The following is a 57671-nucleotide window of genomic DNA, read 5'->3' on the forward strand; positions in this document are numbered from 1 at the left end:
ATAATCTTGCCAATACCGTAATCGGACATGACTGCCAGTTTTTTATCAATTTGCCAGTTGCCAAATTCAGCATTCTCGTTGAATAGATTCTGGGCATCGTGGAGATATAGGACAGGATAATGTTCGGTACTGGTTTGGTAATCGTGGGGGAGTAGAGCCCAGATTTTTCGGGTTTTGTTTAGTTGGGGAATTTGAAATTCCTCCGAAATCAAATGGATCTGTGGAAGTTGTGAGGGGCGATAAGGAAGCCAGTTTTTTCTCCATTTGGCAACTCTTTCAATCTTTACCGTCTTATCATCGTTCCAATGTCGATTGGGAGTCCGGTTACCATAGCGGTCAATTTCTACCTCAGACCAATCACCCTTTGTGAATTTATAAATCAATTCTCCATCGAATTCAGGTCCTTCTGGAAAGTTGAACTCATACTTGCCGGGTTCGATTTTCTTCATCTTGAACCGATAGTCCTGCGTCGCCCAGTTATTGAAATTACCGGATAAGTAAACAGGTCTTTCATCGTCTTCAGGAGATTGAAGGACAATCTTTTTGGTTCGGGTTGGTATATGTATCGAGGAAGAAACTTCTGAAATCATGGGTCGGAGGTGATGAAAAGGTGAACCCGTATTTCCAAAAATAAGTTTTGTCCCGCTAAGAATGAAATCTTGTTTTTCTTTAGGCAAGTTCAGTGGGTCGGAATCTGATTTCCTCGGGGTAGGGGAAGGCATGGATTAATTCACCGTTTCGGATCCTTTCCTGTAAAGAGCGCCAATATTCCGGTTCAAACAATTCCTTGTGATACTCCAAAAAATGTGGCTTAAGATCTGCCCTACCAATCATCCAACGTCGAAAATCCTCAGGAAAAACATCATTTTTAGCAATATCATACCAAGGCTCTGAGGCATAGATTTGTTCATAAGTTTCCGGTTTGGGCTTGGTTCTGAAATTCACGTCTCCGAGAAATTCGATTTCATCATAGTCGTAAAAAATCACCCTTTTCTGGCGGGTTAGCCCAAAATTTTTGGTCATCATATCACCCGGGAAAATATTTGCCTGAGCCAATTGGAGAATGGCCCGACCATAATCTTCCACCGCACGTTTGCCTTCCTCCAGGGAGCACGATTCCAGGAAAATATTGAGGGGAATCATTTTTCGTTCGGTGTATAGGTGTTTGATGACCAATTGATTGTCCTTAATCTGCAGAAGTGAATTGGTTGTGTTTCTCAGTTCTTTCATCAATTCAGGACTGATGCGATCAAGTGGTATTTTGAAAAACTCAAACTCATGTGTATCGGCCATCCTTCCGACTCGATCATGAAGTGAAACCAGTTTGTATTTTTCACGAACCTCTTGACGGGTCATGTTTTTTGGGGGCTCAAAGTGGTCCTTGATTAGCTTAAAGACGATGTTGAGGGAGGGAAGTGTGAAAACCGTCATGACCATTCCCTTGATTCCAGGTGCGATTACAAACTGGTCTTTGCTTGCTTCCAAATGGTATAGAAAATCCCTGTAAAACAGCGTTTTGCCATGTTTATTGAATCCAATGGCGTTATAAAGTTCGTGGATTTTTTTGTGTGGGATAACTGAACTTAGAAACCCCACAATTTGGGATGGCACCTCGGCCTCTACCATGAAATAGGATCGAGTAAAGCTGAACAAGTGACTCATCAGGTTGGGATCAAAGATGAGTGTATCCACAAAAACTCCCCTAGGTCCATTCAGAACGGGTATGATAAAGGGCATCCACTTTTTCCCTACATAGGTTCGTCCGATCAAGTAGGCTGCCTTGTTTCTGTAAAATACTGACCTCAACAGTTGAGTTTTCGCTCCAGCTTCTACTTGGTAGCGGGTCAGAATTACTTTTTTCACTCCTTCGATCAAGAACTGAACGTCCTGTTCTTTGTCCATAAAAGGAGCACCAAAATCGAAATCTTCAAGAATTTGCCTTATGATTTTTTCCAGGCCCATGGAAGCCGGGTAGGTTCTGAGCAATTCAGAGTTTTCGAGTATTTCACAGGAGTTGTACCCTTCCATGACATACATCAATTCCTCATCCAGAGGATTATTAGGAAAGGTTTTTCGAAAGACGGAATTAAAAAACGTCTCCGCCAATTCCACGTCAGGACGATTTGCAATCATTTCCTGATAGTCTTTTCGGATCAATGACCAGATTTGACGGTTATCGGAATCCGAACCTAGCATTTCCTGAAACACCTTGGTCAATTGAAAAAGAAGGTCTTTGTAAAGCCTAAGTCTTTGCCTATGATTGAGTTGAGTAGCCTGCCAGTTGCGCTGAGCAAAGTACAAAGGCGCCAATCGGGTATAGGCTTTGAAAGATTCCGTGTAGGTTAAGTAGCCTTCAAAAATTTTCTTGGCTAGAGGTAGGGCTCGCTGTGGCATAGGAAATTTGGTAGTAAAGATGAAAAATTAATTTTTTCCAAGATTGTAGTGCCGTATTTCCTTTTAAAATGTCTTGATTTTCTGAGGTTTATAGGGAGAAACAAACCGCCGAATAAAATTTTGAAAATTTTTCGCAATCGATTGTTTGGAGGGAATAAAAACATTTTCTACTTTTCGACTGTATTCATGAATTGAATATCTACAATAGGTTTAATAGGTTTGAGAGCAGGAAAAGGCCAGGATGATATCCAGGCCTTTTTTGTTTTTTGATCAATTACTTTTTCGAATAATCATTTGGAGATTTTCTCTTTATGCCAATTCTGATTTTTTTGGGTTAATCACCCGGTTTGATTTTTCAATCCCAAACAGTAGCTTCAATCTTTCATCATTTCCCTATGAGACAATTTCGGCCTTTTTTTCCATTAATAGGACTGCTTTTATCGGTTTTGATAATTGGCTGTGAATCATCTGACTCAACCAAAAGCGAAACCCAGGTAGTCCTTGATGTGGATGCCGAAAAACTTGTGTTGATGAGAAATCAAATCAACATTGGTCTGGACCAACGGTCAGCCTGGCAAGGTCATTGGGCCAAATCCATCGGGAACTTTGATGCCATGGCTTTTGAAGTTGCATTGACCGATTCCATTGACCCGATGGAAATGCCGGAAAAAAACCCCATTCTCTCTGGAGATCCACTTTTTCCCTATCAGCTCCCACATCCTGAGGGGAATGGTACGATAGATATTTATTCCTACAAAGTGGAAGCTCAGGAGGGACTCGATCGGCCATTTTTGAATCCTGATTCTGAGGTGATTTGGTATCGGGAGGACGGAATGAAAGAGCGATTGCTGTTTATGGGGCCTTCGGGTATGTTTGAGGATGGGCTATGGCTGAATGCTTCTGAGTTTATGGTCATGGGGTATTTTCAGGAGGAGGAAGGATTCAGGCCAATGATTTGGATTATTGATGTAGTAAATCATCGCTTCACTCAATTCCGAATGAATCAGGTAGCTAAAGACTATGTGCCTGAGTCTTATTTGGATAATAAATTGGTGTTTGTGGATTTGTCATAAAATGGATTTCGATCGACTGATCCAACTATTGGAAACCAAGCTGAAGGAACCGCTCCCAGGAAAAGAAGCCCATCTTAAGATGTCACCCCAACCTGTGGATTTGAGGAGGTTTGAACCCAAACTACCCGAAAACCATCGGAAAAGCGGTGTATTATTATTGTTTTATCCCACTTCCGAAGGTTCTTTTTTTCCGTTAATTAAACGTCCAATATATCCGGGTGTTCATAGTGGTCAGGTGGCATTTCCAGGCGGAAAAATGGAGCCGGAAGATGAAAATATTGTTCAAACGGCCTTGAGAGAAGCTGAGGAAGAAATTGGAATAAACAGATCAAAAGTGACTATCCTCGGAAACCTGAGTGATCTGTTTATTCCCACCAGTAATTTTTTGGTCAGCCCTGTTGTCGGATTTACCGAACAGAAGCCGGATCTAATACCAGAGGAAAAAGAGGTCTCCAGAATTATTTCCACCAAATTACTTCAGCTTTTTGATCCGATGGTCAGAAAACAAAAAGTTCTGGAGTTAAGGCCAAACTTACTTCTGAATACTCCCTATTTCGATATCGACGGAGAAATTGTCTGGGGGGCGACTGCTATGATTCTAAGCGAATTGATCCAAATCCTGAATCAGGAAAATCGTTAAGGTTGGTCTTTTTGGCCATTTGTTGGTATTGTTGTACTTCATTCCTTAATCCTTTCCCATGGAAAAAAGCGAACCTTTAATCAGTAATGATGCAGTAGTATTTGGGTTGCTTATGGCAACTTTGGCTTTTGTATTTGCGACCTCTGCCAGCAAGAAGGCTTTTTGGGTAAAGTTTTACACTTATGTCCCTACTGTTTTACTGTGCTATTTTATTCCCGCAGTATTCAATTCGCTGGGACTTATTTCAGGTGAGTCCTCCAACTTGTATAAAGTTGCTTCCAGATATTTATTGCCGGCTTCTTTAGTGTTATTTACGATCAGCATTGATTTAAAGGGAATTCTCAGGCTGGGGCCAAAGGCATTGACTATGTTTCTGGCTGGTTCAGTTGGGATTATGTTAGGAGGTCCGGTTGCTTTGCTGATTGTTGGCTTTTTTTATCCGGAAATCTATTCAGGCACTGGTGCAGACGAAATTTGGAGAGGGCTTGCGACCATTGCCGGCAGTTGGATCGGAGGGGGAGCCAATCAGACAGCGATGCTGGAGGTTTTTGGCGCCAGTCCTACTTTGTTTGGCCAGATGATCGCAGTGGATGTATTGGTAGCCAATTTTTGGATGGCCGTGCTGCTTTATTGGGCAGCAAAGCCTGAAAAACTGGATAAAATTCTAAAGGCTGATACTACAGCCATCTATGAATTGCGGGACCGAATAGCCAAGCACAGGGAGGGAATCATGAAAATTCCAAGTCTTGGCGAGTTGATGTTGATTCTTGGATTTGGTTTTGGGGTCACGGGATTATCCCACCTTTGTGCAGATTTTTTGGCACCATGGTTTGAAACCAATTATCCAGAGCTCAATCAATATTCACTAAATTCCGCCTTCTTCTGGATTGTGGTAATTGCCACTACTGCAGGGCTTTTGCTTTCTTTCACTAAAGCACGAGATCTTGAGGGTGCGGGTGCCTCTCGGATGGGAAGCGTGCTACTTTATGTATTGGTAGCGACTATTGGGATGCAGATGGATTTGGGTGCGGTGCTGGACAATCCGATATTGTTTTTGGTCGGAATTGTCTGGATGTTATTCCATGTTTTGATTATGATTTTGGTAGCATGGTTGATCAAAGCGCCGTTTTTCTATGTGGCAGTGGGATCTCAGGCCAATGTAGGCGGGGCTGCATCGGCTCCGATTGTGGCTTCAGCTTTTGACCCTTCTCTGGCTTCAGTTGGGGTTTTACTTGCGGTATTGGGTTATGCTTTAGGGACTTATGGGGGCTATCTTTCAGGATTGATAATGCAGGCTATTTCAGCAATGTGATGAGAATTAATCGAAAGCTGGTTTTCATCTGTAACGGTTCTGATTGCAAAAAATCAGGTGCTAAAAAAATCCGAAAGGAACTAAAAGATGCTGCTATAAATGGATCGCTCAAGGGACATTGTAAGTTTTTTCAGACCAAGTGCATGGATATGTGCAAATCGGCACCAGTAGTCATTGTCGATGGCCATTTTTGTAAAAAGACTGACGCAAAAAAAGTAATGGACCAAATTAAAAAGGCCTGATTTGATCAGGCCTTCTTAGAGTTAAAGTTTGGTCACTTTGACAGCTGTCCCGCTGACGGTAACCATCAGCATGCCGTCCCGGATGGTTTCATAATCAAGGTCAATTCCAACTACTGCATTTGCTCCGAAAGCTCTTGCCTGCATTTCCATTTCGGACATAGCGGTTGCCTTAGCTTCCCGCAAGACTTGTTCATAAGCAGAAGAACGACCTCCGACGATATCTGTAATGCTTGCAAAGAAATCTTTGAAAACATTCGCTCCGATGATTGTTTCGCCGGAAACTATTCCCAAGTATTGGTCAATTCGGTGGCCTTCCAAAGAGTTGGTTGTGGTAATGATCATGGAAAAGAAGTTTAAGTTACAGTTAGTGTAGATTAAATGCTGAGACGTGATTGATGCCACCAGGGTTAAACTTGAATTGAAAAAACTGGCATTTTTTTCAACATCATATATAATTCCGATAGGTGTTAAACTTTTAAATAAAGGTGTTTTTCGTTTGTGTTTGAAATTTTCTTTTCAAATATTACCTATCATTTTGGTGAATGCGATAAGCGTTCTCCTAGTAGTATCTCTCTAAATTCATGAATCAATTCCAACAGTTTGATATTTCTGATTTTCTAAATGAGATCCAGGAACCACTGTTTTTGATGGATTCGGAGGAGATCATTTTTTTTAATGAATACTTCCGCCAAAACTTCAGGCTGATTAAGGATGCTTGGAATAGTTATTTTGATCAGCCTGATCTAATTAGCGAACTCGAAGGTTTTTTTGTTTCAGGAAAATTGCCCAAAAGTTTATTTATCAATCACCTGATTACACCGGAAGGCAGAAAAGAACGGTTTGAATGGGCATTTATCAATCTTCCTTCCAGTTACAATTCCCGGTTTTTGATAGCAAAAGGAAACCGAATCAAAATGGAAAGTTTGGCTCAGACCGGCCGAATATTATCCCCAGGTGGGACAATCACCGAGGAACTCCATTACATGCAAAGTATTCTCAATAACAGTCATGACCTGATTGCAATTCTGGATCAAAGCGGTACTTATAAATTTATAAGTGATTCTGTGTCGGATAAATTAGGCTTTTCGACCGAAGATATTGTTGGGAAAAATTTCCGTGAATTTGCAGCAGATGGAAAAATTGAACTTGTCAAAGGAGATTTCAAAGAAGTATTAAGTTCCAAAGACGAGGTAGCCATCGATTTTTGGGTGAGACTAAAAGATGGGAGACGAATATATCTCGAGAGTTTTGCCAAAAATCTCCTAGACCATCCTCAAATCCAAGGAATCATTTTCAGTTCAAGGGATATTACTGATTTTATCCTAGCGGAAAGAACACTGCAGCGCAGGTTTGAAATTGAAAACCTGATCAATCAGATTTCATCAAGACTGATCAATGGGAGTTTCCGGGAATTGGAAACCGAGTTCTTTGCAGCCTTATCTCGATTTGGAGAATTTTTGAAGGCTCGAAAAGCAGAAATTCTTGTCTTCAATCAAGAAACCGAAGAACTGGAAGCCTTGAATTCCTGGTCTTCGGAAAAGGAGGGAAATCAACAAAAACTGCCTTCCAAGGAGGAATTGACTTTGATTTTTGAGAATCAACATTTCCTGGACAAGGGAAAAGTCAGGCTCCTGACGGTAGAATCTTCCAGGGACGAAAAGGCATTTAGAGGAGCAGCTCATTCCAGAATTTTGGTTCCGATGATTTCAGGAAACAGACTTCTTGGAATTATCCGTTTTGAGATGGAATCCCTGGACTTTCCATTTGAGGAAAAGGAAATTCAAGTACTCAGACAGTTGGGGGACATTATGGCTGGTGCTTATTTGAGTTGTCAGATGACAAGGAGATTGGAGCGAAATGAAAGCCTTTTAGTCAATACTGAAATTTTATCTCACTCCGGCTCCTGGAGGTACAGTACTTTCAAAAACCGGTTTTACTTTTCCGGAGGACTGGCTAATTTATTTGGGCTGGGAAATCAGCCGAGAACTGAGGAGTTTTCTTCTCTGATTTTCAGGATTGATAAATCCTCAAGATTGGAGTTTATAAAGAACTTGCGAAATGCAGGGAATGAGTTGATTCATACCTCCGGTGAGTTTACCATTACCGACAGACAGGGGAAGGTTAAGTTTATCCGGTATGAAATCGAGGGGAAAAAGGATTTTTTGACCCAAGGACTGGAGGTTTACGGGTTTTGCACAGACATTTCTCATAAAAGAGCCTCAGAAAGTTATCTGAAGCTCCAATCTCAGATTTTGGCTCAGGTTAGTGACCCTATTTTGGTGACCAATCTGGATCTTGAAGTGATTTACCTCAATGAAGCGGCATTTCAACTCTGCTGTCCCGAAACTGCTCGGGATTTTGATGGACATTTCTCCGATTTGGTAACAGTCCATTGGGAAATAGATGATCACCTTGACCAACTTGTCAGCAAGCTCCAACTCGGGGAGGTATGGAAATCCGAGCGTTTTATTCAAACCAAACACACTCATTATTCCCCATTCGAAATTTCGATTCAGGCGATCCATGCCGATGGCAGCGATAAAATTGGCTATTCGATCATTTTGCGTGGATTGGAAGAGAAATACAAATCAGAACAACTAGCAAAGCGGGCCCAGCTTATTGTGGAAAACAGCCCTGCGGTATTGTTCAGAGTAGATCCTAACGAGGGTTACCAGATTCAGTATATCTCTGAAAATATCAGTCGATTTGGATATGATGCTGCGTACCTGATTGGTAATAAAATTTCCTTTTTGGATTTGTTGCATCCGGATGATGCTAATAGAATCCGGGAAAATTCCATCAAACAGGCCACGCCTGATGGTATTCAGGCGTTTTCAGGAGAGTATCGGATCAAAAGTGCTTCGGGAATTTTCGTATGGGTAGAGGACCGCACCCGAGATGTGATTTCGGATTCGGGAAGAATCGTTATCCACGAAGGCTTGTTTCAGGACATTTCTGACCGGAAAAACCTCGAGGCTATCCAGTCACAGCGGGATAAGCGATACAGAGTCTTGGCAGCAAATATTCCTGGTACCAACATCTTTCTGTTGGATTCCCAACGGACCTATATTTTGGCTGAAGGAACCAACTTTGAGAATTGGGGGCTGATGAGGGAAGACTTTGAAGGCAAGAAATTGAGAGATGTTCAACTGACTCCCTACAAAGAAATCAGTGCAATTCTTAATCGGGTATATGATAACCAGGAAATCGTTGAGACAGAGTTTTTCTTCAAAGGAAGGTACTACCACCGGACTATTAGACCGATTGTTGAAAATGGAAAAGTGGAATATGCCTTGAGCATAGTCAGGGATATTCATGACGAGTACCAAGCAAAACTCGACCTTCAGCAATCTGAAGAGAAATACCGCCGCTTGGTGGAAGAGTCAACAGAGATCATTTTCTCACTTACAGAAACATTCCTGTTGCATTACGTTTCTCCCAATGTCAAGCAGTTTTTAGGTTATGAATCACAAGAGGTAATAGGCAGAAGTATTTTTGATTTCCTCAACCCTGATGATTTAGGGGTTTTTCAGGAAATGCTGGATGAAAGCAATGATTTTCTAGCCAAGAATCAATACCTCGAGTTCCGGCTTCGTCATAAAAACGGTGAATATCGGGTATTCAACTCCAATGGTAAACTCATTGAAGACAAAAGCGGAATTCACCGATACTACACTGGTGTGGCGAGGGATATTTCCAAACTCAAAGAAACGCAGCGTGAACTCCTTTTGGCTAAAGAAAAAGCAGAGCAGGCATCTTTGATCAAATCTCAGTTTTTGTCGGTAATGAGTCATGAAATCCGAACTCCAATGAATGCGGTAATCGGATTGGCTCATTTCCTTATGGAGGAAAACCCACGCCCAGATCAATTGGAAAATCTGAAAACCCTTCAATTTTCTGCAGAAAATCTGATGGCTTTGATAAATGACATTTTGGATTACAATAAGATCGATTCCGGAAAGGTTGACTTGGAGCGGATTCCATTTGATCTTAGAAACATTGTACACCGGATTGTTCATTCACATAGTTTCCAAGCCGGAGAAAAGTCCCTGAAAATCAGCTGTGAGATAGATGAAGGCATTCCCCAAACGCTATTCGGGGATTCTTTGAGATTAGGTCAAATCATCAATAATCTCGTTTCAAATGCCATAAAATTTACCGAGAAAGGATTTGTCAGAATTTCGCTTTCCAGAGAATTTACCCAGGGCAATCTTACCGAAATACGATTCGTATTCGAAGATTCCGGAATAGGGATTCCTGAGAATAAAAGAAAATCAATTTTTGAAGCGTTTACTCAAGCTTCTTCATCGACTAGTCGAAAATATGGAGGAACTGGTTTAGGCTTGGCAATTGTTAAGCGCCTTATTGAACTGCACGGTGGTGAAATCGAGGTAAGGGCCAGGAAGGGTGGAGGAAGTGTTTTTGAATTCACCTTGCCGTTCGAATTCATCGATACTAAAACGCTGGAAGCTGAAAAAGCAGGGAGGTTAAATAGCCAGAGGTCACTGGAAAATGCCTCTATTTTGGTAGCAGAAGACAACATAGTAAACCAAATTTTGATCCGGAAATTCCTTACAAAGTGGAATGCAGGAAGGCTGGTGATTGCATCGGATGGACTGGAGGCTTTGGAGAAATTCAATTCAGGGAGGTTTGATTTGGTGCTATTGGACTTACAAATGCCGGAATTGGATGGTTTTGCAGTGGCCAGAGCAATCAGGGCCCAGGCCGATCCCGAAAAAAGGAATGTACCCATTCTGGCCTTGACTGCAGCCTCACTCAATGAAGTAAAGGAGGAGTTGAGAATCAACGAGATTGATGATTTCATTCCAAAGCCTTTTACTCCGGAGACTCTTTTTGAAAAAATTCTCAAACATCTCAATCCAAAAGATCGGCGCTGAATAAGGGTTTAGCATTAATTTTGCCAATAAGGAGGCTGAATAAACCTGCTTCTTATCAAACCTGCTTCCATGACCCTTTTCAGAAGGATTTTATTTTCCTTTTTACTTTTATCGATTCCGATTGTCATTCATGCTCAGGGGCTTATCAATAAGCGTTCTTCATTTTATGGATTTACCGGGGTTTCCGGAGCCAATCTTAGGCAGTTTAACGAAATGCTCCAAGACCGGGGTTTGTCGCCACTCCGAAATAGATATCGGTCTTATGGATTGGGATATCAGGCTAGAATTAATGATTTTATTCTGGGATTTGAACTTTCCCAGCATCAAAGCAAAGCCAGTGAATTGGATGATTTTGAAATCCGGTATCGAACCTCGAGAGCATTGTTTAATGTCGGCTATTCTTTGACAGAAGAAGGAAGATTTCAGTTGATTCACTATATGTCTTTGGGTATGGGGTACCTGAATTTTGAGATGCTACCCGCTGAGACAAATGAAAACTTAAATCTTTTTCTTTTGGATCCGAAAGAGGGTTTTGTCCTTAGGGAAAATGACATTCAAAAAGGAACACAGTATTTCGGTGATTTTTTGACTGAAATCGGGTTTCAGTTGAGCTATGATTTTGATCTTCCAGGAAGAAAAGAGGCAGTGCAGGTATTGGCAAAGGTGGGGTATTCATTTAGCCCATTTGAGGGTAAATGGCAAATGAACGGAATGGCTTTCGACAATACCCAAGCTGGAGCTTTTGTCAGGGTAGGTGCCGGGATTTCACTTCCTGAGCGAAATTTCTTTTATCGGGACGCCACAGTTGGAATTTCTTTGTTCCGGGGAATTCACTTCGATGAACCTGATGCGCTAAACAAGGAACTGGAAAAGAATGGCTATTTGCCATTAACAGGGACTCCATCCAATTGGGGTTTGAGGATTTTGGGTGAAACTGATGGGTGGCTTTATGGTGTGGATGTTTTTAACCTGGCTATGGATGGCCCTGCTTCCAACTTTCAAAACCACACGCTAAACAGCCTTAGAGTCTATGCCAACGGAGGGATGAAGTTCTTTCAGTTTAAGAATTTCGCTATCGGAGCAATGGGAGGACTGGGATATGGGAATGTGCGGTATACCCTGAGTCAAAATGAGAAACCGGACTTTCCAGAGCTATTTGAGCAACGGGAATTTGACGGTTATTTAAAGAATTCAGGAGTAATGGCCAAACCTGAAGTGTTGGTAGAATATGGAATTCCAATGACCAAGCGTAAGTTTTTTGATTTGGTGGTAAGTGCTTCTGCAGGATATGAGTTGGCATTTCCAAACTATAAATTAGGAGAAGTCCCTATGGCAGGATTTCTCTCGGGTCCTATTGTGGGACTGAGCATCGGGATTCGTCCCTGATTAGTGAAAATGAATTGATTCCATAATTAAATCGAAGGAATTGAAACCATTGACCCGCTTTTTTAGCAAAATGCTATTACCTTTGAATTGCTTATCGAGAAAGACCGAGGGAAGGGCCCTGCGACGTCTTAGCAACCTGTAATTAAGGTGCTAACTCCCATTCCGGAAATGCCGGAAACAGATGAGCGGACAAGTACTAGTACTTTTCTCCGTGTTTTGCTCGATTGGCTTTTTGAACTAACTATCTCAAGATGCAAAACAAAACGGAAACCCTACTCCAAGCTATTCAAAACCGGATTTTGATCCTTGATGGAGCAATGGGTACCATGATTCAGCGGTATAAATTATCTGAAGAGGATTTCAGAACAGATGCTCTCAAAGATCATCCTAAGTCGCTAAAAGGAAACAACGATTTGCTTTCGCTTAGTCGGCCTGATATTATCAAAACTATCCATCGTGAATACCTGGAAGCAGGTGCAGATATAATCGAAACTAATACCTTTTCGGCAACAACAATAGCCCAGGCCGATTATGAACTTTCTCATTTGGCTTATCAGATCAATTTCGAATCCGCAAAAATTGCGCACGAGGTAGCAGATGAGTTTACTGCAAAGGAACCCTCCAAACCCAGATTCGTGGCAGGGGCAATGGGTCCGACTAACCGAACGGCTTCTATTTCTCCTGATGTGAATGATCCCGGTTACCGAGCGATCACTTTCGATCAGTTGGCAGAGGCCTATGCCGAGCAGGTGAGGGGATTGCTTGATGGTGGGTCCGACATCATTTTGATCGAGACGATTTTTGACACCCTCAATGCCAAAGCCGCTCTTTATGCCGTACAGGAAGTATATGAGGAGCGAAATATTCCGCTTGATCCCAAAGAAGGCGGAATTCCAATTATGATTTCCGGTACCATCACGGATGCTTCAGGTCGTACCCTTTCAGGGCAAACTACTGAAGCGTTTTTGATCTCCGTTTCTCATGTTCCTTTGCTTTCTGTTGGACTTAACTGTGCTTTGGGAGCCAAAGAGCTTAGACCCTATTTGAAGGTTTTAGCTCAAAATGCTCCTTTTTATGTCTCTGCTTATCCAAATGCGGGGTTGCCGAATGAATTTGGCGCTTACGACCAGGGAGCCAACGAAATGGCAGATCAGGTACGTGATTTTTTAAAAGAAGGCATGTTGAATATTCTTGGTGGCTGCTGTGGAACAACACCGGATCACATTCGTGCCTTGGCCAAGATGGCTGCCGAGTATAGCCCCAGAAAAATTGAAGAAGTAACGGAAGAGGAGGAGAGCAATGTCTAAGCAGAATTACATGAAGCTATCAGGGCTGGAGCCTTTGATTTTCACTCCGAACATCAACTTTGTGAATATCGGTGAGCGAACCAATATCACAGGTTCAAAGAAATTTGCCCGATTGATTCTCAACGGACAGTACGATGATGCGCTAGAAATCGCCTTGGATCAAGTGCGAGGCGGAGCTCAAGTGCTCGATGTCTGCATGGACGAAGGCATGCTCGATGGGGAATTTGCTATGGTCAAATTTCTGAATTTGATCGCTTCAGAACCTGAAATCAGCCGTATTCCGATCATGATTGACAGTTCCAAATGGAGCATCATTCTGGCAGGCCTGAAGTGTGTGCAGGGCAAAGGAATTGTCAACTCGATTTCTCTGAAAAACGGAGAAGAAGAATTTATCCACCAAGCCAAGACTGTCAAAAAGTTTGGTGCGGCGGTAGTGGTCATGGCTTTTGATGAAAAAGGTCAGGCAGATACCTATGAACGACGGATAGAAATCTGCGAACGCAGCTATCGGATTCTGGTAGATCGGGTGAAGTTCAATCCTCAAGACATAATTTTTGACCCGAATATTTTCCCCGTCGCAACGGGAATGGAAGAGCACCGAAAAAATGCATTAGATTTTTTCATGGCGACCAAATGGATCAAGTCCAATCTTCCCGGCGCGAAAGTCAGTGGGGGAGTAAGTAACGTATCCTTCTCATTTCGTGGAAACGATCGGGTTAGGGAGGCGATGCATGCTGCTTTTCTCTACCACGCAATTCATCACGGGATGGACATGGGGATTGTGAATCCCACCATGCTGGAAGTGTATGCCGATATACCCAAGGATCTGCTAGAACGGGTAGAGGATGTGCTTTTTGATCGCCGAGAGGACGCAACAGAGCGATTGCTAGACTTCGCAGAAACAGTAAAAGCTGCTGGAAAAAAAGAAGTGATCAATGAGGCTTGGAGATCCGATCCAGTAGCCAAGCGAATCGAACATGCCTTGGTGAAAGGGATTTTGGATTATATCATAGAAGATACCGAAGCAGCCCGATTAGAGCTAGTGAACCCACTGAAGGTGATTGAGGGGCCACTCATGGACGGGATGAATGTGGTAGGCGACCTTTTTGGAGAAGGTAAAATGTTCCTTCCTCAGGTGGTCAAATCCGCTAGGGTAATGAAAAAGGCGGTTGCCTATTTGGAGCCTTTTATGCCGCTACCGGAAGAAGGACAGGAAGCCTCTTCCTTGAAAAAGATTTTATTGGCCACCGTGAAAGGGGACGTTCACGATATTGGGAAAAATATCGTGGGGGTAGTTTTGGCTTGCAACAGCTATCAGATCATCGATTTGGGGGTGATGGTAGATGCCCAGAAAATCATTGATGAAGCCCTTAAAAACAAAGTGGACATCATTGGATTGAGCGGATTGATCACGCCTTCCTTGGACGAGATGGTCAACGTGGCTTCTGAAATGGAGCGTCAGGGGCTGAAAATCCCTTTGCTGATCGGAGGAGCGACTACTTCCCGAATCCACACCGCGGTGAAGATCGATCCAGTCTATTCGGGTACGGTCGTGCATGTGACCGATGCAAGTAAATCCGTGCCAATTGCAGGTGAGGCGATTTCGGAGGAGACCAAAGAAGCTTACCGCCTTCAACTTAAGGAAACGTATCGTCAATTGCGCGAAGAGCATGAAGCCAAACAGTCTCTCAAGCAATTGGTTTCTTATGAAGAAGCCAAAGCAAATCCTGTCGAGATTGACTGGAGTGCTTTTGAACCCGTGAAACCAAAAGTTCTTGGTAGAACGGTCTTGGAGAATTTGGATTTATCAATTTTGAGAAAATACATCGATTGGACGCCGTTTTTTAGTACATGGATGCTGAGTGGGAAATATCCAAAAATCCTGGAAGACCCCATCGTTGGTGAGGAAGCCAAGCGGCTTTTTGCCGACGCCCAGTCCATGTTGGATAGTTTGATTTCTGAAAAATGGCTTTCTGCCAAAGCAGTGTTTTCCCTCTTTCCTATTCAGCGGAAGGAGGATGATGCAATTGTCTTTGGACCAACTGGTGAACGGATTGCCACTTTTCACTTTTTACGCCAGCAGGGGAAAAAAGGAAAAGGAGTCCCCAATCGCTCTTTGGCGGACTACTTGCACCCTGTAAAGACGGATTATTTGGGTTGCTTTGCCGTGACTTCGGGTTTGGGAATGGAAACTAAATTAGCCGAATTCCAAGCTGCTGGGGATGATTACAACGACATCCTGTTCAAAGCTTTAGCAGACCGGCTTGCCGAAGCAGCTGCCGAATATGTTCACGAATTGGTGAGAAAAAATTATTGGGGCTACTCTACTGAAGAAAGTCTGGATAATGACTCCTTGATTCGTGAGGAATATCCGGGGATTCGACCAGCACCGGGTTATCCGGCTTGTCCGGAGCATTCCGAAAAGGAAACCATTGCCAAAATTTTGGATCTTGAAAATACTGTAGGAATCACCTTGACTTCCAGTTTTGCCATGTATCCTACCAGCTCGGTTTCCGGTTTTTACTTTGGAAACCCGGAAAGTAAATACTTCGGTTTGGGAAAAATCGCAGAAGACCAAGTTGGAAGCTACGCGATGAGAAAGGGAATTTCCATTGAACAAGCCGAACGACTGCTTTCTCCTAATTTGGCTTATACGCCTTCATCTACTCTTGCGAATACGACAATATGAAAATAACTGAGCACCTAAAAAACGCGAAATCCACGCTTTTTTCATTTGAAATTCTTCCTCCGTTGAAAGGACAAAGTCTGAAAGAACTTTTGGAGGGAATTTCGCCATTAATGGAATTCAAGCCTCCTTTTGTAGACGTGACTTACCATCGGGAGGAGTATATCTACAAGAAGCACCCAAACGGACTATTGGAAAAAGTGAGTACCAAAAAGCGTCCGGGCACGGTTGGCATTTGTGCAGCGATTATGAATCGATTCCATGTGGATGCAGTGCCTCATTTGCTTTGTGGAGGATTTTCCAAAGAGGAAACCGAAAACGCACTGATTGACCTAAATTTTATCGGAGTGGACAATGTACTTGCATTACGAGGTGATGCTCCAAAGACCGAGGGTCGATTTATTCCTGAGCCGGAAGGACACAGTTATGCCAGCGAACTCGTGGAGCAAATTGTCCGAATGAACAATGGACGGTATCTCCATGAGGAAACCGAAAACAGCTTTCATACCGACTTCTGTGTAGGAGTGGCAGGCTATCCGGAGAAGCACTTCGAAGCTCCAAGTATGAAATTTGACTTGAAATATTTGAAAGAAAAAGTGGATCGAGGCGCTGAATATATCGTGACTCAGATGTTTTTTGACAACCAGAAGTATTTTGATTACGTGGCAAAGGTCAGAGAGGCAGGAATTACAGTTCCGATTATTCCGGGGATTAAGCCCATCACCACGATTGGTCAGATTACGATGTTGCCAAGGACTTTTTTCTTGGACCTTCCGGATGCACTGACCGACGAACTTGAAAAGTGTAAAACCAACGCAGATGTCAAAGAAGTGGGAATTGCCTGGGCTATTCAGCAGTGCAAAGAGTTGATCGATGCCCAAGTGCCTTCTTTGCATTTCTACACGATGAGCAAGGCAGATACTACTTATAAGATTGCGAAAGAGGTATTTTGAAACCCTTTGAGGTATTCAATGCCTAGAAACTTTTAAGGGGTCAAACCTTTGGGGGTTAAAAAGCCTCAAAGGTTTGACCGTTCCTCCTAATCCCAAATCCATTTTTCCCGATTCTCCTTATCTTGGGACATGATTAAACTGATCGAATGTCCTCGGGATGCAATGCAGGGAATTCCCGATTTTATCGATACAGCTATTAAGGCAGCTTACCTCAATCAGTTGTTGGAAGTAGGCTTTGATACGATCGATTTTGGGAGTTTTGTCAGTCCTAAGGCCATTCCCCAAATGCGGGACACTGCAGAAGTTTTAGATTTACTGGATTTGCATCAGGCCAAGTCCAAGCTTTTGGCAATTGTCGCCAATATCCGTGGGGCTGAGGATGCACTGCATTTTGAAGAGATTGATTACTTGGGATTTCCTTTGTCTGTTTCCGAGACTTTTCAGCAAAGAAACACCAACGCCAGCATTGAGGAGGCAATGAAAACTGTGGAGGCGATTCAGAACCGTTGTGAATTAAAGGGCAAAAAGCAGGTGGTGTACCTCAGCATGGGCTTTGGTAATCCCTATGGAGATCCTTACTCTCCGGAATTAGTGGCGGAGTTTGTTGAAAAACTAGCAGAACTTCAAGTTGAGACTATTTCTTTATCCGATACTATCGGCGTGGCCACTCCAGAATTGATCACCACGTTGTTTGAAGTTCAAATTCAGGCCTTTCCTCAAATCGAGTTTGGAGCACATCTTCATAGTAGGCCAGAGTCGATTTCCGAAAAAGTGGTGGCAGGATTGAAAGGAGGGTGCAAGCGATTCGATGGAGCTTTAAAAGGTTTTGGAGGATGCCCAATGGCCAAGGATGAATTGGTTGGAAATATGGCTACTGAAGTAATGATTGAGACATTGGAAAATGAAGGTTATTCATTAGGATTGAAAAAATCAGAACTTGCTGAATCCCTCAAGCTTGCCCGATTTGTATTTAATTCCTAATTAATGGCTGAGCAAAAGATACAGGAGAAAGTCAAGTCCCTTCGCAGACTTAGGGCCCTTCATAAATGGTTCGGAATTCCTTTGATTGTTTTTTTCCTTTTGATTGGGATTACATCGATTCTTTTGGCTTGGAAGAAAAAAGCTGAGTTACTTCCACCCACCTTGGAAACAAAAATCGAACAGGGAGAATGGGTTTCTCCAGCCGAAATGGTGAGAATAGCCGAATCTGAAATGGCTAAAATCGGTGAGTCGACCGAAGTGGACCGAATTGATATTCGACCCGATAAAGGCGTGGCCAAGGTGACTTTTAAAACGCATTTTACCGAAGTTCAATTAGATGGATTATCCGGGGAAGTGTTGTCCATCGAAACCCGTCATTCGGATTGGATCGAAAAAGTCCATGACGGGAGCATTGTTGATTTTTACCTTCAGGGTGATGAGGCTGCCAAGTTGACTTATTCTACTTTGACTTCCTTGGGACTGATTTTGATGTGCGTCAGTGGGTTTTACCTTTGGTATTTTCCGAAGTTGATAAGAAGGCTGAAAGGGAAATAAGAAAGGGCCTAATCTGGTTGAAGGTTATACCATCAACTTAAACTTCTTTCCAGGAAGTGATTTTACAATCCCTTCAAACTCCAGAGACAGGAGCTTGGAAGAAAGCATTCCCAAAGGAATTTCTGTCTGGTAACTTATTTGATCGATTTCTGACTCTCCTTTTTCCAATAAAAGTTTTAGAATCAGGATTTCTTCCTCATCTCGATTGCTTAGATCAAGGGTTGGTTTTTTGGGCTTTTCTTCTCCCGGTTTGGTCCAAAAAAGTGCCTCAGCAATGTCTCCGGGCCCAGTGTAGATGGAAGCTTTCATCTTTTTGATCATCTGATTACAGCCTTCGGAAAAAGGAGATTGAAGATTGCCGGGAACGGCAAATACCTCTTTAATTGTAGCTGAAAGCTATTTCAGCTGTGATTAAAGCTCCGCCTTTTTCTGCCGCTTCCACAACAATCAAAGCGTCCGAAAGCCCGGCAATAATCCGATTTCGAGCAGGGAAATTTCCAGGCACCATCGTACTCCCAGGGGCATATTCGCTCATCAGGATTCCGTTTTCCTGAAGTTGTTCTGCAGTCTTTTTGTGTGCTGCAGGATAGATTTGGGACAAGGGTGATCCCATCACAGCGATAGTCGGCAAACCTACTTGCAAAGCTGCCCGGTGCGCTTCAATATCGATTCCATATGCCAAACCCGATGCGATTACCGGTTGGTAGGGAAGGAGGTCTTCTACAATTTTCCGAGTGATCGATTTGCCATACGGAGTCGCACTTCTGGTTCCCACGATCCCCACACTCCGTTCAAAATTCAAATCGCCTTTTCCCTGAGTGAAAAGGATCACAGGGCCATCCTCCAGGGATTTCAGTCTGGAAGGAAAACCAGGATCGGTTGATGTGAGAATTCGATATCCTTTTTTATCACAAAGTGCGATAAGTTCATCTGCATTTTTCAGATGGGACTCTGCCTGTTTTTGGATTTCGAGAAGCTTTTCTCCTACCCGGGGAATTTTGGATGCTTTGCCTTTGCTGAGATTGAAAAATGCTTTAGCCGAACCGCTATATGCTAGGATGGCTTTGAATACGCTAGGCCCTACTTTGGGCGCCTGAGAAAGGGCTAAATGATACCGGAGATTTTCAAGATCCGTGTCGGGCTTTGAGTTCATTCTTCAGATTGATTAAAAAGTCTTTGATTTCCTGAAGCTTTTGAACTGCTGCGACTTTGTCAAACCCTTGGTTTTTGCCTGAAGCAATGACTTCCTGTGCACCTTGAAGGGTGTATCCTTTTTCTTTCACCAAGTGGTATACGTACCGGATTTTCTGAATATCGTCCTTGGTGTAGCGTCTATTGCCTTTTTTATCTTTTTTAGGGCGGATGATATCAAACTCTCCTTCCCAATAGCGAATGAGTGAAGGTGCTACTTTGAACATCTCTGCTACTTCTCCTATGGAATGGTATTTCTTTTCTATTTCTCGCTCTTTGTACGGCACAGCAGAATTGGCTAAAAGACTAAGTTAAAAATTTGATCGGTGACTTCAAGAGATACTTTAGACTTGAGAGAAAAAAATCCTGATTTCAGCGGTTTAAGAGCTGAAGCATTTGTACTGCTGCAAGTCCGGCAGTTTCGGTCCGGAGGCGGCTTTTTCCCAATGAAACTGGAATAAAGCCTAATTCAAATGCTGATTGGATCTCTTTGGGGTCAAAGTCACCTTCGGGTCCGATGAGGATGAGGTACTTTCCGTTCGGTTTGGCCACATCAAAAAGATGATTTTTGTGTTCTTCGTCGACATAGGCGATGAATTTTTGGTATTGGTCAAAATCCTTGGATTTGAATAACTCGGATAATTTTCTGGACTGATGCAATTCCGGAATTCTGAATTTCAAACTTTGCTTGCAGGCAGAGATCACTTTTTTCTGAAGCCGATCGGTTTTCAAAAAGCTCCGCTCCGAATTCATAGTTTCCAACAAGGTTAGCTCATGAAATCCCAATTCGGTGATTTTCTCTATCAACCATTCCATGCGATCGGGACTCTTGGTGGGTGCGATTGCCAGGTGAATGTGAAACGATTCTTCAGGGATCTCAGCTGATTTCAGGATTTTTAAGCTGGTCTTTTTAGGGTTTGCCTCCAAAATTACGCAATCAAAAACCTGGCCTTTTCCATTCGTCAATCGGATTGGATCTCCCTGTTTTTTACGAAGCACCTTGACTAAGTGCTTTGATTCTTCCTCATCGAGGTAGGTAATTGGAGTATCTATCTTTTCCTGGAAAAAAAGCTGCATAAGTTTATGATGCGGTTAGGGCACAAAAAAAGCACATTTCCTGAAGAAATGTGCCTTAAACCAAATTAACCTATATCAATTAACCTTTGGAGATTTCCATGTTGACAGTCTTTCCTTTGATGGTATTGTTCTTCATCACTCGGATCACATGTTCTGCGTCTTTCTGAGGAACGTCCACGAAGGAGAAGTTGTCAAAAATGTCAATGCCTCCGATGCTTTTACCAGGAACACCTGTTTCGCCGGCAATGGCACCTACGATATCATTTGGACGGATTCTGTCTTTGTTGCCAAGATTCAGGAACAAACGAGTCATATTGGCATCGCGTGTTCTTTCTTCTCTAGGTGCTCTTCTTTCGAAGTCTCTTGGGCCACTTTCACTGCGGGCAGCAAATCTGTCTCCGCCTTCTCTTCTGTCACCGAATCTTTCTCTACGCTCTCCACGGCCTTCGAATCGACCACCGCTTTCTCTTTCGCCTCTTCCGAACCGGTCAGAACCGCTTCTCTCGCCACGTCCAAATCGATCAGAACTTCTCTCGCCTCGGCCGAAATCACGACCTCCGTCTCTTGACCCTTCTCTTCTAGCTCCGTAAACTTCGATACCGAAATCCTGCTCTTTCAATTCTTTCACGGTTTCACCCATGTTCATCTTGATCAAGCCGAGAGCAATTTGCTCCATGGTCAATCCTTCAGCAAGCATCTGTCCGATAGTCGCTTCAAAAAGCTGATTGTCTTCTTCGATAGCCAACACTCTATACACATCCTTCACCAATTGAGCTTTTTTCAGCTCAACCAATTCAGTTACAGAAGGAGGAGTCATTTTATTGATGGTCGCCTTGGTAAAACGCTCCAGATCTCTGAGTTTCATTGTTTCTCTGCGACCTGTGATGAACGTGATTGCAGTTCCAGACTTACCTGCACGACCTGTACGTCCAATTCGGTGTACGTAGTATTCTTCGTCCAATGGTAGGTCGTAGTTGAATACAGCCTCCACATTATCCACGTCAATACCACGGGCAGCCACGTCAGTCGCTACCAATACTGAACAAAGTCCTTTACGGAATTTGCCCATTACTTTATCTCGCTGAGCCTGAGAAAGGTCGCCGTGAAGCGCTTCTGCCAGGACGCCTCTTGCACCCAAAGCCTCAGTCACCTCGTCGGTCATTCTCTTGGTATTACAGAATACCACGCTCAAGGCGTAATTGTTGATGTTCATCAGACGGGTCATCAATTCCATCTTCAAAGAAGGTTTTACTTCGTAGTAAATCTGCTCGATTTTGGAAACAGTCAGCTCATTTTTAGCGACTTTGATGATTTCTGGGTTTTTCTGATACTTTCTGGTCAGATCCAAGATCGGCTTCGCCATGGTTGCGGAAAAGAAGACAGTCTGTCTTTCTTCAGGCATTTCCTGGAGAATCGCCTCGATATCGTCTCTGAAGCCCATGTCTAGCATTTCGTCAGCCTCATCCAAAACGATGATTCCAACATTGTCCAGCTTGAGTGTTCCTCTGCTCATGTGATCCTGCACACGTCCGGGAGTTCCTACCACGATCTGAACGCCTTTTTTCAAGACTCTGATCTGCTTGTCAATGGATTCTCCTCCGTAGATCGCTACAGAATTGATGTTTTTGTGATACTTCGAAAGTTTTTGGATTTCGCCTTCTACTTGTACAGCTAGCTCACGGGTAGGGCAAAGGATAATAGCCTGAGGCTTGTTGAAATCCGCATCGACCAGATCGATGATAGGAATTGCAAAAGCTGCTGTTTTACCGGTTCCGGTTTGAGCCTGACCGATTAGATCGCGACCTTCAAGTACGAAGGGAATGGCTTGTAATTGAATTGGGGAAGGGGTTGTATAACCCATCTCTTCCACTGCCCGCAAGATTTCTTCCGAAATCCCCAGGTCTGAGAATTTTACTGTGTTTTCCATGAATGTTTTCCTTACTTTTTCTTGCCATGTTATCCTAAATCCCAGACAAGCGACAGTAAGGATTCACGGCACGAAAAATAGCTACGTCAAAATTGACGATGCAAAAGTAAGATCAATAATTCGGAAATCCAACTCCAGTACTAAAGTTTTTAGAATAATCATTAAAAATGAGTGGCTTAAAGCAAAATATATTTGGTTTATTTGAGATTCGGGTATCAGAAATTTGATTTCAGAGTTTTAATAACCAACAAAAAGGTCCAAAAACGGAACAAAACAAAAATTGATTTTTTTAATCGTTTTCGTTACTGTTTACAAAAAAGCCCGATCAGAAGTAGCCTCTTTGGCCATCTTTTCAGCGAGATCTTTTCCCAAATATCGGTCGATAAGCCCGTGTCCTAAATAAAGGATCGGGGTCAATAGAATGGCTACAGAAAACTTATACACGTAATTGATCAACCCTACTGCAACTATCTGACTGAGGCTCCAATTGCCAAAAATGTAAAAGGCAATACCCAAAACCACAAAGGAGTCAATAAACTGGGAAACCAAGGTAGACCCTGTGGCACGAAGCCAAATCATTCGAGAACCTGTGACTGCTCTTAGTTTTTGAAACACATACACGTCAATCAATTGTCCTATAAGGAAGGCAGTCAACGAACCTAAAATGATTCCCAAACCTTGGCGGAAAATTGTATTGAACGCATAATTAATGTCAAATCCATCACCGGTTGGAGTCTGGGAATTGACGTCAAGCCAAAAGTCTGCCGGTACCAAAACTGTGACCAAGCTGATGATCAAAAATACATATGTGATTAACCCGGCTGTTATGAAACTAATCTTGCGAACACCTTTTTTCCCAAAATATTCATTGATTATATCCGTGGTAATGAAAACAACCGGCCAAATCACTGCACCTGCTGTCAGATTGAAGTCCAGAACATATTCTCCGAAAAAGGTCCAATTGACCGGTTCGAACCCCAAGGTTTTTTCTCCTGAAAAGATCTTTACGCCTATAATTTCAGCAAGAATTGCATTGGTCAAGAAGATTGATCCTAGTATGATGAACAGGTTCGTTTTGCGGCTATGTTGGATTTCATTCATTGGCTGGCAAAATAGGATAAGTTTTTCCTTCCTCGCTTAACTCTGAATTGGCGAAGACAGTTTTTGCTTCGAGGAGCATTTCTTCCAAGTGGATGTAACGAGAAGAAAAGTGACCTAAAAGTAGGTTTTTGGCCTTGACCAGGTTGGCCATTTCGGCTGCCTGTTTGGCTGTGCTGTGGTATGTGTCTGCAGCCCTGGCAGCATCTGCTTGCATGAAGGTAGATTCGTGATAAAGCAGGGTAGGTTTGCTCAGGTAGTGGACCAGATTTGGCTCAAATCGGGTATCTGAGCAAAAGGCGTAACTTCTTAACGGGGGGAGGGGATGGGTGTATTCCTGCAGCGAATACCGATTACCTTCCGAATCAGAATAATCCTTTCCTTGTCGTAGGCTTTGAATGGCTTCAAGAGGGATTTTTTTAGCCGTTAATTTTTCCTTGATCAGACTTCTCAATCCTTCTTTTTCACTGATCAAAAATCCGGTGGTCGGAAGCCGGTGCGTCAGCGGAAAACTGTGAACCGAAAATCTAGGATGATCCAATAAAAGGTTCAATCCATCCGGCTGGGTTTGGATAAAATTGAGCGGATAGGAAAGTTTCGTGTTACTCCAGCGAAACTGGGTGGTGATGATCTCATCAAGGCCTTTTGGACCGAAAATAGTCAAAGGTAAAGTTCGCTTGGAAAGTTGATAGCTGGACAATACTCCAATCAAACCCAGGTAGTGATCTCCGTGAAGGTGGGAAATGAAAATGTGGGAAATCCGGGATGATTTCACCTTGAATTTACGCATTTGAATCTGCGTGCCTTCGCCACAGTCTATCAATAAACACTCCTGCCCAAATCGAATGACTTGGGCAGTGTGATTTCTTCCATGAACTGGAATGGAAGAGGTATTTCCTAAAACCGTGACTTCGAAATCAGGAATCAAGCTTCCTCCGCGTCTTCGCCTCCGTCGATTTCATGCATGAAAATAGCCTCTCCAGCCTCTTCCAAGGTTTGAACAAGGTTTAGCTTTTTGTCGAGCATGGAGATTTTTAGAAGCTTCATAACGTGCTCCTGCACACCTGAAATGACAAAAATCCCTCCGTTTCGGCCAAATTCTCTGTCACCCACCAAGAGGGCACTCAATCCACTTGAATCCACATACTTCACCAGACTCATATCCAAGACGATGTTGGAATAGCCTTCCGCATGAATGGTCAATAATTCAGACTTTAATTTGGGAGCAAGCAGCGAGTCGATTTTTTCCTCAAGTGGTGCAAATACCACATACTGCTCTTTTTTATCGATTGTGTATTTCATCTGTTTTTAATTTTTTTTTGTGGTCTGTTAGAATCTCACATGGTCGGTTTTCATACCTCTGTTTGAAGTTTTGGCCATGCTGAATCTCATAGTTTTTAATGTTGGCTTTTAAAGACCCAAATGGGTCAAAATGGCTTTTTCAATTCTTGATTCGATGTGGGTTGTTTCGGCTCTCACGAACTTTTCCCCAGTGATGTTTTCAAACAGTTCAATATAGCGATCTGAGATGCTTTCTACAATTTCATCCGTCATTTCAGGTACTGTCTGACCTTCTTTTCCCTGAAATCCATTAGCAATTAGCCATTGACGGACAAATTCCTTTGATAATTGCTTCTGAGCTATGCCTTTTTCCTGATTTTCTTCATAGGCATCCGCATAGAAATATCGGGATGAATCCGGTGTGTGAATTTCGTCAATGAGTAAGATTTCGTCTCCGAATTTCCCAAATTCATACTTGGTGTCCACGAGAATCAGCCCTTTTTCTTTGGCCATTTCCTGACCTTTTTTGAAAAGAGCTCTTGTATATTTTTCCAAAATCAAATAATCTGCCTCACTAACAATTCCCTTGGCCAGAATATCCTCTCTTGAGATGTCCTCGTCGTGGCCTTCCGAAGCTTTGGTGGTAGGAGTGATGATTGGCTCCGGAAAAGGATCATTTTCTCTCAATCCTTCCGGCATTGGCACTCCACAGAGCATTCTTTTGCCGGCCTTGTATTCTCGTGCCGCATGTCCTGCTAAGTACCCCCTGATGACCATTTCCACTTTGAAGGGTTCGCAACGCTTTCCAATAGTCACATTCGGGTCAGGAGTTGAAGTCACCCAATTGGGGACGATAGCTGCTGTAGCCTTGAGGAATCCTGCTGCGATCTGATTTAGCACCTGGCCCTTGAAAGGAATCGGTCGGGGTAAAACCACATCGAATGCAGAAATCCGGTCAGAAGCTACCACCACCAGTTCCTTTTCGAAAATATAAACGTCTCGTACTTTTCCTTTGTAAAAACCTACTTGGCCGGGGAATTTGAAATGGGTTTCCTTAATGGCGTTGCTCATTTGAAAATCGTTTCGGCAAAAATAGAAAAATGGGATTCTACTGCCTTAGACTTCGGTTTTATTTATTGATTTTATTTCCGTTTTCCCAAAGTTGGGTTTCGGTCAGTTGTCCTGACTCATCAAAAAGCTCCCGCTTTCCATGAAGTCTGCCTTTGTTGTAATTCCTGATTTCCAGAAGGTTACCATTTTCCCGAAAAATCTTTACTTCACCTTCTTCCCGATCATTGACAAACCTCACCATTGACTCGAGCACCTTATTCGGGAAAAAGGTCTCTTCACTGATTTTCTCCCCGTTTTTGTCAAAGTTGATTCGCTGGCGGACAGTTCCGTTTGGGTGGAAATAGACTACAGGTTGATTTGGAATTCCCTTTTGGTAGACTGCTTTCATTCGTATACTACCATCCGAAAAGTACTCCATGAGTTCACCTTCGGGTAATCCGGATTTGTAGATTCCTCTTCGTTCCGGTTTTCCGTCAGGATAATTCAATTCGTACACCCCATTTAATTCACCTTCCTTGAATTCACGAACTGCTTTGACTTTTCCATCCGGGAAGTATTGAATCTCTTTGCCGTCCAAGACCCCGCGATTGTAAGATGCACTGAAGATCAATTGTCCGTTTTCGTCAAATTCCTCAAATGAACCGTGATATTGCCCTGCAAGAAAATTGATTCTGGTTTGTGGCTTTCCATTTGGGAAAAATGCCTCAGATATCCCGTCTGGCTTGTTGTTTTTGAAATTTGTTAGGTCCCGAATTTCTCCGTCCTCGTAATATGAGGTTACTTTTCCTTCAAGTTGATTGTTCATGAAGGTGGATTCCTGGCTCAATTTTCCTCCCGGAAAATAACTGAGGGCTTTGCCTTCGCGAAGGTTGTTTTTGAACTGAACAACTCGAAGCGTGTCTCCGGTGTCGGGATCCAAGTCGTAAAAAAAGCCATTCCGCTGGTCATTTTTAAGGTTTCCGATCAGGATCAGTTTCCCGTTTGGATCAAAAAGCCGGACTTCTCCCTCTGCTTTCCCGTTGATTTTGGTCAGAATTTCCTTAATGTGGAGGGAATCCTCATCGTAGTAAGTCCGAATGGTATCCTGGGCAAAACCCGGGGACTTTTGTCCCAAAACCAGCAGAATGGTTAAGCTAAGCAGCGCAATAGCGTTAGTCAAATTTTGCATTATAGTAAAATAAATACTGAGGTGAGTTGATCGGAAACCAAACTGCGGGACCAGTAACTTCCCGGAAAATTAACGGCAGCGGAATTCAATTTGACTATTTTTGGACAAAATTAATATTCTTGCCCCAAGGGTGTTGCCACTTACTTGGGCTAATTCCTTGATTATGAGAGTTACCTTGAGTTATTTATTCCTTGCTTTCGTTTTGTTTTCTTCTTGCTCTGAAAAGGAGAAAACCTATAAAACCTACGAAGGTGAAATCTTCGGAACTTATTACCGTATTCAGGTAGCGGATACTGGCAAAGACCTTCAGCCGGAGTTTGATTCGGTTTTTACTTTAATCAATTCCGCATCAAACTCCTATGTTCAGGAGTCAGAGGTTTCCGATTTCAATCGATTAGGCCAGTTACTTTCCCCATCCAATACTTTTAAAGAAATGATGGACTCAGCGGCCAAATTCCACCGATTGTCTGAAGGTTACTTTGAGCCCACCCTTTATCCATTGCTCAAATCCTGGGGATTTTCCTTTGAGCAAAAAGAACAAATGGACTCTGTAAAAGTGGCTGAATTGCTTGCTCTGGTGGGATTTGAACCCATGATCTCGGTTACGGATTCAGGATATTTTGCCACAAAACCCGGAGTGATGCTGGACATCACCGGGCTGGGAGAGGGGTATGCGATAGATAAATTGGTCGAGGTGGTGGAGAAGAATCAGATTGCTGATTACATGGTTGAGATTGGAGGGGAAATGAAAGCGAAGGGACTAAACTCAAGAGGAACAACCTGGTCCATCGGTATCGAAGATCCGGCCCAAGCTGAAATGGGAGTGACTAGCAGCATGCTGACCAAAGTCGATTTGGATAATCGAGCAATCAGCAGTTCAGGCAACTACCGTAAATTCTACATCGACGAGGCCGGAAACAGACGGCCGCATATTTTGGATCCATTGACTGGATTCCCGGTCAGCCATTCCATGGTTTCGGTTTCAGTCATTGCTTCTTCAGCTACCGAGGCTGATGCCTTGGCGACAGCTTTTATGGCTATGGGTCCGGAGAAAGCCAAAGCACTGGCAGAAAACCTTCCCGGAGTCGAGGCAATGTTTGTGATTGGAGGAAAAGAAAAGCTGGAAATGGAGTTTACTTCTGGATTTCCGAAGCCGGAGACCAGTGAACAGTAGGCAGTCTCAGTAGAAGTTCCAAATCTCAGAAAGTAGTCTCAATATTCAGGAATCCAACTTGATTTCTGTGAAAATCTGCGGTTTTTTCTGTGCGAATCTGCGGGAACATTTAAGAAAACTCATAAAAAAACCGCAACTAGTAACTAGCTGCGGTTTTTTTGAATTTACTATCGTTTGATCACATCTTCTCAATCACAATCGCCGAAGCACCTCCGCCACCGTTGCAGATTCCTGCCACTCCGATGTCGCCGGATTTTTTGTGCAATACGGAATTGAGTGTGGTGATGATTCTCGCGCCGGAAGCTCCGAGTGGATGGCCTAAGGAGACTGCACCGCCGAAGACATTTAGTCGGTCATTGTCGAGCTTTAGCTCACGTTGATTGGCGATGGCTACAGCTGCAAAAGCTTCATTGATTTCGTAGTATGAAACTTCATCTGCTGAAACGCCGGCATGCTTAAGTGCTTTCGGAATGGCCAATGCTGGTGCCGTGGTAAACCAAAGTGGATCAGTAGCAGCATCTGCAAATCCACGGATTTTAGCAAGTGGCTTAAGGCCAAGTTCTTCTGCTTTTTCTTTGCTGACCAAAACCAATGCCGAAGCACCGTCATTCATGGTGGATGCATTGGCAGCGGTTACTGTTCCGTTTTTATCAAAAACAGGCTTCAAGGACGGGATTTTGTCGAACATCACATTTCTGAATTCTTCGTCTTCTTCGATCAGGATGGTTTCTCCTTTTCTCCCCAGCATTTCCACCGGAACGATTTCGTCCTTGAACATTCCAGCTTCCCAAGCAGCTGCTGATCTTGTGTATGATTGGATTGCATAGGCATCTTGGTCCTCGCGGGTGATTTTCATTTCTCTGGCTGTGTTTTCGGCACAGTTGCCCATAGGAAACTTATAATACACTTCAAAAAGTCCGTCTTTCACCAAGCCATCCACCAGTTCAGCGTTTCCGTACTTATATCCAAAACGTGCTTTTGGTACATAATAAGGCACATTGGACATGCTTTCCATACCACCGGCTACGACCACATCATTGATTCCTAGCATAATGGATTGTGCAGCAAGCATGACCGCCTTCATACCGGAAGCGCAAACTTTATTGACCGTGGTACAAGGAACATGGTATCCGATTCCTGCTCCGATGGAGGCTTGTCGGGCAGGAGCCTGACCAAGATTTGCAGAAATCACATTTCCCATGAAAACTTCATTGACAGCATCCGGAGATACACCGGATTTTGCCAAAGCTCCCTTGATCGCAATGCTGCCAAGCTCAATTGCTGTCATTCCTGCCAATTTTCCGCCGAAACTGCCAAGCGGAGTTCTCATCGCGGAAACAATGTATACTTCTTTGCTCATGTTTATTTGGGTTTAGATTATGGGCCAGAAGACGGTAGACCGGAGACCGGAGAGAATGCAACTTCAGTCTTCCGTCTGCGGTCTTCCAGCTATTTTTTTATCCTACCAATCCGGAAGGCCTCTCTTTGGCCGTTGGGTTGGTTTTTTCTTATTATCCTGAATGTACCGGAGTTCGGCAGCATTAAGCGATTCCAGGATTTGTGATGCTTGCTCAGGAGTCAAATTCATGCCTTTGAGCTTCTCACGCATTTGTTCCAATTTCTTTTGTCGGTCGGCCAAGTTTGCATCCATTTGATCATTGGCATTTTCACCGGCCTCTTCGCTTTGCTGAGAGGGATCGCCCCCTTTTTGACTTTCTTTGGCTTTGTCCTCGTCAGTCTGCTCTCCGTCTTTTTCCTGAGACTGGCTTTCGCCCTGTTCGCCTTCGCTTTGCTGATTTTGGTTTTGCTGGTTCTGCTGTTCCTGATCCTGAGGATTTTGCTGCTGTTCTTCCTCTTGTTCTTTTTCCAGCTTTTCCTTCAAAGCATTCAGTTTGGCATCATTGGGATATTTGATCAGTCCATCATTGACTGTCTGAAGCGCCTGATCTTTTTCGGTTTTTACATACGATCGGGCAGCTCGGTTAAAAAAATCACCTGCCGTCTGGGCCGAAACGATTCCCCCAAAGAACAGGAATATTCCAAGTGTGAGTACGATTCTGTTATTTTTCATCGATTTCCACTACCTCCTGAAGTGTGGTCATAAAATCCTGATAGGCTGCCACAGTGGAATCCTGAGCCATGGCATCCTGCATTACCTTTAAAGCGTCATTAAAGCGGAATTGTTCCACCAATCGATCGGCTTCTGCTTTTTTGCGCTTTGCAAACTCTGAAGGCTCAGGTTTGTTCTGATCCTGATTTTTGCGCTCTTCGTCTCGCTTGAGCCATCGAGCCAGCAATTCGTAATTGTATCTCGCTTGTTCATTAGTCGGATCCTGGATCAAGGCAGATTGAAATTTGCTTAGAGCGACTTCGTATTCTTTTTTGTCGCCTTGAATAACTCCCGATTGATTAAAGGCAAAGGATGCCAGCATTTTGTTGGGACTTTGTGTAGCCTGATCGTACCAAGGCAAAGCTTCATCCACTTTCTTCGCATACTGATGGCTTAATCCCAAGTCAAAGTTTAATTCGGAAGAATTATGTTGGAAATCGTTGACCAAAATGAGGTGGTCGGCGATCGATTTTTCATAGTTGGCTTCCGCATAGCTGGTTTCTGCCACTTCGATGGCATTGTTAAGCCGGGTCACCCGGGTCCATGAGCTCGGAATGAAGAGAAAAACAACCCAAATCAATTTGCTCCAGCTCATCAGAGTTTGATCGTTTTGATAGGTAAAATCATATCCAACAGAGCCAGTCCCAAGGCTGCTAAAAGGAAATAGAAGTATTTATTGGAGCTGGCTTCTACCATTCTCGTGTTGGCAACGCCACCTTCCAGTCGGTCGAGGGCTGAGATTAGATCACCCACTTGTTGGGATTCGTCCGAAATTTCAAAGTATTCACCGCCAGTCTCGGAAGATGAAAGACGGAGTGATTGAGACTCAAGTTTTGTAATGGCAGGTTTTCCTGTTTCAGGATCGATGACCACTCCATTTCCTCTTGGAATTTCACTGCCTTGTTCTGTACCGATTCCCAGGGAAAATACTTTTACCCCATTGTCTGCCAGATCAGCAATGGTTCCCTCGAGGTCATCTCCGAAGTTTTCACCGTCAGAAATCAAGATCACCGACTTCGATTTGATTTCCTGACTTTCGTCTTTTTGGAACCTTTCAAGTGCCATTTTTAGAGGGGCAGTCAAATCTGTTCCTGCATTCGGCACCAAGCCCGTGTTCAATCCGTCGATGTAAAGTTGGATAACCGTCTGATCAAAGGTCAAGGGACATTGCAAAAAAGCCTCCGAACTGAAAATAATCAATCCGATTCGATCTGAAGGAAAGCTTTTGATAAGGTTCTTCAATTCGAATTTGATCCGCTGAAGACGGCTAGGTCCAATGTCAGTAGCATTCATGGACTGGGAAAGGTCTACGGCAATAAAGATGTCTTTTCCTTCTTCCTTGACTTCTTTGAACGAATTTCCAATCGAGGGACCGGCAAAGGCAATCAGAAAAAGGATGAAATAAGCTGTTCGAATAATGAGTTTGGTAAACAGGCGCTGCTTCTCCACTTTCAACCGACGGTTGATGGACCAAAATCTTGTGAGATAAAGCAGGTAGAGGAGTACAAAGACGCCTGCCAGCAAAAGGGTGAGTCTGATGTCAGGGTATGCCCAAATCATGGCCTGAAATTAGGAATAAAACCTAACTTTGAAAGGCAGAAATACCGCTTTGGTTTTTCCGCTGCGAAACATTTAGAAAGAATTAACAAACATTAATTTCTCCAGCTCGTTCGGCTTTGCAAATCCGATTCAATTTTCACTACATGTCCCTTTTCAGAGTTTTAGCGGTATTTTTTCTGACAACCCTTGGTTTTCAGTCCTTTTCGCAGGATCTCAAATTCATTTCAGGGGAAGTAATGGATGTGAGTAATTCCGAGCCGCTGATCGGCGCCAATGTGTATTGGGAAGGAAAGACCTCTTCTGGGGTAGTCACCGACTTGAATGGTAAATTTCAATTATCCCTGATACCCCTTCCAGCCCGGTTGGTGATTTCTTATGTGGGATATGAACGATCGGTACGGGTGATCAACCAAAATGAAGCTGAAAAGCCCATTCGGTTTTTTCTGAAGTCTGAGGAGATGTCCTTAGACGAGATTATTATCCAGGAACGAAGACCGGATGAGCAAGTCAAAAATCTGGACATGGGAAAGTCTACGGTCCCGATTGAAACCATTAAAAATATCCCCGCCCTATTCGGAGAGGTCGATTTACTTCGAAGTTTGCAGCTTTTGCCTGGAGTGAAATCGGCCGGTGAAGGGACGACAGGGCTTTTTGTCAGAGGAGGCTCAGCGGACCAAAACTTGGTTCAACTCGACGGAGCTCCGGTTTACAATGCTTCCCACTTCTTTGGGATTTTTTCGGTTTTCAATCCAGATGGGCTAAAAACCGTCGACCTTTATAAAGGCAATATGCCGGCTTCTTTTGGGGGCAGGGCTTCGTCTTTGATCGATGTGACACTGAGAGAAGGCAACAATCAGCAAATTCACGGAGAAGGAGGAATAGGCAGCATTTCCTCGAGACTTACGTTGGATGGTCCCCTGTTTGGAAAAAACTCAACCTTCATTGTCAGCGGAAGAAGAACCTATGCGGATGTTTTTTTGAGGCTTTCCTCAGACGAAAATCTCAAAAACAACAAACTCAACTTCCATGATCTTAGCGGGAAGTTTTCCTTTATTCTGGGAGAAAAGGACAAACTTTCCATCTCCAGTTATCAGGGAAGTGACTTTCTGGGTTTGGATGAGCAGTTTGGTTTAGGCTGGACCAACTGGGTAAGTGCAGTGAATTGGAGTCGGGTCAATTCGGAAACTTACTTTTTTGACCTGCAGGGATACCACTCCCGATACAATTATTCAGTTGAATTTGATGATCCGGAGACGGGCTTCGAATGGAGAAATAACTTATCTGAAACTGGACTCAAAGCCATCTGGACTTGGCTGCCAAATCCCAAATCGCAAATCAACTGGGGGGTGCACAGCCAATATTACAATTTTGCCCCCATCGATCTCGAGCCTGCTCCGGGAAGCGCCATTGAGCCCATCGTTACCAATCCAAAAAATGGCCTGCTGAATAATTTCTTTGCGAGTGTGAATTACGAGTTTTCTTCCAAACTCAGCACGGAAGCAGGATTGAGATGGGGATTGTTCAATCAGGTGGGAAAAGGAGTGGATTACCTTTACGAAGGCGGGATTCCTGGACCCGAAGCGGAAATCACTGATTCCCTGAATTACAGCACGTTGGAAAACATGAAGTTTTATCAGGGTTTGGAACCTAGGATAGCTTTTCGGTATCTGATCAATGATCGGTTTTCAGTAAAGACAGCCTTCAACCGGAATTTCCAGTACATACAGATCGCATCCAACAGTTCGGCTGGATTGCCGATTGACCGATGGATTCTGGCTGGGAGGTATGTAGAGCCGATTCGTAGTGATCAGGTTTCACTTGGGCTCTTTCACAATTTCAATGAAAACCGCTGGGAGCTATCGGTCGAAGGATATTACAAAGACCTGAACAATGTGATTGACCTTAGAAATGGAGCACAGGTACTTTTTACCGATCAGGTTGAAACGGAAGTCTTGGCAGGAAAGGGCTGGGCCTATGGGGCTGAATTTTTACTTCGGAAAAATATCGGAAAGACCACCGGCTGGTTGGCTTATACTTGGTCAAGAACCTGGAGGAAGATTGAGGGTGTCAGCAAAAATGAACCGTACAACCCAAGATTTGATCGGCCCCATGATGTGACTTTGGTGCTGAATCATGAGTTTTCCCCAAGTTGGTCTGCTGGATTAACTTTTGTATACACCTCGGGACAGGCAGTTTCTTTTCCTGTTGGCTCGTATCAAGTGGATAACCAAGTTGCTCCTTTGTATTCGGATTATCGGAATTTGGACCGGTTTCCGGATTACCATCGGATGGACGCGTCAGTCACCTGGAGAAATGCCGATAAAGGCAGAAAGTGGAAGGGAAGCTGGAACTTCAGTATTTATAACCTATACGGCAGGAAAAATCCTTTTGCCTACGAGTTTCGACAGATATACAACGATGACATTAACTATGATCCGTCTGAAGATGGAGAAATTGTATCCTCCCGTCCCGGTGTGGTCATGACCTACCTTTTTACCTTTTTGCCATCGATCACTTATAATTTCAAATTCTGATGAAAAGGCTGGCATTCATTCTATTAGCTGTTTTGTCCTGGTCCTGTCAGGAGGAAGTGATATTGCCCTTGGGTGAAAAAGAAGATCTGGTACCCACCATTGAGGCATTTTGGACCGATCAGGGGATTTATAATGAAGTGAAAATCACGCTTTCAAAAGATTTCTATGATTCGTTGAATGTAGAAGTTATTTCCGATGCGGAAGTTTTTATCACGATACCCGGAACAACCAAGGTGATTCCTTTTCAGTTTCTCAGCGTTCCCCAATCCTATCGACCGGTCAACCCTTTGGAAAAGGCAAGAGTGGGTGAAAAATATCAATTGAATGTCCGGTGGAACGGTAACATATATGTATCGGATGGTGTGATGCTGGAGCCTCCTAAAGTAGACAGTGTTACTTGGAGTTTTGAGGAGGAACGTCTATTCCGGGAGGAAGGGTACTATATCAAGGTTTATGGCAAGATTCCCTTTGAGGAAGACAACAATTACCGGATTCGGGTGATTGAAAATGATACACTAAAAAATCAGAGGGAAGATTACCTGCTTTTCGATGATACGTTTGGGTTGACTTTTTTTGAAGAGGGCCTGGAATTGGGCTATGCCTTTCAGGAAAATGACAGGGTTCGGTTGGAATTGTTTCGCCTGAATCGGGATGCCTTTGATTACCTCAATCAATTGGTAAATCTACTGTTTAGCGATGGGGGACTTTTCAGCCCGCCACCTCAAAATCCAGATACCAACATTCGGGTGGTACAGGGGGATTCTGAGGTTTTGGGGTATTTTATGGTTTCACCGATCTTAACCAGGACAGTGGTCATCCAGGCCAAATACGACTGATTCCTTTCGGGTAGATTTTTTTTTAAAAAAAAACATCGAAATGTTGTCCGCTAATTATCTTTCATCGTAATATTGCAATATAATTATGGGAATCACTAAGACAGACCTTTTCACTGCGGAGCAAAATGAGCTCGCTCTTCTGGCCAAGGCTTTTGCGCATCCAGCACGGATAGCCATCCTTCAGCATTTGGTCAAAACCAAAAGCTGTATCAACGGTACTTTGGTTCAGGAACTTGGACTGGCTCAGGCAACCATTTCCCAGCATTTGAGGGAATTGAAAGAGTTGGGCTTGATCCACGGCTCGATCGAAGGCGTGTCTGTCAGCTATTGCATCAATCCCAAAAGGTGGGAGCAGGTTCAGGGGCTTTTCAACGGACTCTTTGATCAGTTGAGCGATTCCTGTGGTTCTGGCAATTGCTGTTAAAAAAAATTTGAATTTATCCATCGTAATATTACAATAATTTAAAGCTTATGAAACTCTCAGAAATCAAATCCAAACTCCCTTCCTTAAGTCAATTGACCTTTCTTTTGCCTGATGGCACAGCGGTACCGGCTCATTTTCACATTACAGAGGTAGGCCAGGTTAATAAAAGATTCATTGATTGTGGCGGAACAGTCCGTGACGAAAAGTCGATCAATTTCCAGCTTTGGGAAGACGGAGATTACGATCATAGATTGGGAGCAAAGAAACTGTTGGATATTATCCAGCTTTCTGAGCGGGTATTGGGGTTGGAGGATTTGGAAGTGGAAGTGGAATATCAGGGCGATACCATCGGCAAGTATGGGCTTCAATTCAACGGGGATGCTTTTGTGCTTACCAAAAAGATGACAGATTGTCTTGCTAAAGACAAGTGCGGTATCCCTTCTCAAAAGCCAAAATTTAAACTATCTGAACTCCAAACTGCTGCTGCAGATTGCTGCACGCCAGGCTCGGGCTGTTGCTAATCAAATGAGTTAATGAATCATTCTTTTTTTCCGGCAGTGGAAGCGACGATCGCTTCCCTGCCCATTTCCAAAATCCCAGAAGACAGAATTCCTGTAATCCAAAGCATGGTGGATTACCTATTGGGAAAGATCAAATCAGGTGAGGAAATCAGGCTCAATTTCATTTGCACGCATAACAGTCGGCGAAGCCAGTTTTCCCAGATCTGGGCACAAACTGCCGCGGATTATTTTGGGATCAAGGCATTTTGCTATTCCGGTGGTGTGGAGGTGACAGCCTTCAATGAGCGGGCAGTTGCAGCGATCCGAAGAGATGGTTTCAAAGTGGTACAAAAAGGGGAGGATAATCCTGTTTATTTCATTTTTCATGGACAGGAAGCTGAACCTATTGTAACCTTTTCCAAGGTTTACGATGATCCGATCAACCCCAATTCAGGATTTGCTGCTGTGATGACCTGTGATCATGCAGATGAAAACTGCCCTTATATTCCCGGAGCCGAAATTCGGATTCCATTGCGGTTTGAAGACCCTAAAGCCTTTGACGGGACCGATTTGGAAGAAAAAATGTACACCGAGCGCTCCCATCAGATTGGGGCCGAGCTTTTTTTGATTTTCCAAAAAGTGAAGGAAAAACTTTAGTGTTTAGCAGCAAATTCTTTTTTATCCCAACTCTACCATTTCCACGAAAATGCCCAACAGGATGTGCCAGATCAGATAATGCCCTAATCTCAGGCTAAGGTTTCCGATAAAGCCAACTTTTCTAAAATAGATCGCTTGGATAAAATTCATAGCGAAACCTGAGACTAAGGCATAAACCACAAACCATGTTGCTCCGGAAGGCATTTGCTCCAAAGGTTCCCTTACAGCGGTTAAAACGGCCATTACCCAAAAGGCTTGGTTTTGGAATCTCCCGTTTTGGATTTTGGAGAAAATAAAAAGGACCAATGCAATAGGAATCAGTCGATAAAAAATCTCCACGTCAAAGGCTCCTGAAAAATACAGGAAGATGGAATATGGGAAAGGCTGGAGAAAGGGAGGTAATTCGGTGTATGGTTCGGGATGAAGAATTCCCTTGATGATGACGACGTCCAAGATCCCAAATCCTACTCCAACCAATCCCGGAATCCAAATTCGGGAATTGTTGGAAATTTGCTTTTCCCAGAAATCAGGAATGCCTGCCTGCTTTTGCAAAAAGAGAAAGGGAATTCCTATAGCTAAAATCAACACATTACTCCATTCCCATACTCTCAGATAGGGGTAAGGCTCTACCCAATTTTTGGCCCAAACCATTCCCAATGCGCATATCAGGAGAAAAATGAAATAGGTGAAAATGGATTTTCTAAGGTCTTTTGTCATACAAGAATAAATTTTTGGCGAGTGGTTTTGCTTTCATGGTTAAAGATGACAACCAACCAATTTTGGTTGCTTTGTCCGCGTGCTAATTTTTTTTCGTAGATATACGAAAAAATCGTAGGTTATTTCAGGGTTGATTTTTACCTTTCAACTATGAAAGAACTCAATCAAAACGAAGAACAGATTATGGCATTTTTCTGGAGATCCGGAGAACTGCTTATTAGGGATATTTTGGATCAATTGCCCGATCCAAAGCCACCCTACACCACTTTAGCTTCATCGATTAAACTATTGGAAAAAAAGGGTTACCTCAAGCACCGCATGTACGGTACGGTCAACTTGTATTCTCCGATTATATCTCAGGAGGAATACAGCAAGAAAAGTATCAACAGACTGGTTAAGACCTTTTTTGGAGGTTCTGTGAGCAATTTTCTTTCCTTTATGGTAAAGGAAAAGAACATTTCCGATAAGGAAATCAATGAATTACAGGGATTGATTGACAAAATGGACAAACCCTCTGAGTCATGACCGGTGTATTTGTTTACCTGCTTGAAACTTCGGTTTGCCTTGGGATCACACTTCTGATTTACAGATTTGTGCTCAGTGGTCTGACCTTTTTCGCGTGGAACAGGGCAATTCTTTTGTTGCTTTTGGGACTTTCTTTTGTCATTCCATCTTTGTCCTTGGACTTTTTTGGAAATGGTGGGGGAGAGGTAGTGAGAGAGATAACCCTTCCGATGGTTCAAGTAGGTGAGCAAATAGCCACAGCCCAAACCAATTGGTCACTTTACCTGGAAATTCTCTTTGGGATTTATTTGCTGGGAGTAGTGGTCACAGCCTCTTGGATGATATTTGGATTTATAATTTCCCAGCGGCTGATTGGGAGAGCTAAAAAACTAAATCACGGGGATCATCTGATTGCGATACATCCTGAGTTTGTGCCCGCATCTTTTTTCAGGTACATCCTGATGCCTGACTATAATCCGGAGAGCCCTGAGCAACGGCAGATTATTCTCCACGAATCCATCCATGTCCGCCTCCATCACAGTTGGGATTTGTTGCTCGTCAATTTTGCCAAAGTGGTCTTCTGGTTTAATCCGCTGATTTACATTTTCGAGAAGTCTCTGCGGGAGGTTCATGAGTTTCAGGCGGATAAAGGTGTGACTCGGGCTTATTCCCCTAAAGAATATGCTACCCTTCTTTTGCACCTGATCACAGCCAAACCAGGCTGGCAGTTTATGAACAACTTTAACCAATTTCAAACCAAAAAGCGCATTCTTATGCTAACTAAAACCAACTCTAAACCACAGCAAAAAGCCCGGTTTCTAGCCTTGATTCCAGCCGTAGCGCTACTTGTTTTTGCCTTTGCCTGTGACTTTACCCCCGAGCAGGAACTTGAAGGACCTACTCAAGTGGCTAAGGCAAAATCAATTGGACCAAGTGATCTTTCGGCTAGAATTTCGGAAGGCGCAGATGAAATCTTTGATGTTACCGAAGTACAACCCGTTCCTCCTGGAGGTATGGAAGGCTGGTCCAATTACTTGTTATCCAATCTTAAATATCCTGAAGAAGCCAGAAAAATGGGGATTGAGGGAACTGTCATCGTCGTGTTTGTGATCAATAAGGATGGATCCATCCGGGACGCAGAAATCTTACGTGGAATAGGCGCAGGGGCTGATGAAGAGGCAATGCGGGTGGTGACGGAATCTCCGGACTGGACTCCAGCCTATCAGAAAGGTACAGCTGTAGCGAGCCGAATGAGACTTCCGATCAGATTCAAACTTGGTTCAGTGGCAGACGCGGACTTTGCTCCCAGAACTCGCCAAATCAACCAAAAATTGGCTCAGTTCCAATGGTCAAAAGGGAAACTGAATGCCATTCCCAACTCAGATGGCAAATGTTAAATGAATGCTAAACCAAAAAACCAGAACCATGAAAAACCAATCCGTTTCCAAATTAGTATTCTTTTTACTGGTGATTTTTTCCTGGATGTCCCATCCGGCTGAGGTGAAAGCCCAAGAGACCGTCCAAAAGGAAGTGGACGAAATGCCTGTTCCTCCAGGAGGAATGGAGGGCTTCACCAAATACATGATTGAAAACTTGAACTATCCCACTTCTGCCAAAGAGGCCAAAATTGAAGGTATGGTGATGGTGACGTTTGTGGTGAAATCAGATGGGTCAGTTGATGCAGTGGAAATTCTTCGAGGCATTGGTGGAGGCTGTGATGAAGAAGCAGTGCGGGTGGTGAAAAATTCAGGAAAATGGACTCCCGGTAAGAAAGAAGGAAAGGCTGTAGCCGCTCAAATGACCTTGCCGGTGCAGTTTAAGCTGTAAAAAACTAAACCAACTTCAATACAATCAAAAAGCCGCAAAACGATTCGTTTTGCGGCTTTTTTTATACTGTCTTCTTATTCAGTTGTTAACGGGAAGGTCATTATTCCCCTTCAAGTGTTTTGCATAGAATTACCCCAATCAAATAAGCCGTTGGAAAAATATCTCCAACGGCCTATCAATTACTATGGTAAATCCGAAATCCGATATACCAAATCCGAAATCGAATCAATCCATATTGTCTCCATGGAAAATCGCATTCAGGAACAATTTGTTGGTGCCAAACCAAGTTCCTCTGAAGTTTGGACTGTCGAAGAAATGCACGACTCTTCCTTGACCTACGGATGAAATGACCACTCCGGCGCTCAGCTTCAACTTTTCCAGATTGGTCTTGGAGATGTAGCCGCCTAAATGTGGATTTGCCGAGTATTTGATCGGAGTCAGGTATTTGTCTTCCGATGGCTTGATGAATATGTCTGTATTGCGATACACCGGAAGAGTTTTTCGGTGATAACCATAAGCGATCGGGTGGGTCAGATCCAACTCGGCCAAGTAGATACTTCCTCCCACTTCCTTGGCACCTTCAAAGTCATTTCGGGTATTGAACGGCAAGGAATCCGGATCTTTTGTTTCCTTTTCCAGTTCCACGGCTGCCTCTTTGGTGATGCCTTTTTGATTCAGCCACAGGGAAGCGTTTTTCATGGAAATGACCGTTCCGCCACGATTGATCCAATCTTTCAGGTGATTGACCTGTCCTTCTGAAAGGGAATTATAGCTGCCGCTTGGCAGGATCAGGGTGTTGTAATCGAAGAGATTGATTCTGCCAAACTGCTCGGTGTTTACTTTGGTCATTGGCATGCCGAGTTGCTGATCCATCAGATTCCAGATTTCTCCGGCTTCATTGGCATTGATTCCGGTACCTACCATCATCAATACCTTGGGTACTTGAACTGCTGACACCAAATTGGAACCTAGGTCAATTCCGCTGAGGTTTAATCCTGTCTGCACGACATATACTTTCTGTCCGTTTTTGGCGGCCAATTCTTTCAGTTTCGCGGAGACTTCCTCGGCTTTTAGCTTTTGGAATCCCATAGGAATCATCAGGGTTCCGGCAGGAAAATCAATTTTTCCATTCTGAGTTTGGGAAGAAAAAGTACGGTGCACAGACTCCACATGGATTCCTGCTTTTTGCAGTTCAAAAAGCATCTTGGGAGCATAGTAATCCGACCAGTCGATCAGGTAAGCATAGGCTTTTCCCTCCGGAAAAGTAGGATTGGCTTTTGGTGCTTCCTTAATTTCAGTTCCTGCTTTTGCCGCTGGCGCGGAAGAAAAAGGCATTCCGTATGCCGCTGCCATCGTCCAAGCAGATGCATCATAAAAGACCGAATCGGCAAACTCTTTCTCAAACTCAAACATGGTCCGTACCATGCGGTATTGCGGCTGATTGGTTGGCACAATCCATGATTTTCCTTTTTTAAACGACTGGCCTGAAGTGGTCAAATCAGCGGTGTTTTCATACACTTTGATCTTGTGGTCCAGTAAAAACTTGACGAAAAGCCGGTTTCTGCTCTCGTCAAATTCGTCTCCGAAGACATAATTTTTTGCAGGATCTTTTGCTCCTTCCGCGACTGCGCTTTGGAAAAATTCCCTGAGGTAATCGTGCATGTACACCCGATTGTCCAAAGCCGCTTCCATCGTGGCAAGTGAGTTGACCACGTGGTTTCGGATCGTAAAGGCAAAGGAAATATCTCCACGCTGGCTAGCCTGAAGGTGTCCTCTGCTACTGGCAGTTTCAAATACCAATCCCAATCCTCCGTGGATGTCGGGGTAGGTGGAGCCGTAACCGGGATAGCTGTTGTCAAAGACCTCCTTGGTCCAGTACAGGCTGCCGATCTGATCCATGTATTTCGCAAAGTACTTGGCAAATCGGGGATTGATGTCATCGTAGTTCTTTCTTGGTACCACCGGGTTTTCGGACCCGTATGGCTTGGTTGGTTCGAAGAAATAGGTGCTGTTGGTACCCATTTCATGGAAATCCGTGGTCACGTTTGGGTACCACTGATGATACCATTCCACTTTTACCCGTGATTCCGGATGTGCCAGAGGAAGCCAGTCCCGGTTCAGGTCAAACCAATAGTGGTTGGTTCTGCCGCCTGGCCAGGCTTCGTTATGTTCCCGATCCAAGGGATCAGCGACCGCCGGAAACCCCTTGTTCGAATTGGCCCAAAGGCTATGTCGGTCCCGGCCGTCAGGATTCAAAGTGGGATCGATGTGGACGACCGAGTTTTCCCGAAGGTTTTTGGCCAGATCACTCTGGGAAGCCAGCAACCAATAAGCGGTCAGCATCGCAGCCTCAGCTGAGGAAGGCTCATTGCCGTGAACACCATATCCGAGATGAACAATTGAAGGCATGGAGTCGACATCCGGCTTCGGCTGACTGGGATCAGCTAGCTGCAATTGCTTTTGACGGATTTGCTCCAGATTGCCCATGTTTGGAGTGGAGGCAATGGTCAGGATGACTTTTGGGCGATGTTCGTGTGTATAGCCGATGGTTTGAAGCTGGGCCAGAGGACTGATCTGATCGAGTTTTTCGAAATACTTTACAATCAGATCATACCTCGTGTGCCAGTCTCCTATCGGATAGCCCAGATACTGGGAAGGTGAGGGGATTGACGGATCAAATTTTTCTCCGGGGAAGTAATATTCCTCTTGGGCAAAGGCGAAATTGCCTGATAAAAAGGCGAAAACAAGCCAAAGTAACCGTTTTGTCATGGGTGGTATTTTTCTGAAAAGTAAAAAAGGATTTGGCCAAATCCATTAAAAATCCATCAGCGGCTTTCAGTTTACTGGGTTTTTGGATTAATTTATTGCTTTTAGTCATATACCCTAAATAATCTATTGTATGAAACACCAAGTATGGACAATTGCCTTGACCGCTATGGGTCTGAGCGTAAGTTCATTATCGCTTGCTCAGCAGCAAACCCCACCGCCAATGCCTCCTCAGGCTACTGAATTTTACACCCCGGTTCCTCCAAAAATCACTCCGGGTACCCAAAACAACTTGCCGCCTTCCGATGCGATAGTCCTTTTTGACGGCTCAAACCTGAATGGTTTTGTAAGTGCCAAAGACGGAAACAGCCCGGCAGAATGGAAAATCGAAAATGGGGAACTCGTAGTTGTAAAAGGTAAGGGTGATATTCAGTCTAAGCTTCCTTTCGGAGATGCTCAGTATCATGTCGAATGGTCGGCGCCAACCGAGATCGTGGGTGAGGGTCAAGGGAGAGGCAATTCCGGATTTTTCCTGATGGGGATGTATGAGGTCCAAATTTTGGACAGCTACGAAAGTAAGACCTATACCAATGGGCAGGCTGGAAGTATCTACAAGCAGCATCCTCCCTTGGTGAATCCGCTTAGAGCACCGGGAGAGTGGAATTACTATGACATCATTTTCAAGGCACCGCGCTTTGACAAAAATGGGATGGTGACTTCACCTGCCACCGTTACCGTATTGATCAACGGGGTATTGGTGCAAAATAATGTGATCCTCAGAGGCCCTACCGAGTACATCGGGATTCCTAACTACAAGGCTCATGCAGAGGCTTTGCCGATCAAACTGCAGGACCATGGCAACCCGGTAAGATTTAGAAATATCTGGGTAAGACCGCTTTAATCTTTCGTCAACTGTCCACTGTCAACGGTCGACCGTCGTCTGTGGACAGTGGACATTTTTAAACCAATAACTCAATAACCATCATGACTTCAAGAAGACGATTTATACAAAACACCATGTTGCTGGGAGCGGGGCTAAGCATGCCTTCTGTTCTCACTGCAGCTGACTTCGGGAAATTTACCCGAACCATCGGACCCAATGACCAAATCAATTACGGCCTAATTGGCTGCAAGGGAATGGGTTGGTCCAATATGAATTCCCACCTCAAAAATGCCCAGGTCAACTGTGTAGCACTGTGTGATGTGGACCAAAGCGTTCTCGATCAGCGTACCGAAGATGTGTTCAAGCTTCGTGGTACCCGTCCAAAGCAATACAAGGATTACCGCAAAATGCTCGAAGACAAGGATATCGATGTGGTGATCATCGGTACTCCGGATCACTGGCATTGCCTAAACATGGTGGATGCAGTATCGGCGGGAAAGCATGTCTATGTAGAAAAACCAATTGCCAATACGATAGAGGAGTGCCAGATCATGGTCAAAGCTCAGGAACGCTACGGAAAAGTAGTGCAGGTAGGGCAGTGGCAGCGCTCGGGTTCCCAATACGATCAGGCCATTCAATATGTAAAGTCAGGCAAACTGGGTCAAATCCGATTGGTAAAATGCTGGGCGTATCAGGGCTGGATGAAACCTGTTCCTGTAGTGCCAAACGGTCCGGCACCTGCTGGCGTTGACTATGACATGTGGCTCGGACCGGCTCCGAAGCGGGAGTTTAATTCCAACCGCTTCCATTTCACTTTCCGTTGGTTTTGGGATTATGCAGGTGGTCTGATGACTGACTGGGGTGTCCACGAAATCGACATTGCGCTTTATGCCATGGGTGTGAGCGCACCAAAATCCGTGATGGCTTCCGGTGGGAAGTTTGCTTATCCGGATGATGCTTCAGAGACTCCTGATACGCTTCAGACGGTGTATGAGTACGATGGCTTCAATATGCTGTGGGAGCATGCAACAGGAATTGACGGAGGAAATTACGGCACCACCGAAGGAATCGCCTTCATCGGAAACAATGCCACCTTGGTAGTAAACCGTGGCGGATGGAAAGTGATTCCTGAAACTGATAACGTGGACGGTCAGCGCAAACCACGCGTTGAGGAAGTGCCTCATAGCCGACCTACCGGACCAAGTGCTTTGGATCTCCATGCCGTCAACTTCATCGAAGCGGTGACAGCCAACGATCCAAAATTGCTGAAGTGTGCGATCCAGACTGGTTCTGTAGCTGCAATCAATGCCCAAATGGGAAATATCGCCTACAAAACCGGTAAAAAAGTCTATTGGGATGCTTCGAAAAATATGTTTACAGATTCAGACGCCAACCAGCTCATGAAGGCGCATTATCACAATGGTTGGCAGGTGCCGAAGGTCTAAGAATTTACGATTTTAGATTTACGAGCCCTCTGAAGAGATTTGGAGGGCTTTTTTGTACAAATCCGGAATTATTCCAAGCTGAATCACCAACCAGCCTGGCTGAAGCGAGATTCCCTGGATTCTGAACTCTTCTGTAGCTTTTTTCTCCTTTTCGGGTAAGAATTTGAAAGGATCTAGTTCGATTTGTTTTTCCTTTTTATTCCAGAGGATACCCTCTTTCTCAAATTTGACAAACCACCTCACGAATAGATTTTTCCAAAATCCTAAGTCATAGGAAATCACAATTGACCGATCGAAAAATCCATCAAGTTTGCAAGCCACCTCCGCCTTTGGATGGATAACCCTAAACTCGTCTGATCCCGTAATTGCCAACCGGATTCCCTCTCCGGCATTGTTTTCTGCTAAAAATTGGAGTTCGGCTTCGGTTAACTTGATTTCCATGACAGGCGGATTTAGAAAAGTGTCTTGCTGCAATTTAGACCTTATAGTCAAACGGTTTCAAACCATTTCCAGTTCGTCGACTCTGCTTTGAAAATCCGGAACCGATGGATAAGTTTCGTGGCTTTAGGTTTCTTTAGTTGCGAGGTCTGAATTATTGGGGAGCCCCTTGAAAAACCCCAACTGTCCGAAAACGACAATTAATCCTTTCAATGTACTTTTTAAATCACCGGGATTTTAGAAAACCCTCAACTTAATCCACGTATTCCCGCCAAATAACCCCGTTTTCCTGCCATTGAAACATTCCCGTTGAATTGGGTAGATAATAGATTTACATTTAAAGCTTAGAGAAAATTAAAACCATTAAACAAGCGATCCATTTAACAGAAGAGATTTTATCCAACTTTCAGGGCTTGGATTGGGAGCGATGCTGACTCCCAGTCTGGTCGCCTTTAGCCAACCCGTGTCTGCTGAGCATCTGCTCATGCCCGGGATGGATGCCGCCGCCAAAAAAGTCCTGGCTGATGTGGCACTAAATACGACTAAATCCCTTGGGGCTACCTACACCGACGTAAGAATCGGCCGGTACCTTCAGCAATTCCTTTTGACACGTGAGAAAAATGTTCAGGGAATCACCAATGCTGAGTCATTTGGAGTGGGAATTCGCGTGATTGCCAATGGAACTTGGGGCTTTTCGGCAACTTCCGATGTGTCTCCAGACGGAATAAAAAAGTGCGCTGAAACGGCTGTCGCCATCGCAAAAGCAAATTCCAAATTGCAAAAGGAACCTGTAATCCTTGCACCTGTTCAGTCTTATGGAGAAGTGAGCTGGAAAACCCCTATCAAGAAAAATGCATTGGAGGTTCCTGTCAAGGAGAAAATCGACCTGCTTCTTTCTGTGAACAATGCGGCTTTAGACAACGGCGCTGCCTTTGTCAATTCAGCCCTTTTCATGATCAACGAGCAGAAATATTTTGCATCGACTGATGGTTCTTACATCGATCAGGATGTTCACCGCATCTGGCCAAACTTCACCGTAACCGCAGTAAACAAGGCTGAAGGGAATTTCCGTTCGAGACAGGCACTTAGTGCGCCTATGGGAATGGGCTATGAATATTTGGATGGATTGGCTTCCGAAAAATTCATGAACCCTGCCGGCTTCAACAGCTACCGCAACAGCTACGACATGGTAGAGGATGCAGTGACCGCGGCAAAGCATGCCAAAGAAAAACTCACTGCAAAATCGGTCCTTCCGGGAAAATATGACCTGATGCTGGATCCTGATCACTTGGGATTGACCATTCACGAATCTGTCGGTCACCCCTTGGAGCTTGACCGTGTGTTGGGTTATGAAGCCAACTATGCCGGTACCAGCTTTGCAACGCTCGACAAGTGGGAATCAAAAAACTTCAAGTACGGCTCAGATTTGGTCAATATTGTAGCGGATAAAGTCCAGCCAAATTCCCTAGGAAACGTGGGTTGGGATGATGAAGGGGTCAAAGCCAAAGAATGGGATTTGATCAAAAACGGGGTTTTGGTGAATTATCAGGCCATACGAGACCAGGCCAAAATCATCAACGAACCGGAATCTCACGGGTGTTGCTTTGCGGACAACTGGAGCTCGGTGCAGTTTCAGCGAATGCCAAACGTATCGCTCAAGCCAGGCACATCCAAGATGAGCCCGCACGATATGATCAAAAACATCGAAAAGGGCATTTACATCCTGGGCAGAGGTTCGTATTCCATAGATCAGCAGCGCTACAACTTCCAATTCGGAGGTCAGCTTTTCTACGAAATCAAAAACGGACAAATCGCAGGTATGCTGGAAGATGTGGCGTATCAGTCCAACACCCAGGAGTTTTGGAACAGCTGTTCGGCACTTTGTGACAAAGACGACTACCGTCTTTTCGGGTCTTTCTTTGACGGAAAAGGCCAGCCTTCTCAAGTTTCTGCAGTTTCCCACGGCAGTCCTACCACCCGTTTTGACGGAGTCAATGTCATCAACACTGGTAGAACTATTTAATCCCCAAAATCAAAATGGCTATACTAACTCAAGAACAAGCTAAAGCGATCATAGATAAAGTGTTGTCCTATGCCAAAGCCGATGAAACCGAGGTGACCATCAGCGGTGGCCGTACCGGAAACATCCGATATGCAAGAAACACGGTAAATACCAGTGGTGAAACCAATGAGCTCAGCCTCAGCATCACTTCAGTTTATGGAAAAAAATCAGGTTCTACCAGCATCAACGAACTCGACGATGAATCCCTGAAAAGGGCCGTAAGCCGAGCAGAGGAAATCGCTGCTTTGGCGCCGGAAAACCCGGAATACATGCCAATGCTGGGACCGCAGAATTATGCGCCATCCAAGACTTTCGCAAAAGCAACAGATTCGATCAATCCGGATTACCGTGCTCAGCTGGCAGTGGACAGCATCAAGCCCTGCGTGGACAACAACCTGACAGCAGCCGGTTATTTGGAGGACTTCTCCGGTTTTGTGGCGACAGGAAACAGCAAAGGACTTTTTGGATACAACCAAAGTACTTCTGTGGACTTCACTGTGACCGTTCGCTCTGCGGATGGAACAGGTTCGGGTTATGCCGGACGGGATTTCAACGATGCAGCATTACTTAATGCGGGTCAAGTAACCAATTTGGCTGCGCAAAAAGCGATGGCTTCGGTCAATGCTCAGGCTATCGAACCCGGAAAATATACGGTCATCTTGGAGCCTATGGCCGCCAATGACTTGCTGAGACTTTTGGCTTCCGGAATGGATGCTCGAAGTGCCGACGAGGGCCGAAGCTTTTTGAGCAAAAAAGGCGGAGGAACCAAATTGGGCGAAAAGCTTTTTGACGAGCGCGTGACGATCTATTCCGATCCGGCACATCCTGATATTCCTGCTGCACCTTGGTCAGGAGAAGGATTTCCTTTGGAAAAGACCACTTGGGTGGAAAATGGAATCGTCAAAAACATGTTTTACTCCAGATACTGGGCTCAGAAGCAAGGAGTCCAGGTGGTTCCAAGACCTCAGGGATTCATTTTTGCAGGGGGTGACCAGTCTCTTGCGGATATGATTCGAAATACCGAGAGAGGCATTTTGGTTACCCGATTCTGGTACATCCGGGCAGTTGATCCTCAGACCTTGCTCTACACCGGATTGACCCGAGACGGTACCTTTTACATCGAAAACGGTCAGATCAAATTCCCGGTGAAAAACTTCCGTTTCAATGAAAGCCCGATCATCATGCTCAACAATATTGAGGCAATGGGTAAGCCCGAGCGAACCGGCGGAAATATGGTGCCTCCGATGAAAATCAGAGACTTCACCTTTACCAGTTTGTCAGACGCTGTTTAAGTTTGTCTACAGTCCACAGACCACGGTCGATAGGTTTCCACTTTTGAAGTGAATTCTCCGAATCTTGGTCTGTGGATTTATTATTAAAATGAATACTCAAATGGCTGTGGTCTGTTGACCGATGAAAACAACCAACTTCTTCTTCACACGCCTCAAGTACAACTCAGGCAATTGGGATACGGATCAGCGCATGCCTTCCAATCTGCTAAATAGTTTGGTGGAGTACACGACAATCCCGGTGGATGAGAAGGAGAAAATTGTGGAGCTGAGTAGCGAGGAGATTTTCAAAAGCCCCTTTTGTTATCTGAGCGGACATAAGTTGGTGGAGTTTTCTCAGGAGGAGCGTAGGAACTTCAAAACTTATGTCGAGCAGGGAGGATTTGTCTTTGTCGACGACTGCAACCATGACATCGACGGGCTTTTTGCCAAATCATTTGAAGCGGAAATGAACCGGACATTCGGTTCGGAAGCCCTTCAGAAAATCCCCAATGACCACTGGATATACCGTTGCTTCTTCAACTTTGAGGACGGGCCTCCAGCCACTTCCTTTGAGCTGAACGGCTGGGGAGATGACTTGGTGCACGATTACCTCAAGGCCATCCAAATCAACGGTCGAATTGGAGTTCTCTACAGTAACAAAGACTATGGCTGCGAGTGGGATTACGACTTTCGAAACAAGCGCTTCCTCAAAATCGACAACACCCGATTTGGAGTAAATATCGTGGTGTACGCTTTAACCTAATTCAACTTGGAAACTGACCTAAAACACTACCAAAGCTTGGTGGACAAGCTCCCCAAACTCAAAAAAGAAATTGCCAAAGTCATCGTCGGGCAGGAAGAAGTGCTGGACGAGGTAATCATTACTTTGTTAGCAGGAGGGCATTGTCTATTGGAAGGTGTTCCCGGATTGGCTAAGACCCTGATGGTGAAAACCCTCTCCGAAGTGATGGAAATGAGTTTCAAGCGAATTCAGTTTACACCGGATCTCATGCCGGGTGATATCATCGGAACCGAAATCCTGGAAGAAGATCATAGCACGGGGAAAAAGTTTTTCCAGTTTACTCAAGGCCCCATTTTTGCCAATATGGTTTTGGCTGATGAGATCAACCGAACACCACCCAAAACCCAAGCGGCCCTTTTGGAAGCCATGCAGGAAAAAGTGGTGACGTACGCCGGGAAAAATTATTCCCTTCCCAATCCCTTTCTGATCATCGCAACTCAAAATCCCATCGAGCAAAGCGGGACTTACCCACTTCCCGAAGCTCAGCTGGACCGCTTTTTATTGTACATCAAACTCGGCTATCCAAGCGAACAGGAAGAACTGGAGGTGTTGGAAAAGACCACCGGAACTTACAAACCTCAAATCAACAAAATCATTACCGCGGAGGAGATCATTCAACTCCAGCAACTCACCCGGGAAGTTCATTTGGACTCTTCCCTTTTGGCCTACATCACCAGGCTGATTCGTGCGACCCGATTGGAAACGACCACTGTCCCCGAGGTCAAAACCTATGTAGAATGGGGTGCCGGTACCCGGGCCGGTCAGGCGCTGATTTTATGTGCAAAAGCCCGAGCCTTGGTAAAAGGCCGCTATTCCGTAATTCCGGAAGACATTAAGTATTTGGTTTTTCCCGTGCTAAGACACCGGATTTCCCTCCATTTCAAGGCGGAAGCGGAACAGTTGGATACTGATTTTATCATTTCAAAACTCGTCGAACAAGTCCCGGTTCATGCCAAGTAATCTGGAGATCATCAAGCTCAACGACCTGCGACTTTCTGCCAGACTGATCAGTGAGCAACTTCGGCAGGGTATCCATTCAGGAATCCGGGTGGGAGTGGGGAGTGAGTTTGAGCAATACCGGCACTATCGGTCGGGAGATGATCTCAAGCGGATCGATTGGAAGTATTTTTCCCGATCCGGCAAGTATATGGTCAAGGAATCGACCACCGAAAGCAATCTGCATATCAGCCTTATTTTGGATTTGTCGGGTTCGATGAATTATGAGGAAAATGGCTTTTCCCGTCTGGATTACGCAAAAAATCTCCTCGCTTCATTGGCCTATTTGGGCTATTTACAGGGAGATTCCTTGAGTTTTTATACCCTCAAGGATGGGAAGTTGACCCAAAAAGTGGCTCCGACTCCCAAAAGCTTTCAGCGGATTTTGTACCATTTGGAGCTGGAAAAAGCGAGTGGCTCCTGGCCTTTGGACGTCCCCATCCCTGTTCTACCTACTGGCCGGAATCGGGAATTGATCGTCTGGGTTTCGGATTTTCTTCAGAAAAATGAGGAATGGGAAAGTCTCGTGGAAAAATTCCGACATCCCAGAAAGGAATTGATGCTCGTCCAGCTTTTGGGTGAACAGGAACTGAACTTTAATCTTCAGGGAAATTTGATTTTCAGGGATCTCGAAACAGGCCAGGAAATGGTTCGGGACGGGCAGGTTTTGAAGGCGGATTTTCAGAAGAATTTCCAGTTGTACTTGGCTCAGTTGGATGCCAAATTCCAATTACCGCAGGTTCACTTGCTCAGAGAATCCATTCAAACTCCGCTGGCTACCTTGGCACGTAAGATTTTAAATCTGAAGAAATTATCCTGATGGAGTTCCTGCAGCCGATTTTCTTTTGGGCTATGGTTGGGATTTCCGTCCCAATTCTGATTCACCTTTGGAATGGACGTCGGGGGAAAGTACTTGACTGGGCTGCTACGAATTGGCTCAGCGGTCAGGAGTCCCAATCCAGTCGATCATTCAAACTCGAGCACCCGCTTCTGCTTCTGTTGAGAATTCTGCTGTGGACTGTTTTGGTGCTTTTGGCCGTTGGTTTATGGCTTGATTTTTTTCAGAAATCCCACTCCAAACCCATCGTGCATCTTGTTGTGCCTAGCGCAGAAATCGAGGAGGAATTCCGTTTTGAAATCGAGCAGGCTTTGGCAAATGGAGAACAGGTTTTTTGGCTGGCAGATGGATTGCCTGCCTTCGAAATGGAAACTCAGCCGCCGGTGAAATTGCTTCCATCCGAAGTTCAACAAGCCTTGGATTTGCTGCCCAAGCAAGTGGATTCCCTGCATGTCTACACAACCGGTATGGAAAGTGACTTCGGTTCAAACCTGCTCTTTGTGCCTCAAAGCTCTGTTTTTCATGTGCTAACTTTGAAAAATGGAGACTTTTCAAAGGAAATTATTGCCTTGGATTCAGTCCGTTTTCTTTCTGTCAATGAAAGTGGCTTGCTTCAGTTAAACTCCCGTGGAGAAGGAAACCCGGTGGTAAACCCGGTTTATTCCGGACCGGTTAAGTTTAGCATGGTGCTAAAAGGTCAAGGAAAGAAAAAGGACTTTTTAGCCGCTTTTGAAGCAATCGAGGAAGTGTACGGAGTGCAGTTTTCCGAAGTATCTGAGGGTGAAAAACTAGTGGTAGCAGACCAAATTCCGAAGTCCCTCTCGAAGGATAAACTCTACCTGATAGCGGAATCGGATGAAGTGGTTTTGCCTGAAAATGCAGTCAATCTCGAACTTCAATCCGGGATGGCTTGGGAAGAGGTCATCGAAAAAGGTCTTTTACCTGAACTGATTTTGGAGCCTTTGGTGGATTTTTTGGGAATTCATCCACAAGAAAAGCGACTTTCCCAACCTCAATTGGAGCAGCGGTTTATCAAAATCCCTGACTCCGGTAAAGCGCATTTACCCAATTCAATCCTCCTTCTTTTGGTGCTCTTTCTTGTTCTGTTTGGACTGGAGCGTTACTTGGCCTATCGACTAAACCTGTGAACAAACTCAAGCAAGCCATCCGATCCCTGGAGTTGCAACTGCAACTGAACGCTCTGGCCAAAGCCTTGGTAGTGGGATCCTGTCTTGGGTTTTTGGGTTGGGTTTTTGGAATTGGAGCAACATTGGCAATTGTATTGGGCGTATTTGGGTCAGTTGGCTTTGCCTGGTTTTTTGGAGCATTCAAAAGTCCTCGAAACTTGGCGATCCAACTCCTGCACGAGGAAGTGGATGGGCTGGAATTCAGTCTTGAGCTTTTGCAAAAATCCAAATTCAGCATCGCTGAACAGCTCCAAATCGAGCGGATTTCCCAGCGTATTCCTCCAAAAATCTGGGTAATTCACCGGGGCTTTTTGCCTTATTTTTCTGGATTGCTGATGCTGGTTTTGATTTATTGGGGAATAGGATTCCTCGATTTCTCCGGAAAAACGATTCCCGGAAATCAATCCAAACAAGTAGCATCCGAACCTTCTGTAGAAGCCAACCAGCCCATTGCTCTAAGTCAAACCCAACTTACTATTCAGCCTCCAGCCTATACCAAACTTTCGAAATCTGTTCAGCAGGATTTGGAAGCAAAAACGATCATAGGTTCTCGGTTGACTTGGGAGATTGAATTTTCCGGAGGTGCTGATTTGGAAGTGTTTTTGGTTAATTCCGTCGGGGAAAAACTTTCGTTTACTCCAACCAATCAGAATTTTGAGTTGGTGGAGGAGCTGACCAATTCCGGGATTTATTCGATTCAAGCATTCCGGGATAGTTTGAAGGTATTTGAAAGTGACTTTTATACGCTTGAGGCTGTAGCCGATCAAAGTCCCGAAATCATCCCTGAAGAAAAGGAAACCTACCGCTACCATTTTCCGAAAAACCCTCCTTTCCTAAATCTGAAAGCCAAAGTCAGCGATGATTTTCAGGTCTTGGAGGTTTTCCTGGTGGCTACTTTGGCGAGAGGAAAAGGAGAAAATGTGAAGTTTCGGGAAAGCCGATTTCCAGTACTCAACCAGCCATTCAAAGATCGGGAGGCAAGCTATCGGATGGATTTTAATGCCTTGGACTTCCAGCCCGGAGATGAGCTGTATTACTATTGGGTGGCAGTGGACAACAAGCAGCCCGAGGCAAATTTGGCCAGAACCGATACCTACTTCATCAAGTATGTGGATGAAAACGACAAAAGTGAAGCGGCATTGGAAGGAATGGTGGTGCAGTTTTTACCCGAATATTTCCGAAGTCAGCGGCAGATCATCATCGATACCGAAAAGTTGATTGCAGAAAAATCAAAAAAGACGGCTAAGGAATTTGGTTTTACTTCCAACGAAATCGGCTATGATCAAAAACTGCTTCGCTTGCGCTACGGGCAATACATGGGCGAGGAGTTTGAGTCCGATGCCGGAGGAGGAACGATGGAAGAAGGCGGAGATTTGCTTCGAGGCTACATGCATCTCCACGATCAGGAAGGGGAAAATGAAGTGGAAGTGGGTGAATCCCATGAAGGGCACGATCACGAAGCCGAAAAGGAAACTGCCAAGGAAACTACCGGAACAGGGATCGAAAGTCTACTCAGCGAGTACATGCATGCTCATGATTCGGAGGAGGTCAATACTTATTTCGAACAATCAACGAAAGGCGCGTTGAAGGCTGCATTGGAGCAAATGTGGCAAGCTGAGTTGTATTTGAGGCTTTTCGAGCCTGAAAAATCCCTTCCCTTTCAATACAAGGCCTTGGAATTACTCAAGACCGTTCAGCAAAAGTCACGGGTTTATGTGAAGCGAACCGGTTACGATCCGCCTCCTATCAAGGAACCCGAAAAGCGTTTAACTGGAGATTTGAAGGATTTGGATGCACGCTTGAAAAAGGAATTGGTGGAACTTGAAAAGCAAATTGAACCGCTCGCCTCTCAGGTACTTGGCATGCTGCTAAAGCCAACATTGACGGCTACGGATCGGGAGGTTGTTCACCAACTCGGTGAACTATGGTCTCAGCGAATGGCCTATACCGGGCTGAACGATTTGAAGTTGTTGGTTCACTTGCAGGAATTGGAATCCGGAAAGTTGGATAAAAGCGGAAAAGCCGAACTGATCGAAAAGCTTCAGCCTTTTGGAGGAAGTTACAAAAACACGGGAGCATCCTATTTGGCTCCAAGTTCACTTAAAGAGGCATTCAGGAGGAAAATACAATGATGGAATTTGCTCCTTTGGTTACCTGGCCGATTCTGCTTGGAATTCTGTTTTTAGCCGCTTTGAGCGGGGGAATTGCTGTTTTTTTCCATTGGAAGAATGGCGCATCAGCACAGAAAATTTGGATCAAAAGCGGATTGCTTGTCCTTTTCCTGCTGTTTTTCGGACTTTTTCTCCTGCAACCCGGCCGGGTTTTGAGGGAAAATGAGGAAGCAATTTTGGTTTATTCCGAAGATGTAGATCAGGAAATTTTGCGGTTTTGGCAGGATAGTCTGAAGCTCAAAAAAACGGTTTCGATTGAAAATTTTCAGCAGGAAGGCAGAAAGGTTTTTCTATTGGGAGAGCAATTTTCAAATGAGTCTCTCTATCACTTTCGTGACCAATCTTTTCAATGGATTTTACCCGAAACTGACCAACAAATCAGTGATTTAACCTGGAAAGGCTATGTCCGAAAAGGAGAAAGTCAACGACTGAGTTACCGGATTTTTTCCAAAAAAGACAGCTCCAAGCTCGAAATCCGACAAGGAGAAATTGAGTTGGCTGCTTCAGATCTAAGAAAAGGTTGGAACGTCGGCGAACTCGAATTTGAAACTGCAGGACAGGGGAAGGTTGAGGTTCCCTTGGGGATTGATGGGGATTCGGTGGCTGTTTTGCGCTATTTCATCGGACCTGCTGTGGCGAAAAAGTACCATTTTCAGTTTGCATTTCCAGGCCAGGAAGTTCGGGTATTAAGCCAATGGCTGGAAAGCAAGGGCGAGAAAGTAAGTCAGGAGATCCGGCTTTCAAAAGCGACTGTTTTGGAAGGAGGGAATGGCACGCAAGACACGCTGCAGGTTCGTTTGGTTGACCCACTGCAGTTGGAGTTGGGGACAGTTCAGGATTGGGTCAAATCTTCTGAGGGTGCCTTAGTGGTGATGAATCTTTCCAAGCCCGAGGAAACGGTAAATCGGGTCAATCGGCTGTTTGGTACGGATTTCCAGCTGAATCGAATGGGAGAAGTTGAAAGTCGAACGCTTGAAAATCAGCTGGAGACAGCTCCTTTTTCCTGGGTAGAAAAGAGCGGTCAGAAAGTTTTTGGACCGATTTCAGTACAGCGAGTGGGAGGGATGCAGCTTGCGATTAGCTTGTATTCGTCCACTTTTCCGTTGTTCCTCCAAGGAAATGAAGCGAGATATGAAGCCATTTGGGGAGAACTTTTTGGGGAATTGGAGCCTGAGGAACCCCGATCCTGGAGGGTGTCTGCGCCGGTCTTATCGGGGATTTCCACTGAAATCCAGTTGAATCAGCAGGACAGCATTCCGGAGTGGATTTACAGCCAAGTAGACTCGGTAAACTTGGTGGGAGCCGTAACCAATCCTTTTTTGGCCAAGGGTATCTTTCAATCTGATTCGGCTGGATGGGTGGATTTTGAAGAGGATTTGTCGGTGTTTGTCTACGGTCAGAATGAGTTGCCAAGCCTGTATGCGAAGGCTTTGGTCAAACCCATGACTTTTCAAAGCCAACAAGGCAATTCTTCAGTGGAACCTCAATCTACCAAAATCTCCAACTGGGTTTGGTTGATTGGTATGTTGGTTAGTTTAGGATTGATGTGGCTGGAGCCGAAGGTTTCTTTTTGACTTTAACCACAAATTGCATGGAGGCTAATTAAGAGAATGCTCAATTGAAGCAAGTTGGAGGACTTGTGCATGTCAAAATGCAGAATTGGACTGGTTGTTTGATAGATAATTTAAGAACTGTCAGGACCAGGAGACTGCATAAATCTGGGTCCAAGTCTAAAGACTTGAACCATTCGTGCCCTGTTCCTTCGCGTCCTTTGCGGTTAAAAAACTACCACATCCAGGTGCCTGTCGCTCCAGGATTCAGTTCTGCATAGAAGACCTTCTCTTTGTCTACAATTTGAAAGCTGATGGGCTTTTGGGATTCATTCAAGGCAATCAAAACCTTCTTACCGTCAGGTCGGAGAAAGGCGACATTTGGTAAGCCTTCATACACATTGCTGTCAATTCGAACTGACCCTGGCTCGACTAATTTGCTCGCATGGGCAATGACGTAATAGGCAGGATTGCGAACCACGGAATCTCCAGACACCGTAATTGAACCCAAGCAACGGTCGCAACCGCCCCGGTCCGTATGCGGAGTCAACTCGGGATTGGAAGTAAGATTCCATTCGAGGACTGTCTTGGCCCAGTTACGGGTTGCGCCAATGATCAGATTTTTGATGTGCCAAGGCATATCTCCTTCCAAATTTCCCGGCGCTCCAATCCACTGTTCAGTGAAGTAGATGTTTTTATCCGGGAAGGCCTGATGTACTTCGGAAAGTGCCGCGATATCTCCGGCGTAGAGGTGAAAGGCTGACCCATCCACAAAGGAATTGGCAAGGGAATCATTAAGTACAATGATCGGATACTCGGGCCGGTCCGCATTGTGGTCATAGATCAGGATTTTGGTTTTGATTCCCGCAGCTTGAAATGCAGGTCCCAAATGCTTTCCGATAAATCTTGCCTGCTGCTCAGGGAGCATCAACAAGGATGGATTGTTTCCCGGGTGAAGGGGTTCATTTTGGATGGTAAGTGCGTCGATTTCGAATCCAAGATTACCCATTTCCTGGATGTACTTGACAAGGTATTGTGCATAAACGGGTTCAAACTCCTCCAAAAGCAATCCGCCTCGGGTGTCCTTGTTGTCTTTCATCCATTTGGGAGGTGACCAAGGTGAAGCCATCAGTTTGATTTCGGGATTGATTGCGGTGATTTGCTTCAGGATAGGCAGGA

The 57671-nt window shown here is 44.5% G+C and carries 51 protein-coding genes and 1 riboswitch (2 of these 52 cut by a window edge); of the genes, 30 read left to right on the forward strand and 21 right to left on the reverse strand.

Features of this window, described 5'->3' with window-relative positions; genetic code table 11:
* Together D0X99_RS18220 and aceK are read right to left on the reverse strand one after the other, a co-directional pair.
* Positions 1-590 carry the 5' portion of an alpha/beta hydrolase gene (locus D0X99_RS18220; protein ID WP_119479297.1) on the reverse strand. 535 nt of this gene lie to the left of the window's left edge, so the window shows 590 of its 1125 coding nt (coding positions 1-590); the start codon lies at positions 588-590; its stop codon lies beyond the left edge, outside the window.
* A 79-nt stretch (positions 591-669) separates the two neighbouring features.
* Complete coding sequence (gene aceK, locus D0X99_RS18225) at positions 670-2394, reverse strand: bifunctional isocitrate dehydrogenase kinase/phosphatase (protein WP_119479298.1); 1725 nt, start codon at positions 2392-2394, stop codon at positions 670-672.
* A 530-nt stretch (positions 2395-2924) separates the two neighbouring features.
* On the opposite strand from aceK, the gene D0X99_RS18235 reads away from it, so the two are divergent.
* From D0X99_RS18235 to D0X99_RS18250, 4 genes are read left to right on the forward strand one after another with little or no spacing between them, the layout of a single operon-like run.
* Positions 2925-3467 (forward strand): bifunctional isocitrate dehydrogenase kinase/phosphatase, encoded by a 543-nt coding sequence (locus tag D0X99_RS18235; protein ID WP_158587732.1) that lies wholly within the window; start codon positions 2925-2927, stop codon positions 3465-3467.
* A gap of 1 nt (position 3468) precedes the next feature.
* Positions 3469-4107, forward strand: a complete 639-nt coding sequence (locus D0X99_RS18240) for an NUDIX hydrolase (RefSeq protein WP_119479301.1) — start codon at positions 3469-3471, stop codon at positions 4105-4107.
* A gap of 58 nt (positions 4108-4165) precedes the next feature.
* Positions 4166-5419, forward strand: a complete 1254-nt coding sequence (locus tag D0X99_RS18245; protein WP_119479302.1) for a DUF819 family protein — start codon at positions 4166-4168, stop codon at positions 5417-5419.
* Positions 5419-5661 (forward strand): (2Fe-2S) ferredoxin domain-containing protein, encoded by a 243-nt coding sequence (locus tag D0X99_RS18250; protein ID WP_119479303.1) that lies wholly within the window; start codon positions 5419-5421, stop codon positions 5659-5661. The genes D0X99_RS18245 and D0X99_RS18250 overlap by 1 nt, the downstream gene beginning before the upstream one ends.
* A 21-nt stretch (positions 5662-5682) precedes the next feature.
* Here D0X99_RS18250 and D0X99_RS18255 read toward each other — a convergent pair whose 3' ends face one another.
* Positions 5683-6003 carry a YbjQ family protein gene (locus tag D0X99_RS18255; protein ID WP_119479304.1) on the reverse strand — a complete coding sequence of 107 codons (321 nt, stop codon included), beginning with the start codon at positions 6001-6003 and terminating at the stop codon, positions 5683-5685.
* Between the two features lie 239 nt (positions 6004-6242).
* Here D0X99_RS18255 and D0X99_RS18260 point away from each other — a divergent pair, with 239 nt between their 5' ends.
* From D0X99_RS18260 to D0X99_RS18290, 7 genes are all read left to right on the forward strand, one after another.
* Positions 6243-10559 carry a PAS domain S-box protein gene (locus D0X99_RS18260; RefSeq protein WP_119479305.1) on the forward strand — a complete coding sequence of 1439 codons (4317 nt, stop codon included), beginning with the start codon at positions 6243-6245 and terminating at the stop codon, positions 10557-10559.
* A 69-nt stretch (positions 10560-10628) separates the two neighbouring features.
* Positions 10629-11945, forward strand: coding sequence for a hypothetical protein (locus D0X99_RS18265; RefSeq protein ID WP_233553756.1), 1317 nt, complete (start codon positions 10629-10631; stop codon positions 11943-11945).
* Positions 11946-12033: 88 nt separating this feature from the next.
* A riboswitch (SAM riboswitch) is annotated at positions 12034-12133 on the forward strand.
* A 63-nt stretch (positions 12134-12196) separates the two neighbouring features.
* Positions 12197-13252 carry a homocysteine S-methyltransferase family protein gene (locus tag D0X99_RS18270; protein ID WP_119479306.1) on the forward strand — a complete coding sequence of 352 codons (1056 nt, stop codon included), beginning with the start codon at positions 12197-12199 and terminating at the stop codon, positions 13250-13252.
* Positions 13253-13262: 10 nt separating this feature from the next.
* Positions 13263-15941: a methionine synthase gene (gene metH, locus D0X99_RS18275; protein WP_233553757.1), complete on the forward strand. Its 2679-nt coding sequence runs from the start codon at positions 13263-13265 to the stop codon at positions 15939-15941.
* On the forward strand, positions 15938-16891 hold the full coding sequence (gene metF, locus D0X99_RS18280) for a methylenetetrahydrofolate reductase [NAD(P)H] (RefSeq protein WP_119479308.1): 954 nt from the start codon (positions 15938-15940) through the stop codon (positions 16889-16891). The genes metH and metF overlap by 4 nt, the downstream gene beginning before the upstream one ends.
* A gap of 129 nt (positions 16892-17020) precedes the next feature.
* On the forward strand, positions 17021-17872 hold the full coding sequence (locus D0X99_RS18285; protein ID WP_119479309.1) for a hydroxymethylglutaryl-CoA lyase: 852 nt from the start codon (positions 17021-17023) through the stop codon (positions 17870-17872).
* A 3-nt stretch (positions 17873-17875) separates the two neighbouring features.
* Positions 17876-18427, forward strand: coding sequence for a PepSY-associated TM helix domain-containing protein (locus D0X99_RS18290; RefSeq protein ID WP_119479310.1), 552 nt, complete (start codon positions 17876-17878; stop codon positions 18425-18427).
* A 24-nt stretch (positions 18428-18451) separates the two neighbouring features.
* Here the strand turns inward: D0X99_RS18290 and D0X99_RS20730 are convergent, their stop codons facing one another.
* The 10 genes from D0X99_RS20730 to D0X99_RS18340 all read right to left on the reverse strand — a co-directional run bounded on the left by D0X99_RS20730 (position 18452) and on the right by D0X99_RS18340 (position 27240).
* Positions 18452-18736 (reverse strand): DprA-like winged helix domain-containing protein, encoded by a 285-nt coding sequence (locus D0X99_RS20730; RefSeq protein ID WP_317133434.1) that lies wholly within the window; start codon positions 18734-18736, stop codon positions 18452-18454.
* Between the two features lie 70 nt (positions 18737-18806).
* Entirely contained in the window at positions 18807-19580 is a 774-nt protein-coding gene (gene dprA, locus D0X99_RS18295) for a DNA-processing protein DprA (RefSeq protein WP_317133435.1), read from the reverse strand.
* Positions 19552-19905, reverse strand: a complete 354-nt coding sequence (locus D0X99_RS18300) for a MerR family transcriptional regulator (protein WP_119479311.1) — start codon at positions 19903-19905, stop codon at positions 19552-19554. The genes dprA and D0X99_RS18300 overlap by 29 nt, the downstream gene beginning before the upstream one ends.
* 85 nt (positions 19906-19990) lie before the next feature.
* Positions 19991-20695 carry a 16S rRNA (uracil(1498)-N(3))-methyltransferase gene (locus D0X99_RS18305; RefSeq protein ID WP_119479312.1) on the reverse strand — a complete coding sequence of 235 codons (705 nt, stop codon included), beginning with the start codon at positions 20693-20695 and terminating at the stop codon, positions 19991-19993.
* 79 nt (positions 20696-20774) lie between these two features.
* A complete protein-coding gene (locus tag D0X99_RS18310) occupies positions 20775-22622 on the reverse strand; it encodes a DEAD/DEAH box helicase (RefSeq protein WP_119479313.1) in 1848 nt (615 codons plus the stop codon).
* Positions 22623-22931: 309 nt separating this feature from the next.
* On the reverse strand, positions 22932-23723 hold the full coding sequence (locus D0X99_RS18320) for a queuosine precursor transporter (protein ID WP_119479315.1): 792 nt from the start codon (positions 23721-23723) through the stop codon (positions 22932-22934).
* Positions 23716-24648, reverse strand: coding sequence for a ribonuclease Z (locus D0X99_RS18325; protein ID WP_119479316.1), 933 nt, complete (start codon positions 24646-24648; stop codon positions 23716-23718). Before D0X99_RS18325 ends, D0X99_RS18320 begins: the two co-directional genes overlap by 8 nt.
* Complete coding sequence (locus D0X99_RS18330) at positions 24645-25022, reverse strand: STAS domain-containing protein (RefSeq protein ID WP_119479317.1); 378 nt, start codon at positions 25020-25022, stop codon at positions 24645-24647. Before D0X99_RS18330 ends, D0X99_RS18325 begins: the two co-directional genes overlap by 4 nt.
* A gap of 108 nt (positions 25023-25130) precedes the next feature.
* A complete protein-coding gene (locus D0X99_RS18335) occupies positions 25131-26072 on the reverse strand; it encodes a phosphoribosylaminoimidazolesuccinocarboxamide synthase (protein ID WP_119479318.1) in 942 nt (313 codons plus the stop codon).
* Between the two features lie 58 nt (positions 26073-26130).
* Positions 26131-27240, reverse strand: a complete 1110-nt coding sequence (locus tag D0X99_RS18340) for a toxin-antitoxin system YwqK family antitoxin (protein ID WP_119479319.1) — start codon at positions 27238-27240, stop codon at positions 26131-26133.
* 163 nt (positions 27241-27403) lie between these two features.
* Between D0X99_RS18340 and D0X99_RS18345 the strand changes: the two genes are divergently transcribed.
* Positions 27404-28414 (forward strand): FAD:protein FMN transferase, encoded by a 1011-nt coding sequence (locus D0X99_RS18345; protein ID WP_147392264.1) that lies wholly within the window; start codon positions 27404-27406, stop codon positions 28412-28414.
* Positions 28415-28592: 178 nt separating this feature from the next.
* Here the strand turns inward: D0X99_RS18345 and D0X99_RS18350 are convergent, their stop codons facing one another.
* The 4 genes from D0X99_RS18350 to D0X99_RS18365 all read right to left on the reverse strand — a co-directional run bounded on the left by D0X99_RS18350 (position 28593) and on the right by D0X99_RS18365 (position 32084).
* A complete protein-coding gene (locus D0X99_RS18350; RefSeq protein WP_119479321.1) occupies positions 28593-29774 on the reverse strand; it encodes an acetyl-CoA C-acyltransferase in 1182 nt (393 codons plus the stop codon).
* A gap of 102 nt (positions 29775-29876) precedes the next feature.
* Positions 29877-30485: a hypothetical protein gene (locus tag D0X99_RS18355; protein WP_119479322.1), complete on the reverse strand. Its 609-nt coding sequence runs from the start codon at positions 30483-30485 to the stop codon at positions 29877-29879.
* Complete coding sequence (locus D0X99_RS18360) at positions 30475-31119, reverse strand: hypothetical protein (protein WP_119479323.1); 645 nt, start codon at positions 31117-31119, stop codon at positions 30475-30477. The genes D0X99_RS18355 and D0X99_RS18360 overlap by 11 nt, the downstream gene beginning before the upstream one ends.
* Positions 31119-32084, reverse strand: a complete 966-nt coding sequence (locus D0X99_RS18365; protein ID WP_119479324.1) for a VWA domain-containing protein — start codon at positions 32082-32084, stop codon at positions 31119-31121. The genes D0X99_RS18360 and D0X99_RS18365 overlap by 1 nt, the downstream gene beginning before the upstream one ends.
* Positions 32085-32227: 143 nt before the next feature.
* Between D0X99_RS18365 and D0X99_RS18370 the strand changes: the two genes are divergently transcribed.
* The 5 genes from D0X99_RS18370 to D0X99_RS18390 all read left to right on the forward strand — a co-directional run bounded on the left by D0X99_RS18370 (position 32228) and on the right by D0X99_RS18390 (position 37035).
* Positions 32228-34618, forward strand: a complete 2391-nt coding sequence (locus tag D0X99_RS18370; RefSeq protein WP_119479325.1) for a TonB-dependent receptor — start codon at positions 32228-32230, stop codon at positions 34616-34618.
* Positions 34618-35454 carry a DUF4249 family protein gene (locus D0X99_RS18375; RefSeq protein WP_119479326.1) on the forward strand — a complete coding sequence of 279 codons (837 nt, stop codon included), beginning with the start codon at positions 34618-34620 and terminating at the stop codon, positions 35452-35454. Before D0X99_RS18370 ends, D0X99_RS18375 begins: the two co-directional genes overlap by 1 nt.
* Positions 35455-35539: 85 nt before the next feature.
* Complete coding sequence (locus D0X99_RS18380) at positions 35540-35878, forward strand: ArsR/SmtB family transcription factor (RefSeq protein ID WP_119479327.1); 339 nt, start codon at positions 35540-35542, stop codon at positions 35876-35878.
* A 47-nt stretch (positions 35879-35925) separates the two neighbouring features.
* Positions 35926-36399: a DUF6428 family protein gene (locus D0X99_RS18385; protein WP_119479328.1), complete on the forward strand. Its 474-nt coding sequence runs from the start codon at positions 35926-35928 to the stop codon at positions 36397-36399.
* Positions 36400-36411: 12 nt separating this feature from the next.
* Positions 36412-37035 (forward strand): low molecular weight phosphatase family protein, encoded by a 624-nt coding sequence (locus D0X99_RS18390; RefSeq protein WP_119479329.1) that lies wholly within the window; start codon positions 36412-36414, stop codon positions 37033-37035.
* Between the two features lie 21 nt (positions 37036-37056).
* Here the strand turns inward: D0X99_RS18390 and D0X99_RS18395 are convergent, their stop codons facing one another.
* Positions 37057-37752: a hypothetical protein gene (locus D0X99_RS18395; RefSeq protein WP_119479330.1), complete on the reverse strand. Its 696-nt coding sequence runs from the start codon at positions 37750-37752 to the stop codon at positions 37057-37059.
* A gap of 150 nt (positions 37753-37902) precedes the next feature.
* On the opposite strand from D0X99_RS18395, the gene D0X99_RS18400 reads away from it, so the two are divergent.
* The 3 genes from D0X99_RS18400 to D0X99_RS18410 are packed head-to-tail and all read left to right on the forward strand — an operon-like array spanning position 37903 to position 40083.
* Entirely contained in the window at positions 37903-38277 is a 375-nt protein-coding gene (locus D0X99_RS18400; RefSeq protein ID WP_119479331.1) for a BlaI/MecI/CopY family transcriptional regulator, read from the forward strand.
* Positions 38274-39653: a M56 family metallopeptidase gene (locus tag D0X99_RS20790; protein WP_119479332.1), complete on the forward strand. Its 1380-nt coding sequence runs from the start codon at positions 38274-38276 to the stop codon at positions 39651-39653. Before D0X99_RS18400 ends, D0X99_RS20790 begins: the two co-directional genes overlap by 4 nt.
* A 28-nt stretch (positions 39654-39681) precedes the next feature.
* Positions 39682-40083 carry an energy transducer TonB gene (locus D0X99_RS18410; RefSeq protein WP_119479358.1) on the forward strand — a complete coding sequence of 134 codons (402 nt, stop codon included), beginning with the start codon at positions 39682-39684 and terminating at the stop codon, positions 40081-40083.
* Positions 40084-40308: 225 nt separating this feature from the next.
* Here D0X99_RS18410 and D0X99_RS18415 read toward each other — a convergent pair whose 3' ends face one another.
* Entirely contained in the window at positions 40309-42852 is a 2544-nt protein-coding gene (locus D0X99_RS18415) for a M14 metallopeptidase family protein (RefSeq protein ID WP_119479333.1), read from the reverse strand.
* A 130-nt stretch (positions 42853-42982) separates the two neighbouring features.
* On the opposite strand from D0X99_RS18415, the gene D0X99_RS18420 reads away from it, so the two are divergent.
* Positions 42983-43750: a 3-keto-disaccharide hydrolase gene (locus D0X99_RS18420; protein ID WP_199708149.1), complete on the forward strand. Its 768-nt coding sequence runs from the start codon at positions 42983-42985 to the stop codon at positions 43748-43750.
* Between the two features lie 83 nt (positions 43751-43833).
* A complete protein-coding gene (locus tag D0X99_RS18425; protein WP_119479334.1) occupies positions 43834-45177 on the forward strand; it encodes a Gfo/Idh/MocA family protein in 1344 nt (447 codons plus the stop codon).
* A gap of 18 nt (positions 45178-45195) precedes the next feature.
* On the opposite strand, the gene D0X99_RS18430 is transcribed toward D0X99_RS18425, so the two are convergent.
* Positions 45196-45618 carry a hypothetical protein gene (locus D0X99_RS18430; protein WP_119479335.1) on the reverse strand — a complete coding sequence of 141 codons (423 nt, stop codon included), beginning with the start codon at positions 45616-45618 and terminating at the stop codon, positions 45196-45198.
* A gap of 424 nt (positions 45619-46042) precedes the next feature.
* Between D0X99_RS18430 and D0X99_RS18435 the strand changes: the two genes are divergently transcribed.
* The 8 genes from D0X99_RS18435 (at position 46043) to D0X99_RS18470 (ending at position 56516) form a co-directional block, all read left to right on the forward strand.
* Positions 46043-47638, forward strand: a complete 1596-nt coding sequence (locus D0X99_RS18435; protein WP_119479336.1) for a TldD/PmbA family protein — start codon at positions 46043-46045, stop codon at positions 47636-47638.
* Positions 47639-47652: 14 nt separating this feature from the next.
* Positions 47653-48969, forward strand: a complete 1317-nt coding sequence (locus tag D0X99_RS18440; RefSeq protein WP_119479337.1) for a TldD/PmbA family protein — start codon at positions 47653-47655, stop codon at positions 48967-48969.
* 121 nt (positions 48970-49090) lie between these two features.
* Entirely contained in the window at positions 49091-49711 is a 621-nt protein-coding gene (locus tag D0X99_RS18445; protein ID WP_119479338.1) for a DUF4159 domain-containing protein, read from the forward strand.
* Between the two features lie 6 nt (positions 49712-49717).
* Positions 49718-50710: an AAA family ATPase gene (locus D0X99_RS18450; RefSeq protein ID WP_119479339.1), complete on the forward strand. Its 993-nt coding sequence runs from the start codon at positions 49718-49720 to the stop codon at positions 50708-50710.
* Positions 50700-51566, forward strand: coding sequence for a DUF58 domain-containing protein (locus D0X99_RS18455; RefSeq protein ID WP_119479340.1), 867 nt, complete (start codon positions 50700-50702; stop codon positions 51564-51566). Before D0X99_RS18450 ends, D0X99_RS18455 begins: the two co-directional genes overlap by 11 nt.
* Positions 51566-52732, forward strand: coding sequence for a BatA domain-containing protein (locus D0X99_RS18460; RefSeq protein WP_119479341.1), 1167 nt, complete (start codon positions 51566-51568; stop codon positions 52730-52732). Before D0X99_RS18455 ends, D0X99_RS18460 begins: the two co-directional genes overlap by 1 nt.
* Positions 52729-54903, forward strand: coding sequence for a hypothetical protein (locus tag D0X99_RS18465; protein WP_119479342.1), 2175 nt, complete (start codon positions 52729-52731; stop codon positions 54901-54903). The genes D0X99_RS18460 and D0X99_RS18465 overlap by 4 nt, the downstream gene beginning before the upstream one ends.
* On the forward strand, positions 54900-56516 hold the full coding sequence (locus D0X99_RS18470) for a hypothetical protein (RefSeq protein ID WP_119479343.1): 1617 nt from the start codon (positions 54900-54902) through the stop codon (positions 56514-56516). Before D0X99_RS18465 ends, D0X99_RS18470 begins: the two co-directional genes overlap by 4 nt.
* A gap of 211 nt (positions 56517-56727) precedes the next feature.
* Here D0X99_RS18470 and D0X99_RS18475 read toward each other — a convergent pair whose 3' ends face one another.
* Positions 56728-57671 carry the 3' portion of a glycoside hydrolase family 30 protein gene (locus tag D0X99_RS18475; protein WP_119479360.1) on the reverse strand. The gene runs 439 nt beyond the window's last position, so only the last 944 of its 1383 coding nucleotides appear in the window; its start codon lies beyond the right edge, outside the window; it ends in the stop codon at positions 56728-56730.

It is taken from the genome of Algoriphagus lacus, assembly GCF_003583985.1.
GTDB classification, from domain to species: domain Bacteria; phylum Bacteroidota; class Bacteroidia; order Cytophagales; family Cyclobacteriaceae; genus Algoriphagus; species Algoriphagus lacus.

Coding starts and splice junctions, on each gene's coding strand:
- metH (WP_233553757.1), top strand. CDS start 13,263: ATGAAGCTATCAGGGCTGGAGCCTTTGATTTTCACTCCGAACATCAAC.
- D0X99_RS18255 (WP_119479304.1), bottom strand. CDS start 6,003: ATGATCATTACCACAACCAACTCTTTGGAAGGCCACCGAATTGACCAA.
- D0X99_RS18345 (WP_147392264.1), top strand. CDS start 27,404: ATGAGAGTTACCTTGAGTTATTTATTCCTTGCTTTCGTTTTGTTTTCT.
- D0X99_RS18380 (WP_119479327.1), top strand. CDS start 35,540: ATGGGAATCACTAAGACAGACCTTTTCACTGCGGAGCAAAATGAGCTC.
- D0X99_RS20790 (WP_119479332.1), top strand. CDS start 38,274: ATGACCGGTGTATTTGTTTACCTGCTTGAAACTTCGGTTTGCCTTGGG.
- D0X99_RS18305 (WP_119479312.1), bottom strand. CDS start 20,695: ATGCAGCTTTTTTTCCAGGAAAAGATAGATACTCCAATTACCTACCTC.
- D0X99_RS18335 (WP_119479318.1), bottom strand. CDS start 26,072: ATGAGCAACGCCATTAAGGAAACCCATTTCAAATTCCCCGGCCAAGTA.
- aceK (WP_119479298.1), bottom strand. CDS start 2,394: ATGCCACAGCGAGCCCTACCTCTAGCCAAGAAAATTTTTGAAGGCTAC.
- D0X99_RS18430 (WP_119479335.1), bottom strand. CDS start 45,618: ATGGAAATCAAGTTAACCGAAGCCGAACTCCAATTTTTAGCAGAAAAC.
- D0X99_RS18440 (WP_119479337.1), top strand. CDS start 47,653: ATGGCTATACTAACTCAAGAACAAGCTAAAGCGATCATAGATAAAGTG.
- D0X99_RS18455 (WP_119479340.1), top strand. CDS start 50,700: ATGCCAAGTAATCTGGAGATCATCAAGCTCAACGACCTGCGACTTTCT.
- D0X99_RS18270 (WP_119479306.1), top strand. CDS start 12,197: ATGCAAAACAAAACGGAAACCCTACTCCAAGCTATTCAAAACCGGATT.
- D0X99_RS18435 (WP_119479336.1), top strand. CDS start 46,043: ATGCTGACTCCCAGTCTGGTCGCCTTTAGCCAACCCGTGTCTGCTGAG.
- D0X99_RS18310 (WP_119479313.1), bottom strand. CDS start 22,622: ATGGAAAACACAGTAAAATTCTCAGACCTGGGGATTTCGGAAGAAATC.
- D0X99_RS18355 (WP_119479322.1), bottom strand. CDS start 30,485: ATGAAAAATAACAGAATCGTACTCACACTTGGAATATTCCTGTTCTTT.
- D0X99_RS18375 (WP_119479326.1), top strand. CDS start 34,618: ATGAAAAGGCTGGCATTCATTCTATTAGCTGTTTTGTCCTGGTCCTGT.
- D0X99_RS18445 (WP_119479338.1), top strand. CDS start 49,091: ATGAAAACAACCAACTTCTTCTTCACACGCCTCAAGTACAACTCAGGC.
- dprA (WP_317133435.1), bottom strand. CDS start 19,580: ATGAACTCAAAGCCCGACACGGATCTTGAAAATCTCCGGTATCATTTA.
- D0X99_RS18365 (WP_119479324.1), bottom strand. CDS start 32,084: ATGATTTGGGCATACCCTGACATCAGACTCACCCTTTTGCTGGCAGGC.
- D0X99_RS18370 (WP_119479325.1), top strand. CDS start 32,228: ATGTCCCTTTTCAGAGTTTTAGCGGTATTTTTTCTGACAACCCTTGGT.
- D0X99_RS18425 (WP_119479334.1), top strand. CDS start 43,834: ATGACTTCAAGAAGACGATTTATACAAAACACCATGTTGCTGGGAGCG.
- D0X99_RS18245 (WP_119479302.1), top strand. CDS start 4,166: ATGGAAAAAAGCGAACCTTTAATCAGTAATGATGCAGTAGTATTTGGG.
- D0X99_RS18360 (WP_119479323.1), bottom strand. CDS start 31,119: ATGAGCTGGAGCAAATTGATTTGGGTTGTTTTTCTCTTCATTCCGAGC.
- D0X99_RS18410 (WP_119479358.1), top strand. CDS start 39,682: ATGAAAAACCAATCCGTTTCCAAATTAGTATTCTTTTTACTGGTGATT.
- D0X99_RS20730 (WP_317133434.1), bottom strand. CDS start 18,736: ATGAAAGCTTCCATCTACACTGGGCCCGGAGACATTGCTGAGGCACTT.
- D0X99_RS18260 (WP_119479305.1), top strand. CDS start 6,243: ATGAATCAATTCCAACAGTTTGATATTTCTGATTTTCTAAATGAGATC.
- D0X99_RS18390 (WP_119479329.1), top strand. CDS start 36,412: ATGAATCATTCTTTTTTTCCGGCAGTGGAAGCGACGATCGCTTCCCTG.
- D0X99_RS18460 (WP_119479341.1), top strand. CDS start 51,566: ATGGAGTTCCTGCAGCCGATTTTCTTTTGGGCTATGGTTGGGATTTCC.
- D0X99_RS18330 (WP_119479317.1), bottom strand. CDS start 25,022: ATGAAATACACAATCGATAAAAAAGAGCAGTATGTGGTATTTGCACCA.
- D0X99_RS18265 (WP_233553756.1), top strand. CDS start 10,629: ATGACCCTTTTCAGAAGGATTTTATTTTCCTTTTTACTTTTATCGATT.
- D0X99_RS18250 (WP_119479303.1), top strand. CDS start 5,419: ATGAGAATTAATCGAAAGCTGGTTTTCATCTGTAACGGTTCTGATTGC.
- D0X99_RS18320 (WP_119479315.1), bottom strand. CDS start 23,723: ATGAATGAAATCCAACATAGCCGCAAAACGAACCTGTTCATCATACTA.
- D0X99_RS18290 (WP_119479310.1), top strand. CDS start 17,876: ATGGCTGAGCAAAAGATACAGGAGAAAGTCAAGTCCCTTCGCAGACTT.
- D0X99_RS18400 (WP_119479331.1), top strand. CDS start 37,903: ATGAAAGAACTCAATCAAAACGAAGAACAGATTATGGCATTTTTCTGG.
- metF (WP_119479308.1), top strand. CDS start 15,938: ATGAAAATAACTGAGCACCTAAAAAACGCGAAATCCACGCTTTTTTCA.
- D0X99_RS18470 (WP_119479343.1), top strand. CDS start 54,900: ATGATGGAATTTGCTCCTTTGGTTACCTGGCCGATTCTGCTTGGAATT.
- D0X99_RS18340 (WP_119479319.1), bottom strand. CDS start 27,240: ATGCAAAATTTGACTAACGCTATTGCGCTGCTTAGCTTAACCATTCTG.
- D0X99_RS18420 (WP_199708149.1), top strand. CDS start 42,983: ATGAAACACCAAGTATGGACAATTGCCTTGACCGCTATGGGTCTGAGC.
- D0X99_RS18235 (WP_158587732.1), top strand. CDS start 2,925: ATGAGAAATCAAATCAACATTGGTCTGGACCAACGGTCAGCCTGGCAA.
- D0X99_RS18415 (WP_119479333.1), bottom strand. CDS start 42,852: ATGACAAAACGGTTACTTTGGCTTGTTTTCGCCTTTTTATCAGGCAAT.
- D0X99_RS18285 (WP_119479309.1), top strand. CDS start 17,021: ATGATTAAACTGATCGAATGTCCTCGGGATGCAATGCAGGGAATTCCC.
- D0X99_RS18240 (WP_119479301.1), top strand. CDS start 3,469: ATGGATTTCGATCGACTGATCCAACTATTGGAAACCAAGCTGAAGGAA.
- D0X99_RS18385 (WP_119479328.1), top strand. CDS start 35,926: ATGAAACTCTCAGAAATCAAATCCAAACTCCCTTCCTTAAGTCAATTG.
- D0X99_RS18350 (WP_119479321.1), bottom strand. CDS start 29,774: ATGAGCAAAGAAGTATACATTGTTTCCGCGATGAGAACTCCGCTTGGC.
- D0X99_RS18395 (WP_119479330.1), bottom strand. CDS start 37,752: ATGACAAAAGACCTTAGAAAATCCATTTTCACCTATTTCATTTTTCTC.